At 66.3% G+C, this 57,226-nt stretch carries 53 protein-coding genes and 2 pseudogenes (1 of these 55 cut by a window edge); 26 read left to right on the top strand and 29 right to left on the bottom strand.

Annotation, left to right across the window (positions count from 1 at the left end; genetic code table 11):
* Positions 1–782 carry the 5' portion of a DNA polymerase IV gene (dinB, locus tag ON22_RS13155; RefSeq protein WP_081595548.1) on the bottom strand. The gene continues 490 nt to the left of window position 1, outside the view, so the window shows 782 of its 1,272 coding nt (coding positions 1–782); it begins with the start codon at positions 780–782; the stop codon falls past the left edge of the window.
* Between the two features lie 241 nt (positions 783–1,023).
* Between dinB and ON22_RS13150 the strand changes: the two genes are divergently transcribed.
* The 5 genes from ON22_RS13150 (at position 1,024) to ON22_RS13130 (ending at position 4,669) form a co-directional block, all read left to right on the top strand.
* Positions 1,024–1,797: an SDR family NAD(P)-dependent oxidoreductase gene (locus ON22_RS13150; RefSeq protein WP_174375581.1), complete on the top strand. Its 774-nt coding sequence runs from the start codon at positions 1,024–1,026 to the stop codon at positions 1,795–1,797.
* A gap of 164 nt (positions 1,798–1,961) precedes the next feature.
* Positions 1,962–2,570, top strand: coding sequence for a CDP-alcohol phosphatidyltransferase family protein (locus ON22_RS13145; RefSeq protein WP_033241880.1), 609 nt, complete (start codon positions 1,962–1,964; stop codon positions 2,568–2,570).
* Complete coding sequence (locus ON22_RS13140; protein ID WP_033241881.1) at positions 2,567–3,490, top strand: phosphatidate cytidylyltransferase; 924 nt, start codon at positions 2,567–2,569, stop codon at positions 3,488–3,490. Before ON22_RS13145 ends, ON22_RS13140 begins: the two co-directional genes overlap by 4 nt.
* 13 nt (positions 3,491–3,503) lie before the next feature.
* Entirely contained in the window at positions 3,504–4,139 is a 636-nt protein-coding gene (locus tag ON22_RS13135) for a lysophospholipid acyltransferase family protein (RefSeq protein ID WP_033241882.1), read from the top strand.
* Positions 4,130–4,669 carry a hypothetical protein gene (locus ON22_RS13130; protein WP_033241883.1) on the top strand — a complete coding sequence of 180 codons (540 nt, stop codon included), beginning with the start codon at positions 4,130–4,132 and terminating at the stop codon, positions 4,667–4,669. Before ON22_RS13135 ends, ON22_RS13130 begins: the two co-directional genes overlap by 10 nt.
* Positions 4,670–4,680: 11 nt before the next feature.
* Here the strand turns inward: ON22_RS13130 and ON22_RS13125 are convergent, their stop codons facing one another.
* From ON22_RS13125 to ON22_RS13110, 4 genes are all read right to left on the bottom strand, one after another.
* The gene (locus tag ON22_RS13125) at positions 4,681–5,073 is read right to left on the bottom strand and encodes a VOC family protein (protein WP_086007730.1); all 393 of its coding nucleotides are present in this window, start codon (positions 5,071–5,073) and stop codon (positions 4,681–4,683) included.
* 2 nt (positions 5,074–5,075) lie between these two features.
* Entirely contained in the window at positions 5,076–5,357 is a 282-nt protein-coding gene (locus ON22_RS13120; RefSeq protein WP_033241885.1) for an ArsR/SmtB family transcription factor, read from the bottom strand.
* A gap of 156 nt (positions 5,358–5,513) precedes the next feature.
* Complete coding sequence (locus tag ON22_RS13115; RefSeq protein ID WP_033241886.1) at positions 5,514–7,133, bottom strand: alkaline phosphatase D family protein; 1,620 nt, start codon at positions 7,131–7,133, stop codon at positions 5,514–5,516.
* Between the two features lie 561 nt (positions 7,134–7,694).
* Positions 7,695–8,516: a helix-turn-helix domain-containing protein gene (locus tag ON22_RS13110; RefSeq protein ID WP_051157578.1), complete on the bottom strand. Its 822-nt coding sequence runs from the start codon at positions 8,514–8,516 to the stop codon at positions 7,695–7,697.
* A gap of 86 nt (positions 8,517–8,602) precedes the next feature.
* Here ON22_RS13110 and ON22_RS13105 point away from each other — a divergent pair, with 86 nt between their 5' ends.
* Positions 8,603–9,445 carry an SDR family oxidoreductase gene (locus ON22_RS13105; RefSeq protein WP_081595572.1) on the top strand — a complete coding sequence of 281 codons (843 nt, stop codon included), beginning with the start codon at positions 8,603–8,605 and terminating at the stop codon, positions 9,443–9,445.
* A 158-nt stretch (positions 9,446–9,603) separates the two neighbouring features.
* Here ON22_RS13105 and hydA read toward each other — a convergent pair whose 3' ends face one another.
* Genes hydA through ON22_RS13085 form a run of 4 tightly spaced genes read right to left on the bottom strand, consistent with a single transcriptional unit; the run spans position 9,604 to position 13,498 of the window.
* The gene (hydA, locus tag ON22_RS13100) at positions 9,604–11,004 is read right to left on the bottom strand and encodes a dihydropyrimidinase (protein WP_033242428.1); all 1,401 of its coding nucleotides are present in this window, start codon (positions 11,002–11,004) and stop codon (positions 9,604–9,606) included.
* Entirely contained in the window at positions 11,001–11,387 is a 387-nt protein-coding gene (locus ON22_RS13095) for an allophanate hydrolase-related protein (protein ID WP_033241887.1), read from the bottom strand. Before ON22_RS13095 ends, hydA begins: the two co-directional genes overlap by 4 nt.
* A 13-nt stretch (positions 11,388–11,400) precedes the next feature.
* The gene (locus ON22_RS13090; RefSeq protein WP_174375580.1) at positions 11,401–12,546 is read right to left on the bottom strand and encodes an NAD(P)/FAD-dependent oxidoreductase; all 1,146 of its coding nucleotides are present in this window, start codon (positions 12,544–12,546) and stop codon (positions 11,401–11,403) included.
* Positions 12,539–13,498 (bottom strand): dihydrodipicolinate synthase family protein, encoded by a 960-nt coding sequence (locus ON22_RS13085; RefSeq protein WP_033241888.1) that lies wholly within the window; start codon positions 13,496–13,498, stop codon positions 12,539–12,541. The genes ON22_RS13090 and ON22_RS13085 overlap by 8 nt, the downstream gene beginning before the upstream one ends.
* A gap of 173 nt (positions 13,499–13,671) precedes the next feature.
* Here ON22_RS13085 and ON22_RS13080 point away from each other — a divergent pair, with 173 nt between their 5' ends.
* The 4 genes from ON22_RS13080 (at position 13,672) to ON22_RS13065 (ending at position 17,290) form a co-directional block, all read left to right on the top strand.
* Positions 13,672–14,688, top strand: coding sequence for a LacI family DNA-binding transcriptional regulator (locus ON22_RS13080; protein WP_033241889.1), 1,017 nt, complete (start codon positions 13,672–13,674; stop codon positions 14,686–14,688).
* A gap of 196 nt (positions 14,689–14,884) precedes the next feature.
* On the top strand, positions 14,885–15,745 hold the full coding sequence (locus ON22_RS13075) for an ABC transporter substrate-binding protein (RefSeq protein ID WP_033241890.1): 861 nt from the start codon (positions 14,885–14,887) through the stop codon (positions 15,743–15,745).
* A 28-nt stretch (positions 15,746–15,773) separates the two neighbouring features.
* Entirely contained in the window at positions 15,774–16,514 is a 741-nt protein-coding gene (locus ON22_RS13070; RefSeq protein WP_033241891.1) for an amino acid ABC transporter permease, read from the top strand.
* Positions 16,511–17,290 carry an amino acid ABC transporter ATP-binding protein gene (locus ON22_RS13065; protein ID WP_033241892.1) on the top strand — a complete coding sequence of 260 codons (780 nt, stop codon included), beginning with the start codon at positions 16,511–16,513 and terminating at the stop codon, positions 17,288–17,290. Before ON22_RS13070 ends, ON22_RS13065 begins: the two co-directional genes overlap by 4 nt.
* A gap of 25 nt (positions 17,291–17,315) precedes the next feature.
* On the opposite strand, the gene ON22_RS13060 is transcribed toward ON22_RS13065, so the two are convergent.
* From ON22_RS13060 to ON22_RS13050, 3 genes are all read right to left on the bottom strand, one after another.
* Positions 17,316–20,639, bottom strand: a complete 3,324-nt coding sequence (locus tag ON22_RS13060; protein WP_425339824.1) for a protein kinase domain-containing protein — start codon at positions 20,637–20,639, stop codon at positions 17,316–17,318.
* 141 nt (positions 20,640–20,780) lie between these two features.
* Positions 20,781–20,993 (bottom strand): hypothetical protein, encoded by a 213-nt coding sequence (locus tag ON22_RS36685; RefSeq protein ID WP_156052200.1) that lies wholly within the window; start codon positions 20,991–20,993, stop codon positions 20,781–20,783.
* A 394-nt stretch (positions 20,994–21,387) separates the two neighbouring features.
* The gene (locus tag ON22_RS13050; protein ID WP_156052201.1) at positions 21,388–21,816 is read right to left on the bottom strand and encodes a hypothetical protein; all 429 of its coding nucleotides are present in this window, start codon (positions 21,814–21,816) and stop codon (positions 21,388–21,390) included.
* A gap of 163 nt (positions 21,817–21,979) precedes the next feature.
* Here ON22_RS13050 and ON22_RS13045 point away from each other — a divergent pair, with 163 nt between their 5' ends.
* Positions 21,980–23,035, top strand: coding sequence for an FAD-dependent oxidoreductase (locus ON22_RS13045; protein ID WP_033241894.1), 1,056 nt, complete (start codon positions 21,980–21,982; stop codon positions 23,033–23,035).
* Positions 23,036–23,111: 76 nt separating this feature from the next.
* On the opposite strand, the pseudogene ON22_RS13040 reads toward ON22_RS13045, so the two are convergent.
* The 3 genes and pseudogenes from ON22_RS13040 to ON22_RS13030 form a co-directional block, all read right to left on the bottom strand.
* A pseudogene (locus tag ON22_RS13040) lies at positions 23,112–23,467 on the bottom strand (SRPBCC family protein).
* A gap of 114 nt (positions 23,468–23,581) precedes the next feature.
* Entirely contained in the window at positions 23,582–24,124 is a 543-nt protein-coding gene (locus ON22_RS13035) for a copper chaperone PCu(A)C domain-containing protein (RefSeq protein ID WP_033241895.1), read from the bottom strand.
* A gap of 161 nt (positions 24,125–24,285) precedes the next feature.
* Positions 24,286–26,541 carry an MMPL family transporter gene (locus ON22_RS13030; protein WP_033241896.1) on the bottom strand — a complete coding sequence of 752 codons (2,256 nt, stop codon included), beginning with the start codon at positions 26,539–26,541 and terminating at the stop codon, positions 24,286–24,288.
* A gap of 176 nt (positions 26,542–26,717) precedes the next feature.
* On the opposite strand from ON22_RS13030, the gene ON22_RS13025 reads away from it, so the two are divergent.
* On the top strand, positions 26,718–27,344 hold the full coding sequence (locus tag ON22_RS13025; protein ID WP_081595547.1) for a TetR/AcrR family transcriptional regulator: 627 nt from the start codon (positions 26,718–26,720) through the stop codon (positions 27,342–27,344).
* Between the two features lie 236 nt (positions 27,345–27,580).
* On the opposite strand, the gene ON22_RS36680 is transcribed toward ON22_RS13025, so the two are convergent.
* The 9 genes from ON22_RS36680 to ON22_RS12985 all read right to left on the bottom strand — a co-directional run bounded on the left by ON22_RS36680 (position 27,581) and on the right by ON22_RS12985 (position 36,468).
* Positions 27,581–27,748, bottom strand: a complete 168-nt coding sequence (locus ON22_RS36680; RefSeq protein WP_156052202.1) for a hypothetical protein — start codon at positions 27,746–27,748, stop codon at positions 27,581–27,583.
* Positions 27,749–27,930: 182 nt separating this feature from the next.
* Positions 27,931–28,257 carry an amphi-Trp domain-containing protein gene (locus ON22_RS13020; RefSeq protein ID WP_033241897.1) on the bottom strand — a complete coding sequence of 109 codons (327 nt, stop codon included), beginning with the start codon at positions 28,255–28,257 and terminating at the stop codon, positions 27,931–27,933.
* Between the two features lie 250 nt (positions 28,258–28,507).
* Complete coding sequence (locus tag ON22_RS13015; RefSeq protein ID WP_033241898.1) at positions 28,508–29,743, bottom strand: globin domain-containing protein; 1,236 nt, start codon at positions 29,741–29,743, stop codon at positions 28,508–28,510.
* Between the two features lie 313 nt (positions 29,744–30,056).
* Entirely contained in the window at positions 30,057–30,500 is a 444-nt protein-coding gene (locus ON22_RS13010; RefSeq protein ID WP_033241899.1) for an RrF2 family transcriptional regulator, read from the bottom strand.
* Between the two features lie 123 nt (positions 30,501–30,623).
* Positions 30,624–32,141 carry a UDP-N-acetylmuramoyl-L-alanyl-D-glutamate--2,6-diaminopimelate ligase gene (locus ON22_RS13005; RefSeq protein ID WP_033241900.1) on the bottom strand — a complete coding sequence of 506 codons (1,518 nt, stop codon included), beginning with the start codon at positions 32,139–32,141 and terminating at the stop codon, positions 30,624–30,626.
* A 106-nt stretch (positions 32,142–32,247) separates the two neighbouring features.
* On the bottom strand, positions 32,248–33,465 hold the full coding sequence (locus ON22_RS13000; RefSeq protein ID WP_033241901.1) for an amidohydrolase family protein: 1,218 nt from the start codon (positions 33,463–33,465) through the stop codon (positions 32,248–32,250).
* Positions 33,466–33,477: 12 nt separating this feature from the next.
* Positions 33,478–34,779 carry an amidohydrolase family protein gene (locus ON22_RS12995; RefSeq protein WP_081595546.1) on the bottom strand — a complete coding sequence of 434 codons (1,302 nt, stop codon included), beginning with the start codon at positions 34,777–34,779 and terminating at the stop codon, positions 33,478–33,480.
* 37 nt (positions 34,780–34,816) lie between these two features.
* A complete protein-coding gene (locus ON22_RS12990) occupies positions 34,817–36,055 on the bottom strand; it encodes an amidohydrolase family protein (RefSeq protein ID WP_033241902.1) in 1,239 nt (412 codons plus the stop codon).
* Positions 36,056–36,075: 20 nt separating this feature from the next.
* Positions 36,076–36,468: a pyridoxamine 5'-phosphate oxidase family protein gene (locus ON22_RS12985; protein WP_033241903.1), complete on the bottom strand. Its 393-nt coding sequence runs from the start codon at positions 36,466–36,468 to the stop codon at positions 36,076–36,078.
* Between the two features lie 139 nt (positions 36,469–36,607).
* Between ON22_RS12985 and ON22_RS12980 the strand changes: the two genes are divergently transcribed.
* On the top strand, positions 36,608–37,024 hold the full coding sequence (locus tag ON22_RS12980) for a Zn-ribbon domain-containing OB-fold protein (protein WP_033241904.1): 417 nt from the start codon (positions 36,608–36,610) through the stop codon (positions 37,022–37,024).
* Positions 37,025–37,041: 17 nt separating this feature from the next.
* Positions 37,042–38,190, top strand: coding sequence for a thiolase family protein (locus ON22_RS12975; RefSeq protein ID WP_033241905.1), 1,149 nt, complete (start codon positions 37,042–37,044; stop codon positions 38,188–38,190).
* 255 nt (positions 38,191–38,445) lie between these two features.
* On the opposite strand, the gene ON22_RS12970 is transcribed toward ON22_RS12975, so the two are convergent.
* Complete coding sequence (locus ON22_RS12970) at positions 38,446–39,243, bottom strand: SDR family NAD(P)-dependent oxidoreductase (protein ID WP_033241906.1); 798 nt, start codon at positions 39,241–39,243, stop codon at positions 38,446–38,448.
* Positions 39,244–39,690: 447 nt separating this feature from the next.
* On the opposite strand from ON22_RS12970, the gene ON22_RS12965 reads away from it, so the two are divergent.
* Both ON22_RS12965 and ON22_RS12960 read left to right on the top strand, forming a co-directional pair.
* Complete coding sequence (locus ON22_RS12965) at positions 39,691–41,187, top strand: acyl-CoA carboxylase subunit beta (RefSeq protein ID WP_033241907.1); 1,497 nt, start codon at positions 39,691–39,693, stop codon at positions 41,185–41,187.
* Between the two features lie 188 nt (positions 41,188–41,375).
* Complete coding sequence (locus tag ON22_RS12960; protein WP_081595545.1) at positions 41,376–42,137, top strand: enoyl-CoA hydratase-related protein; 762 nt, start codon at positions 41,376–41,378, stop codon at positions 42,135–42,137.
* A 20-nt stretch (positions 42,138–42,157) separates the two neighbouring features.
* Here ON22_RS12960 and ON22_RS12955 read toward each other — a convergent pair whose 3' ends face one another.
* Both ON22_RS12955 and ON22_RS12950 read right to left on the bottom strand, forming a co-directional pair.
* The gene (locus ON22_RS12955; protein ID WP_081595571.1) at positions 42,158–43,621 is read right to left on the bottom strand and encodes an aldehyde dehydrogenase family protein; all 1,464 of its coding nucleotides are present in this window, start codon (positions 43,619–43,621) and stop codon (positions 42,158–42,160) included.
* Positions 43,622–43,792: 171 nt separating this feature from the next.
* On the bottom strand, positions 43,793–44,695 hold the full coding sequence (locus ON22_RS12950; RefSeq protein WP_051157573.1) for a DUF5995 family protein: 903 nt from the start codon (positions 44,693–44,695) through the stop codon (positions 43,793–43,795).
* Between the two features lie 226 nt (positions 44,696–44,921).
* Between ON22_RS12950 and ON22_RS12945 the strand changes: the two genes are divergently transcribed.
* From ON22_RS12945 to mig, 3 genes are all read left to right on the top strand, one after another.
* Positions 44,922–45,731 carry an NAD(P)-dependent oxidoreductase gene (locus tag ON22_RS12945; RefSeq protein WP_033241909.1) on the top strand — a complete coding sequence of 270 codons (810 nt, stop codon included), beginning with the start codon at positions 44,922–44,924 and terminating at the stop codon, positions 45,729–45,731.
* A 48-nt stretch (positions 45,732–45,779) separates the two neighbouring features.
* Positions 45,780–47,396: a coniferyl aldehyde dehydrogenase gene (locus ON22_RS12940; protein WP_081595543.1), complete on the top strand. Its 1,617-nt coding sequence runs from the start codon at positions 45,780–45,782 to the stop codon at positions 47,394–47,396.
* A 74-nt stretch (positions 47,397–47,470) separates the two neighbouring features.
* Positions 47,471–49,108, top strand: a complete 1,638-nt coding sequence (mig, locus tag ON22_RS12935; RefSeq protein ID WP_033242437.1) for an acyl-CoA synthetase — start codon at positions 47,471–47,473, stop codon at positions 49,106–49,108.
* On the opposite strand, the gene ON22_RS12930 is transcribed toward mig, so the two are convergent.
* Positions 49,069–50,031, bottom strand: a complete 963-nt coding sequence (locus ON22_RS12930; RefSeq protein ID WP_051157572.1) for an alpha/beta hydrolase — start codon at positions 50,029–50,031, stop codon at positions 49,069–49,071. The genes mig and ON22_RS12930 overlap by 40 nt on opposite strands.
* A 166-nt stretch (positions 50,032–50,197) precedes the next feature.
* On the opposite strand from ON22_RS12930, the gene ON22_RS12925 reads away from it, so the two are divergent.
* The 3 genes from ON22_RS12925 to ON22_RS12915 all read left to right on the top strand — a co-directional run bounded on the left by ON22_RS12925 (position 50,198) and on the right by ON22_RS12915 (position 52,865).
* Entirely contained in the window at positions 50,198–50,401 is a 204-nt protein-coding gene (locus ON22_RS12925) for a hypothetical protein (RefSeq protein WP_033241910.1), read from the top strand.
* A 392-nt stretch (positions 50,402–50,793) separates the two neighbouring features.
* Positions 50,794–51,468, top strand: coding sequence for a DUF6461 domain-containing protein (locus ON22_RS12920; protein WP_033242439.1), 675 nt, complete (start codon positions 50,794–50,796; stop codon positions 51,466–51,468).
* 386 nt (positions 51,469–51,854) lie between these two features.
* A complete protein-coding gene (locus ON22_RS12915) occupies positions 51,855–52,865 on the top strand; it encodes a hypothetical protein (RefSeq protein ID WP_033241911.1) in 1,011 nt (336 codons plus the stop codon).
* An 86-nt stretch (positions 52,866–52,951) separates the two neighbouring features.
* Here the strand turns inward: ON22_RS12915 and ON22_RS38420 are convergent, their stop codons facing one another.
* Positions 52,952–53,212 (bottom strand): hypothetical protein, encoded by a 261-nt coding sequence (locus ON22_RS38420; protein WP_306306593.1) that lies wholly within the window; start codon positions 53,210–53,212, stop codon positions 52,952–52,954.
* Positions 53,213–53,509: 297 nt separating this feature from the next.
* Between ON22_RS38420 and ON22_RS37955 the strand changes: the two genes are divergently transcribed.
* From ON22_RS37955 to ON22_RS12895, 4 genes and pseudogenes are all read left to right on the top strand, one after another.
* Entirely contained in the window at positions 53,510–53,644 is a 135-nt protein-coding gene (locus tag ON22_RS37955; RefSeq protein WP_255218532.1) for a hypothetical protein, read from the top strand.
* Between the two features lie 109 nt (positions 53,645–53,753).
* The gene (locus tag ON22_RS12905) at positions 53,754–54,116 is read left to right on the top strand and encodes a hypothetical protein (RefSeq protein ID WP_156052203.1); all 363 of its coding nucleotides are present in this window, start codon (positions 53,754–53,756) and stop codon (positions 54,114–54,116) included.
* Between the two features lie 151 nt (positions 54,117–54,267).
* Positions 54,268–54,661: pseudogene (locus ON22_RS37950) on the top strand (integrase core domain-containing protein); the annotation flags it as partial.
* Between the two features lie 230 nt (positions 54,662–54,891).
* Positions 54,892–57,195, top strand: a complete 2,304-nt coding sequence (locus tag ON22_RS12895) for an NACHT and WD repeat domain-containing protein (protein ID WP_043740118.1) — start codon at positions 54,892–54,894, stop codon at positions 57,193–57,195.
* Positions 57,196–57,226 lie beyond the last annotated feature (31 nt).

Here is a 57,226-nt window from a genome sequence, read left to right as displayed (position 1 = left end):
TCCACCCGGCGCGGGTCGCGCGCCCAGGCCAGTGCGTGCAGATGCCGGGCCGCCGCCCGGCCGACGATCGGCCGCAGCCCTTGCTCGCCGAGTTCTGCCAGCTGCCCGATCCGTTCGATACCGTGCCCGCGCAGCGCCTCCGCTGTCACCGGCCCCACGCCCCAGAGCCGTTGCACCGGAAGTGGATGCAGAAACTTTAGTTCACCGCCGTGCTCGACCAGCAGTAATCCATCCGGTTTCGATACCGCACTGGCGACCTTGGCCAGGAATTTGGTGCCCGCGATACCCACCGAAATCGGTAGGCCGACCTCGCGCCGCACCCGTGCACGCAACTCCTCCGCGATGGCAGGCGGCTCCCCGGCGACCCGGCGCAACCCCGCGACATCGAGGAAGGCCTCGTCGATGGAGATCCCCTCCACGACGGGAGTGGTATCGAAGAAGATCGCGAACACCTCCTTGCTGGCCTGCGCGTATTCGGACATCCGCGGCGGAACCACGATCGCCTCCGGGCACAACTGCAGCGCCCGCCCGATATTCATCGGTGTCCGCACACCCCGCGCCTTGGCCTCGTAACTGGCGGCCAGCACCACCCCGCCGCCCACCAGTACCGGTTTGCCGCGCAGATGCGGCTGATCCCGCTGTTCGACCGAGGCGTAGAACGAATCCAGATCGGCGTGCAGGATCGACGCCTGCGGCCGCGCGGCGATACGAGGCCGCGCGCCGGGCCCGGGAGAGTGTCGTATACGTCCACGTCCCGGGGGGCGGTCATCGGATTCGAACATATGTTCACATTAACACCCGGTTGGCCGGAAAACGGCAGGCCATAGCGGTCGGGCGCGCAAGTCGGCGCGTTCCTGTGGCATCAACACGAATCTGTTGTTACGGGACTTTGGGGTGAGCGGCCGGCACGGGGCCTGTGTTGTCGGGGTTCGGGAAGGGCTCGAACCGGCGGCAGTGATCATTGATCGGCCGGTGTACTGCTAGGCTCGAAACAAGCAATTGCTTGGTTGGTCGGGAGGCCTGATGGTGGACGAGTTTTCCGGGCGCCCCGGGGCTGCGCTGGTGGCCGGGGGGACCGGTGGAATCGGCGCCGCGGTGGTGCGGCTACTGGCCCGGCGCGGCAGCGATATCGGGTTCACCTACCGGGTGAACCGGGCGAAGGCCGACGCGCTCACCGAAGAAGTTGCGGGACTCGGGCGCTCGGGCCGGGCATGGCCGCTGGATCTGGCGGATCCGGACGCGGTAACCGAGATCGTCGCACAGTTCCGCGAACATTTCGGCGGCCTGCACACGGTGGTATACGCCGCCGGCCCCCATGTCCCGATGGTCCACCTGAGCAGGGTCTCGCCGCAGCAATACCGCGACCAGCTGCTCGGCGATTCCGCGGCATTCTTCAATCTGATGCACGCGACGCTGCCACTACTACGGGAATCTCGTGGTGCCGTGGTGGCCGTGACGACGGCCGCCACCCGGCGGTACCCGGTCCGTGACGGGCTCTCGGCCGGGACGAAGGGCGCGGTCGAGGCGGTGGCCCGGGGATTGGCCGTGGAGGAGGGGCGCTACGGCGTCCGGGTCAATTGTGTGGGCCCCGGCATGCTCACCGATGGAATGGCCGAACGTTTGATCGGCTCCGGCGATCTCGAGGATTCGGCCCTCGAGATCGCCCGGGGCAATATTCCACTGCGCCGCTTCGGCAATGCGGAAGATATCGCCGAAGCGGTCGCCTTCCTCGTCTCGGACCGGGCGGACTTCATCTCCGGTCAGACGTTGGACGTCGACGGGGGATACACGGCCTGACCGGCCGTCCGCTCTAGCGGGCGGCGCGCCGGGCCGGCGGCAGATCGTCGGAGACGCCGAGCCCACCGCAGAGCAGGAGAGAGAGGAACAACGAGTACATTCCGGGGCGTCCGCCCGTAGAAATACTCATGAGGTGGCGGTCGTCCGCGCGAATCATCGTAGAGGTGAACTCCGTATACCAGCTCAAGCCGCGTTTCCAGGCGGCGCTGCGGCCCATCGCGGCCCGGTTGGCCCACGCAGGCGTTTCTGCCGACGCCATCACGACGACCGCAGCGGCGGCATCGATCGCGCTGGGCGTATCGGTCGCCGCATCGCAATGGCGCTGGTTGCTGCTGCTCTACCCCGTGTTCCTGTTGGTTCGGATGGCGTTGAACGCGATCGACGGCATGGTCGCGCGCGAATTCTCCGGTCCGACTCCGCGCGGTGCGTTGCTGAACGAACTCGGTGATATGGCTTCCGATGCGGCGCTGTACCTGCCGCTGGCGCTCATACTTCCCGCGCAGCCGTGGCTGGTGGTGGCCGTGGTGACGGTCTCGCTGATCGGCGAGGCCGCCGGTATCGCGGCGCAGACCATCGGGGCGACGCGGCGTTACGACGGGCCGCTCGGCAAATCCGATCGCGCGGTGCTGTTTTCGTTGCTGGCCGTGCTCGCGGCGCTGGACGTCCCGGCGTTCGGTGGATGGCTGCCGTACGTCCTCGGCATCGCGCTGGCGCTGGCGGTGTGGACGGTGGTCAACCGCGTGCGCACCGGTCTCGTGGAGGCGGCGCGATGAGTATCGACCCCACCGTCGGGTTCACGGTCGCGGCCATGGTCGGCATTCTGGTGGTCGCCGAGATCGTCGTGCTCGGATTGCGGCGCTTAGCACCCGGCGTCGATCGAACCGAGCTCACGCAACGGATCCGGTCGTGGTGGGTGATCGTGCTCGCCGGAGGAATCGCGCTGGTACTCGACACCACCGTCGTTCTGATCCTGCTGGCGCTGGTGTCCTATCTTGCGCTGAAGGAATACCTTTCGATGATCCCGACCCGCCGCGCGGATCGAATAGTGTTACTGGTCGCCTACCTCGCCATTCCGACCCAGTGGGTGTGGATCGCGGTGCGGGACTACGGAATCTTCATCGTGTGGGTGCCGGTCTACCTGTTCATCGCCATCCCGTCGGTCATGGTGCTGCGTGGCGAAACAGCCGGTTTTCTTCGCGCCCTGGGCACGATGTTCTGGGGTTCGATGCTGTCGGTCTTCGCGATCGGACACGTCGCATATCTCTATGTACTTCCCGGTGACGAGTCATCCGGCGCAGGGTTGCTGCTCATGCTGCTGTTGCTGACCCAAGGAAACGATGTGGCGCAGTACATCTGGGGGCGTGTACTCGGCAGGCGACGGGTCGCACCGACGGTGAGCCCGAACAAGACGGTCGAGGGATTCCTCGGCGGCCTGGTGACGACCACTGTGGTCGCGACCGTTATCGGACCGCTGCTCACCCCGCTGTCCTGGCCGATGTCGATGGCCGCAGGCGCGATTCTCGCGGTGACCGGATTCCTCGGCGATCTCACCGTCTCCGCAGTCAAACGTGATCTGGGGGTCAAGGACACCGGAAGTCTCATACCCGGGCACGGCGGGGTCCTCGACCGTGTCGACAGCCTCATCTTCGCGGCGCCCTTGTTCTTCCATTTCGTTCACTACTTCTACTACTGAGAGCCGAGAGACTATGTGGCGCCTGGTCTTCCACTGGTTGTTCGTCAAACCCGTGATGCTGTTGATCGTGGGGCTCAACGTCCGTAATCCACAGCGTATTCCGACGCAAGGGCCGGCGATCGTCGTGGCCAACCACAACAGTCACGCGGACACGGTAGCGCTCACCTCACTCTTCCCGAGCCGGGTGCTTCGTAAGGTACGGCCGGTTGCCGCCGCAGATTACTTCCTGAGGACGCCTGCGTTGTCCTGGGTATCGCGTAATTGCATGGGGATCCTGCCGCTCGATCGGGACGGGATCCGTTGTGGCGCCGACCCCCTGCGGGACTGCGTCGCAGCCCTCGATCGCGGGGAGATCCTGATCCTGTTCCCGGAGGGATCTCGGGGCGAGGCCGAGCAGAGGCAGCGGTTCAAGAAGGGGATTTTTCATCTGGCCCGGCGCCGGCCGGAGGTCCCGATTGTTCCGATCTATCTGCACGGCCTCGGCAAGGTGCTGCCCAAAGGCGCATTCGTGCCGGTGCCGCTCTTCTGCGATGCGTTTGTCGGTGAGGCGATCACCGAGCGGCCCGACGATGCCGGGGAATTCGTGGAGTCCCTGGAGGCCGCGATGACGGCACTGGTCGAGGGAACGCGGTTTCCGGAATGGGCGTGACACTCCTGGCTTTCGGCTGGGGTTTCGCCGAGGCAACGCTGTTCTTCGTGGTTGCCGACGTAGTGATTTCGATCGTCGGTGTACGACGAGGCCGGCGAGCGGCACTGTGGGCGGCCCTCGCAGCCGCCGCAGGTGCAACGGTCGGTGGTATCTGTATTGCGCTGTGGGCTCGATACTGTCCCGACGCGGCCCTCGATGTAATACAGAGTGTCCCGGCGATCTCGGAGACCATGGTCGGCGATCTGCGAAATGATCTCGACGGCGGTGTTGCCGTGGCGCTGCTCGTCGCGAGCGTCACCGGTGTGCCCTACAAGATCGGCGCGGTCCTCGCGCCGGCGGCGGGCATTCCGATCTGGCAACTCGCGCTTCTGACACCGATGGTCAGGTTGCCACGTTTTACAGCGGCCGCCGTGGGCGGTGCATTACTGCGACGGTGGACGCCGCGGATGTCCGATCGGGGCCGAATCGCCCTGCTCGGTACCGGTTGGTCGATCTTCTACGCGGTGTACTGGACGATCACGCCGAACTAGAGCTCCACGGTCTAGGCTGCGATTTCCTGGGCGATCTGGATGAGATTGCCGCAGGTATCGTCGAATACCGCGGTTTTCACTGTGCCGTAGTCGACCGGTTCCTGGGTGAACCGCACACCCAGCCCGCTCAGCCGCTCGTATTCCGCCGCGAGATCTTCGACCGCGAACGAGGTGAACGGGATCCCGTCCTCGACCAGGGCCTCCTTGTAGACCTTTGCCGCGGGATGGCCGGTCGGTTCGAGGAGTAGTTCGACGCCGTCGGGTTCGGCCGGGGAGACGACCGTCAGCCAGGAGGCGTCGCCCACCGGCACATCGGTTTTCTTCCGGAAACCGAGGATTTCGGTGTAGAAACGCAGGGCTTTTGCCTGATCATCGACGTAGACACTGGTGACATTGATCCGCAACACTATTCCTCCAGCCAGCGGTCGGTGAGACCACGCAGGGGTGCGCGGTCCAGATAATGAAATTTGTGCCGCCCGTCGCGCTGCGTGCGAACCAGGCCCGCGGCGGCCAGCTGGTCCAGATGCTGGGAGATCGCCTGCCGGGTGGACGACAGGCCGTGCCTCATGGTGAGTCGCCCGCACAGTTCGAACAACGTCTGCCCGTCGCGGCCGGCCAGTTCGTCGAGAATTGCGCGGCGGGTCGGATCGGCGAGTGCTTTGAAGATCGGTTGCTGGTCGGCATGCACAGGTCGACTATAGGCAAGTGGTAACTTGCATATCAAGCCCGGGTGGCCACGCGGCGGGTTTCGCCGGATCGAGAAACAACGCGACGGTGCCGGTGGCAGGGGGTGCCGCGTACACCGCGCGCGGTGCCGGCCTCGGTGGGCTGCGGGGGTGTGGCTTCAGATGCCGGGCTGAAGCCGGCCACCATGTGGTAGGAGCCAGGAGGCGCCGAGAGTGATCCCAGCGGCCGGGTCGGTGACATCCGCCGTATAGAACCACTCCATACGCACCTGTTCGGCGGCGATGTCGACCACGCCGTAACCGTGCGAATCGAGCTCGGTATAGCGGATATGCCGGTTGAGCGCCCGGATCGAGTTCTCCAGCGCCACCGTCCCCGTGCGCGGCGGGCCGGGCAGCAGATCACCGATCCCGAGAGAGGTCACCGACGGGACCACGAACTCCGCCCCCGCGGTGGGACCGTTCGGATAGGCCGCCGCGTCGAGCGGCACGTCCGAAGCCCACGAGCTGTGGATATCACCGGTGAGATAGACGATATTCGTCGCATTGTGGTCGGTGAGGGCCGTCAGCAGGCGCCGCCGGTCGGCCGTGTACCCGTCCCACTGATCGGTGTTGGGTGCCAGACCCTCCCGTGGGATCCCGAGGACCTCGGCCACCGCGGCCGTCGTCGCCGGATCCATGGGCGGGAACACCAGCGGCGAAATCATCACCGAGTTGCCCACCAGCTGCCAGCGCGCCGAACCCGATACCAGCCCGGCCGTGAGCCAATCCATTTGCGCCGTCCCTGTGATAGAGCGGGCCGGGTCGTCGCTGTCCGGGGAGCCGAGATGCGGCGCGATATCGCGGTAGCTGCGCAAATCCAGCATGGACAGCTCGGCGAGAGTGCCGAACCGCAACCGCCGGTAGATCCGGGGCGCCGCCGCCGTACCCTCGGCCCGTACCGGCATCCATTCCAGGTAGGCGCGCACAGAGGCGGCCCGGCGCGCGGGCCAGTCGCCCTCGGTGGCGGGGTCGTGATTCCCGGCGCCACCGGACCAGGAATTATCGGCCGACTCGTGGTCGTCCCACGTACAGATGAACGGTAGCCGGGCGTGCAGCGCCATGAGATCGGGATCGGTTTTGTACTGACCGTGCCGAACCCGGTAGTCGGCGAGCGAGACGATCTCGTGCACCGGATCGTGCCGCCGGATGGACCCGGAACGGCCACCGTACGCCCCCGCCGCGTATTCGTAGAGGTAATCGCCGAGATGGACCACGGCATCCAGATCGTCGCGACCGGCCAGATGCCGGTAGGCGGCGAAATATCCGGCTTCCCAGTTCGAGCACGACACCACGCCGAAGCGCAGTCGCGCGGGAGTGGCCTCGGCGGCGGGTGCCGTGCGGGTGCGACCCACGGCCGATACTTCGCCGAGGGCCGCGAACCGGTACCAGTAGTCCTGTGCGGGCGCGAGACCTCGTACATCGACCTTCACCGTGTGGTCGCCCGCTACGGTGGCGTTCGCCGTTCCGGACGCCACGATCGTCGTGAATCCCGGGTCCTGGGCCACCTCCCAGCGCACGGCGGCCGGGGCGCCGATTCCGGAGCCCGGCACCGCGTCCGCGCCGACGGTCACCCGCGTCCACAGAATCACCCCATCGGGTAAAGGATCCCCGGAAGCGACACCATGGCCGAATGCCGGCACGGCTGCGCGGGCGGCCGGCGCGGTCAGAGCACCCGCCGCGGCGAGGGCCCCGCCCTGCAACAACGTCCGGCGACCCAGCGCGCCCATGTGGGTGGCCATCGAAACGATCCTGTTTCCGCTCACGTGCACCGATCACAGCGGACGGCGAGCGAATCGGCAAATCGAATCGTGCCGGGCGGTCCGGTCCGGGGCCGTGCAGATTTCCCGGCACCCGCCAGTACGGAACACAGGACAACGATCGCGTCAGCCAATAGCGGCCCACGGCGAGAACACGCGTCGCCACCTTCCCCTCGATGACGAGATCGTAGGCGTAAAGGCAGGTCGGAAGGGGTGAACTGGCGGTGACGACCTGGCGAATCCTCGGTGGAACGCGAATTCAGCGGTGCGCGTCGCGGATTCCCCGATCCCGCGCATGTTTGGGCTTGCGCCGGTAGCTCTTTCCCGAGGGGATGGGTTGCGCGGCACTGGATCGGCGGAGTTGCTGGCGTCGGCGCCAGCCGGTGAGGTCTGGGCGTTCGGGGTTGTCAGGGGCAGGCATGGTCGCTCCGGTCGGAAGGAAAGCGCGGTCGGTTTTCGGTCTCGTACTCGTTCACGGCATGAATGATCGCGCGCGTGGAGCTTTTCCGCCCGCGAATATTTTCTCCGCGCGGGTCCGCGTGGTCAGCCCCGTGGCAGTGGCCGGCAGGGATCCCCGAGTGGGCGGCCACCGTCGATAAAAGAACTGGGGGTGACGCCCATCAGGGCCCGGAACTCGGCGGTCATATGCGAATGGTCGTAGTAGCCGGTGCGCACGGCGAGCTGTGACCAGGGCGAGCTGCCGGCGCGGGTCAGCACCCGGCGGACGCGTTCTATCCGCGCATAGTGTTTGGGAGAGACTCGTATTCCGGCGATGAACAGGTTGCGGAGCTGGCGTTCGCTGACGGCGAGCGAATTCGCGAGCACGGGAACTCTTCGCTCAGCGGGCTGCGTCGATACAGTGTCGACTGCCCGGTGGAGTAGTCCCCGGTGTGACCGTTGAGTCGGGCTCTCCCGGACGCGCTGCGGCAATCGCTGTTCCAGATAGGGGAACAGCTCGTCGGGGCGCAGTTCGGTCAGTTCGGCGGCAAGCGATGCGGCCGGTCCGGGAAGGTCGGCGAGCCGGACCACCCGGTCGGTGAGATCGACGGCCCGCACGCCGAGCAACGCGGAAGTGACCCCGGCCGCGAGCTGCAGCCGCAGGCAGCCCAGAGGTTTGGCCGCTTCGGCATATGAGGCTTTGGTTCTGGCACCCAGTACCAGGGCGTCGGGTGGACCGTTGTCTTCGGTCCGCAGCACGATCATGGTCGTGGCCTGGGGGAGATGGGCGAACGGTTCGGACCGCTCGCGCACTGCCGGAATACGCCCGAGCTCGGTGAGCCATGGCTGCAGCGATTCCGGCGCGGGGATCACCGTTGCGGCCAGGTCGGTGTTCTCGGACGGCCAGGCCGTCTCCGGGGTGTTCACCTGTTCGACTGTAGGCAGTTCCCGGCTGCTCGGGTGTGCCGGAATTTCCTATCGCCCGGGCCTTTCCGGCGGCACTGTGTGTACTCATGATTCTGATCACCGGTGCCACGGGCACCATCGGCAGTGAAATCGTCCGATTGCTGGCTGCACTCGGCGAGGGTGTTCGGGCTGTCACCCGGAACCCGGAAACGGCGGATCTTCCCGGCGGAGTGGAAGTCGTCCGCGGTGACTACTCCGATGTCCCGGCCATTGCAGGCGCCATGGACGGCGCGGACGCCGTTTTCGTTCTGAGTGTGCTCGGCCCGGAGGGGATCGACGCCGATACCGCCCTCGTGCGGGCTGCCTCGGACGCCGGCGTCCGTCGAATCGTGAAACTCTCGGCGATCGGCACCGGCGATCCGGGACTCGGCCGAGTCGGCACCTGGCATCTACCGGGTGAGCAGGCGGTTCGCGACAGCGGCACCGACTGGACCATCCTGCGTCCCAGCTCGTTCGCCTCGAACACCCTGAGCTGGGCCCCGGCTCTCCACTCGGGTCAACCCGTCTCCAACCTCACGGGAGCCGGCGCGCAGGGAGTGGTCGATCCGCGTGACGTCTCGGCGGTCGCGGTCGAGGCACTTCTGTTCCCGGCACACGCCGGGCGCGTGTACACCCTCACCGGCCCCGAACTGCTCACCACCCATGACCAGGCCGCCGTCGTGGCCGCCGCGTACCTATGCCGAGTGGGTCGCCGACCATGTCTCGGCGTTCGCAGCGGCAGCGACTGTGGCCGGTTGGCGGTCGTACTGATGCCGGATCACCTAGTGGTGGCGGCGGCCCACCCGGGCGATCGCCCCGGGCCGGGGCCGCCGAAGGCCTGTGCGTCGCGCAGTCGTGTCACCGCCGCGTGGAATTCGCCGTGCGGTGCGGCGAGTTTGCCGGTGGCGTAGAGCGCCGCGATACGTACCGGTACCGACGAACGCGACGGACAGAGACCCCCCATCACCAGGAGATCCGACGGCAAGCCGCTGATGGCGAGGTCGGGGCTCGAAGAGTGTCGATGACGTGTCCGATACGGTCCATCCGGTTGTCGGCGCCGGCGTCGCGCCTACAGCATCGGGCTGCTGTTCGGAGCAGCGTCGAAGTCGAGTGGCGCTGCCTCGAGATGCCGTCCCCGGGGTGTGGGGTCGGCGAGCTCGCCGTCGTGCACGACCACCGTGCCCCGGACGAGTACGGTGGTCGGTTTACCTCGTAAACGGCAGCCTTCGTACGGGGTGTAGTCCGTCGCCATGTGCAGGGCGTCGACCGTCACCGTCCACTCCAGATCCGGGTCCCAGATCGCGATATCGGCGTCGGCGCCCGGCATCAGTGAACCCTTCCGCGGATACAAACCGTTGGTGCGGGCGGGGTTGGCCGAGGTGAGTTCCACGAAACGGCTCGGGGACAGGCCCAGCCGATCGACATAGTGGGAATAGATCACCGGGAGACGTGTTTCGACGCCGGGCAGACCGTTCGGCATATGGCGGACATCATGCCTGTGCACGTTTTTCTGTGCCGTGTCGTAGCAGCAGTGGTCGGAGCCGATGGTGGTGATGTGGCCGGTGAACAGATGCCGGCCGAGCCCTTCGACGATATCGGCCGAGCGTAGCGGCGGACAGCAGACGAAGCGCTCCGGATGTTCGCCGCGGTACCGGGAATCGTCGAGAACGAGATGGTGGGCCACGGATTCGGTGAAGGCGACCAAACCACGTTGCCGTGCCTCCGCGACCAGCTCGACGGCTGCCGGGGTCGATTGGTGGACGAAGTACACGGGTGCCTGTTGTGATTCCGCGATCGCCAGGATCGCCGCGACCGAAGCGGTTTCGGCCAGCTCTGGCCGGGTGAGCGACATCCGCGACGCGTCGATAGCCGCACTCGCCGCCGCGAGATTCTGTGCTTCCGTGACGATGGCGTCCGATTCGCAGTGGATCACGACCATCCCGCCGAGATCACGGGTGGTCTGCATGGTCTTCAGGATGGTGTGCTCGTTCGCCATCGTCTCACCCGCGTAGGTGGTGAACATCTTCACCGTGCGGATACCGGCGCCGGCCATGGTGGCGAGCTGACCGGCGGTGGTGTCGTTCCATTCGACGACGCAGGCGTGCAAAGCCGAATCACACAGCCCCTCGGATGCCTTCGCGCGCTGCTTCTCGGCGGCGTCGAGTGGTTCCTGACCCGGCCGCGGGATGGCGAAATCGATGATCGTGGTAGTACCGCCGAACACCGCGGCCGTGGTGCATTCGCGGTAGGAGTCCAGCGAGGTGAACTCACCGGAGGTGAACCCGACATGGCAGTGCGGGTCGACCCCGCCGGGCATGACGAGTTTCCCGGTCGCGTCGATGATCTCGGCCGCGGGATCGATATCGGTGCCAGGGGCGAGGACAGCTGCGATCGTGCCGTCCTCGATCAGCAGATCCGCCGGTGCCGACCAGTGGGATTCGACGACAGTGCCACCACGGACGACCTTCATCGCGTCGCCTTCCGGTAGGCGACCCATCCACCGCGGTCGCTGATATCGGTCACGCCCGGTACATCCAGGGCATTGCTGCGCATCCGCATCGACAGCGATCCGCTGCCGTCCGCCAGCTCGATCACGCCCAGTTCGAGCTCCTCGGGCTCCCGCGGGAGCAGTTCTTCGCGGAGGACGTCGTACTCGACTTCGTAGAGTTCACCCGGCACGGAGACGCCCCCGCTGGTGACCGGGTGCAGGCCGGGGAATTCGTCGCGAACCGAGTAGAACCGGTACCGCGGAGCGGTATCGACCCGGCCGAGGAATCGGGCCCGGTGCAGCGCATCGTGCAGGGTGCCGCCGGACATCGCCTGCCCATTGACGAACATCGTGACAATTGCCATGGGAACGGTCCTTTCAGTGTGTCGGTTGCCGGACGAGGCGGGCGGGGGAGAAGGCGGAAATATCGAGATCGGGTGTGTTCCCGTGCACTATCGCGGTGATCACTTGCGCCCACAGCGGAGCGAACGTGAACGAGTAGGTGCCCCCCGCGAAGAAGAGGCCGGGTACGTCGTCGATTCCGCCGATGACCGGCATCTCATCGGGTGTCGTGACGACCGGCCCGGTCCAGGCGTCGAGTAGTGGAGTCCGGTAGAGGGCGGGTAGCAGCCGCTCCACCTGGGCGAGATTTCCCGCTGTGCTGTCGTCGCGCAGCGGCGCGGCGTCGCGGTCGTGGAACGGACCGGCGGGCCAGCCCCCGCCGAGGACGAGCCGATGACGCCGATCCTGTTTGATCGACATACCCTCGCCGACATGCTGGACCAGCACCCGGAGTGCATCCGGCTCGGCGGCCAGCGCGTGCATCTGCAGCGAGGTGGGTGTCAGGTCCAGGGGCACGCCGGCCAACGCGGCGATTGTGGCCATCCACGGGCCGGCCGCATCGATCACCACGGGGGCCCGCCAGGATTCCCCGGGCGTGCTCACACACCATTGCTCACCCGCACGCCCCAGGCCGGTAACCGGTGTGCCGGGGTACAGGTGTGCGCCTTCGGCGACTGCCTGCTGCAGCAGCGCGGGCCCGGCCATATCGGGTTCGGCGAATCCGTCCCACGCGCACCAGGTCGCGGCTTCCACGGTCGGTCCGAGCAGCGGCAGTGCACGCCGTGCTGCGTCACCGGTGAGCACTTCGGTGGGTATGCCCGCCGACTGTTCCCACCGGTGTTTGGTGTGCAGGGCGTGAACTTGTTCCTCGGTCTCGGCGACCATGAATCCACCGCAGCGATTGAGGCCGAGGCCGGGTACGGTGTCGCCGAGCACATCCCACAATTCGCTCGTCGACTTCTGCAGAGGCAGCAGTTTTTCGACGTCGACGGCGGTGCCCTGCCCGGGACGCCGGGTGTGGATGGTCTGGATGTGCAGGTTCCCGGCGGTGGTGCCGGACCCCGCGGTGTTGGGGGCCGTGCGGTCGAGAACGGCGACGCGCAGCCCCGAGCGAGTCAAAGCCAATGTTGTTGCCGCGCCCACGATCCCCGCGCCGATGATCACAGCGTCGAGATCAGCCACGGCCGGCTCCCGCAGGGGCGGACGCGTCGGCGATCCCGGAATCGGCGATAACGGCACGCAGTGCGTCGAGTGTTACCGGGTCCGTGACCGGCAGCAGCGGTTCACGGACCTCGCCGCCCGGCTGTTCCAGCAGGTTCATCACTGCTTTCAGCTGGGGGATGGGCGAGGCGTATACACCGCTGTAGTCGGCGTTGATCAGGCGGCCGGAGAGAGCTCGGTACCTGTCCACCCATTCCCGGGCCGTCGCGCCGTCGCGGGCCGCGACCGCGCGATAGTAGGGCACCGCGAAGGGGGCGCCCACGCCACCACCGTCGATGTTCCCGTCGCCGCCGAGTTCGAGCAGGGCCGCGAGACCCCGTCGGTGCAGGAAACTCCCGAACACCCGTACCCGATCCGATACCGCCTCGACCGTATCCAGCATCGACAGCCAGTCGCCGGTGCTGTCCTTGATCGCCACGACATTGTCCAGGTCGGCCAGCCGGGAGAACAGCCCCGGAATCGTCCCCATATCCAGCGCGACTCCGCGGGGCCAGTTGTACACCATGAACGGCAGGGTCGTTGCTGTGGAGACGGCGTGGTAGTACTGCACGGTTTCGTCGCCCGAGGTGTGCACGTAGGGCGGGGGTGTCGCCAGCACCCCGTCCGCGCCGGCCGATGCGGCGTGGACTGCCAGTTCGGCGGATTGCCGGGCCGTATAGGCACTTACCCCGATCACCACGGGGAATCGGCCCGCCACCGCGTCGATGGCCACTTCGGCGACGGTCCGGCGTTCGTCGGCGGACTGGCTGAACCACTCACCCGTACTTCCGTTGACGAGTACCCCGTGCACCGCCATCTCCGCGTAGAGGTTGATCAGTGCCGTGAGGGCATCGGTATCGACGGCGCCCGACCGGGTGAACGGGGTCGGGGCGGCGGGCCAGTATCCGGACCACGCGACATCATCGCGATTCATAGAGAGCCTTCCGAAAGAAATGAATTCGAGAATCGGTCGATCTACGACATTAGTGGGATCGATTGCATAGACTGCCGTTCAACGGGTGGTCAGTCAAGCCCGGAAACGTAGCCGTAACGCGGGCGCTGTCGAATGTGGGTGTCCGAAGGATGGATCGAGAGGATGGAGGACCGGTGGCGGTCACATTGGTCGACGTGGCGATTGCCGCGGGCGTATCGCGCAGTACGGCATCGCGTGCGTTGAGCGGGTCGTCGTTGATCTCACCGCAGACTCGGCTGGCCGTCGAGGAGGCCGCGCGCTCGCTCGGTTATCGCCCCAACCGCGCTGCGAGTGCCCTGCGGTCGAACCGTTCCCATCTGCTCGGTCTGGTGATGAACAACCTGATCAACGCGTCCTTCCACACCATCGCGGAGGTGGTGCACAAACGGGCTTCGGACGCCGGGTACCAAGTCCTGCTGTGCATTACCGATGCCGATCCGAATCGCGAGAACGATGTGCTCGCCATGCTCGGTGAGCACGGTGTGGACGGGACCATCGTCATCGGCAGCGGCCGCAGTGCGCCGGCCTCCAACGCCCTGCTCACGCAGGGGCGGGCGGTGGTGAACCTCATCCGTTCCGTCCGGGGAAGCAAGGCCTCGACCGTGCTCGCCGACGATATCGACGGCGCGCGGGATGCGACCGCGCATCTGCTCTCCCTCGGCCACCGGCGGATCGGTTATATCGGTGGGACGGCGGAGGCGACCTCCGGCCGGGAGCGATACGAGGGCTACTGCTCTGCGTTGGCGGATGCCGGGATCGAGGTGGACGAGGCGATCGTGCGTAAAGGTCCGTTCACCACCGAGTTCGGTGCCGAAGCGGTGAATTCGCTGCTCGACGGCTCCGAATCGATGACGGCCTTGTACGCGGCGAACCATGAAGCCGTATTCGGGATCCTGCCCACGCTGGTGGGCAGGGGTATCTCCGTACCCGGGGAGTTGTCGCTGGTCTGCCACGAGGACATGCCGTGGCTGGCGATGTGGCAACCCCCGATCACCGTGGTCGACAACGGTGCGGCTCAGTTGGCCAATCTCGCCATGGACCTGCTGTTCCAGCAGATCAACGACGCAGCGCCAACGGACGGGAGAACGTATCGGATCGGGGCTCGGCTGGTGGAACGCGCCTCGTGTGCGGCCGTGGCGGGGGGCGCATGACCACCCCGGCGCGGGTGGCCGTCACGCCCGGATCGTTAACAGTGGGCGTATCTCGTATCGGGCTTGTTAACGGTATTGACCGGCCCCGGTCATTCTGCAACTCTTTATGCAATCGATCCCATAGATGGTCGATCGAAATCATTTGGGCATATTCACGATCACTGCCGCTACGCGGTGGATATCGAAAGGTTCGTCAATGCGCAAAATCATCCGAATCGCTGCTGCCACGGTAGTGGCCGCCGGGCTCGGCGGCTGTAGTTCGGCCGCGGACGAGAACGCGGCCCCAGCGAACTGCACCCCGGTATTGGGTGCTGCCGATCTCGCCGAGGAGGGCGCGCTGACCATCGCGACCAACGCCACCTTGCCGCCCATGCAATACGTCGACGCCGACGGCGAAGTGACCGGCATGCGGGTCGACCTCGGCAAGGAAATCGCCGAACGGCTGTGCCTGCGGGCCAACTTCGTCAATATCGAATTCGAGGCGCAGATCCCCGGTGTGCAGAGCGGCCGCTGGGACATGATCGACACAGGGATGTTCTATACCCCGGAGCGCGCCGAAACCATCGACCTGGTGCCCTACGAGGTGCAGGCGGTTTCCATCTCGGTGCCGGCGGGCAACCCCGAAGCCATCACGTCCGTCGACGATCTCGCGGGTAAAACGATCGGTGTCGAGGCGCCCGGTTACGAATTCGACACCCTCACAGCCCTCGCCGAGCGATTCGCCGCCGAGGGCAAGTCGGCGCTCACCGTCCAGACGTTCAAAACCAATGCCGACGCCTACCAGGCGCTATCGGCCGGACAGGTCGACGGCACGTCGATCGTCGAATCGGTGACGTCCTTCTACCAGCAGGACGGACGCTTCGAAACCGCAGTGGGCGGAATCAACGAGGCACCGCTGGCCATGGGATTCGCCAAGGGCAGCAAATCCGCGGTCGAGGTGGCCCGTGTGCTGACGGATATGCGCGGCGACGGCTATCTGCCCGATCTGTTCGAAGAGTATGGTGTCACCGCCTACGAGGGTGATATCGCCGTGAGCACCGGACCGCTCGACAGCTGATCGCGCGAATCATTCGAAAGGCTTCCCCATGTGGTCTTGGAACGCATTCTTTTCCATTCTCACCAGTGACCAACTGCTGGAGGGCGCATGGGTCACGATCTGGCTCACCGTCGTCAGTATGGTCCTCGGACTCCTGCTCGCGATCGTGGTCGCCGCTGCACGATCGTCCCGGCTGGTGCCGGTGCGCGCGGTGGCCGGTTTCTACGTCTGGTTGATGCGCGGAACCCCGTTGCTGGTCCAACTGGTGATCATCTACACCGGATTGCCGCAGGTCGGCATCAAACTGGGCGTGATCCAGGCGGCGCTGCTCGGATTGGTGCTGAACGAAGCGGCGTATCTGTCGGAGATCGTGCGGTCGGGGTTGCTGTCGGTTCCCGCGGGGCAGACCGAAGCCGCACGGGCACTGGGAATGTCACCGGCGAAGGTGTTCCGTGTGGTGGTTCTTCCGCAGGCCTTGCGAGTGATGATCCCGCCACTCGGGAACAGCTTCAACGGCCTGCTCAAAACGACGACACTCGTTTCGGTCATCTCGGTCCAGGAATTGCTGCGCCGGACCCAGTTCCTGGTGCAGGTCAACTTCCGGGTACTCGAAGGCTTGTGCGCGGCCGCACTGTACTTCCTGGTGCTGACCACCCTGTGGGGTCTGATCCAGCGAATGATCGAAGCGCGGATGGGCCGGGGTTACGACCGGAACTATCGCCGCAAAGGCGGGCCGGCAACGAAGACTCTGACGGACAGCGCCATGGAAGCCGAGGCAGTGAACCGATGACCAGTACGACGGAAACGGCCCCGAAGATCATCGAGGTCCGGAATATGACCAAGGCATTCAACGATCTCGTCGTTCTCGACGATATCGACTTCGCGGTGGAGAAAGGCGAGGTCGTACTGCTTCTGGGCCCCTCGGGCAGTGGTAAGAGTACCTTGTTGCGCACCTTGAACTGTCTCGAGACGATCGAATCGGGAACGGTGCGAGTATGTGGCGAGATGATGGGGTTCTCCGACGACGGTAAGCGCACGCCGCTCTCGGAGGCACAGATCGCGAAACAGCGCCACCACACCGGCATGGTGTTCCAGAACTTCAATCTGTTCCCGATGATGACCGCCCTCGAGAACATCGCGTCCGGTCCACGGCATGTGTTGGGCACCGCGGCCGATACGGCACGCACCAGAGCGCAGGAGTTACTCGATATGGTAGGTCTCGCGGACAAGGGGGAGAACTACCCGTCGCAGCTGTCCGGTGGCCAGCAGCAGCGGGTCGCCATCGCCCGCGCGCTGGCCATGAAACCGGAGGTCATGCTCTTCGACGAACCCACCTCCGCGCTCGACCCCGAGATGGTCAACGAAGTCCTCGATGTCATGCTGCGCCTGCGCGACGAGGGTATGACCATGGTCGTGGTGAGCCACGAAATGGGATTCGCGAAGGCAGCCGCCGACCGGGTGGTATTCATGAGTGACGGCAAAATCGTCGAGGACGCACCACCGCAGCGGTTCTTCGACAACCCGGAACACCCGCGCACCCGGCAATTCCTGAGCCGGATCCTCTGACACCTCTGCCGCATCGGTCGGTGGATCACCGACAGGCATTATTTCTCCGCGCAAGTCCGCGTGGTCGGCCGCGTCTCAGTCGCGCGGGGTTGTCCGCGATCCAAGCGGCGATCTGGGCGCGGGAGGTGAAACCGAGTTTGGTCAGGATATGTTCCACATGGCTCTGAGCGGTGCGCTGGGAGATCACCAGTTTCGCCGCGATCTGCTTGTTGCTGAGCCCCTGGGCAACAAGGTCGGCGACCTGCCGCTCACGTTTGGTCAGCGTGCCCGAGGCTCCGGTCTTTTCGGTCGCCGGTGCTCCGAGCGCGTAGGCGACGGCGGCGTCCATGTTCATGCCCAGACCGCGGCGGCGGGCGGCGTCGTATCGGCGATCGCCCAGGGCCCGGCGGGTTTCTTGTGTGCACTCCTCGTGGAAGCGGGCCATATTGCCGAAAACTGTCGTCACCTGACTTCCTGTCGGTGCCAGTCCGTGCGCGGCGCCGAGCAGTACGGCGGCCCGTTCGGCGTCGCGTCCGGGGTCGAGGGTCCAGGCCAGTGCGTCGAGACAGAACACGGCGTTCACCGTGCTGTTCAATCCGCTGTTCACTCGTAGCGCTTCGGTGAGCAACTGCTGGGCGCGATCGCGGGCGCCGCGTCGCCACTCGGTGACGCCGAGCCCGCGCAGTGCCGCCGCGCGATGGAGCACCTCGCCGCGCGGTTCGGTGACCGCGAGTACGTCCCGGTAGAAATCGCCCGCGCGGAGGGTATTACCGGCCTGCTCGTACGCCCAGCCGAGCAGAGTGAGCGCACTCATCCTGAGCTGACCGTACGGGTCGGATTCGGTGAAATCGACGGTCTGTTCGAAATATTCTCGGGCACTGTCGGACTCACCGCGCGTCAGGGCCAGTAGGCCTTCTGCATAGGCGATCTGGGCCCCGGCCGGCGGCCGGAGTTCGGTGCCGGCCAGTGCCCGCGCCTCCTGCAACCGGGCCGCCGCAGCCGGGAACTCGCCCTGCATCGCCTCCAGTTTTCCGGCAGCGCAGAGCGCCTCGATCCGCACCGGCACCGACTGTGCTTCGTGACGGGCAAGGAGACGATTCAGCCAGGTCCGGCCCTCCCCGTACAAGCCGCGGAAATTCCAGAACTCGTAGAGACCCGCGGCCGTGCACAGCCCGGCGTCGATCGCTGCCGCGGTGTTCTCGGTCAGGCAGTATTCGAGTGCGTCGCGCAGATTGCCCTGTTCCCGTTCCAGCCGCGCGATCCACCGCGGCTGTTCGGCGCTGATCCAGCCGGCCGCGGCGTCGGATATCACCTGCTGGTACCAGTCGTGGTGCCGGTGGCGCATTTCCTCGAGCCGGCCGGTTTCCCGCAGTTTCCGGCGGCCGTAGTCACGCAGCATTTCCAGCATCCGGAAACGCGGGACGGTACCGGATTCCTCCCGGACCAGGATGGATTTGTCCACCAGCGACGACAGCACGTCGAGCAGGCTCAGCGGCGCCGTATCGGCATCGCAGACCCCTTCGACCGCATCCAGTTCACAACTGCCCGCGAACACCGAGAGCTGCGACCACAGTTGCTGCTCGGCCGGGGTGCACAGATCGAAGCTCCAGTCGACACACAACCGAAGGGTCTGCTGGCGGGACGGGGCGGTGCGCGCGGACTGGGTGAGTAGCGCGTACCGGTCGTTGAGCCGCTGCAGGATCTGCTGTGGCGACAGCGTCCGCATCCGGGCGGCCGCCAGTTCGATCGCCAGCGGTAGTCCGTCCAGCCTGGCGCAGATACCGGCGACGGCGCCCTTGTTGTCCTCGTCGAGTTCGAACCCCGGCACCACCGCGGCCGCCCGTTCGGTGAACAAGGTGACCGAATCGAACCGCGGCATACTCTTCAGGCTCGGCGCCCGGCCCGGCTCCGGAACCGTCAGCGGTGAAATCCGCAGTACCGTCTCCCCGGCGATATTCAACGGCTCCCGGCCGGTCACCAGAATGCGCAGATCAGGGCATGCCCGCAGAATCACCTCGGTGAATTCGGCGACAGCCTGAACGAGCTGTTCGCAGTTGTCCAGTACCAGCAGGACATCGCGTGGGCAGAGGAAATCCACCAGGACATCGATCAACGGGGCGGCCGGTTCGTCGCGGACCCCCACCGCGGCGGCGACGACCTCCACGAGTAACTCGGCCTCCGAGATATCGGCCAGATCGACCAGCCGGACACCGTCGTCGAAATCGCGTAACGCCTGCGCGGCCGCACGCAACGCCAGCCTCGTTTTCCCGACACCGCCGATCCCGGTCAATGTCACCAACCGCTGGGTGGCCAGCAGATTCTTCACTTCCGCCAGCTCGGACCGCCTGTTCACGAGACTGGTCAATTCGAGGGGGAGATCGCCGGTGCGATCCTGGACGGGCGATTCGCGCGAACTCGGCGCCGGCTGCTCGTCGCGTCGCGCCTCGAGCGGGACGTCGCGCAGCGCCATGGCACCCACCGGGTACCCGCGGCGCCGCTGGACGCGCCGTGCGTCCTCCCCGAACGCGGCCGCGGAGGGGCGCGCCCGGGGATCCCGGCTCATCGCCGCTTCCACGAGGTCGGTGATATCGCCGGGTATCCCGTTTTCCCGCAGATCGGGCAGCGCTTGGCTGGTGATGCGCAGGAACTGGGTCACGATCTTCTCGCCGGTCCCGCGTTCGAAGGCCGCATGGCCGGTGAGCGCGCTGAATAACGTCGCACCCAGGCCGTACACGTCGGCGGCCGGTGTCGGGGTATCACCCTCCAGGACTTCCGGTGCGGTGTAGGCCGGGGACCCGGTCACGGTGCCTTCGGCGGTCCGGAACCCGCCGGAGATATGGGCGATGCCGAAATCGGTGAGCGCCGGCTCCCCGTAGTCGGTGAGCAGAATGTTCCCGGGTTTCACGTCCCGGTGCACGACGCCCAGCCGGTGCGCGCTCTCCAGTGCGCCCGCGATCTTCACACCGAGTTGTAGTGTGTCGGCCGCCGGTAACGGCCCGTACCGGCGGATTCGGTGCTCGAGCGAACCCGACGCGTAATAGGGCGTCACGAGATACAGGCGGCCGCCGTCGGTGACCCCGGCCTCCAGCACGGGGACGATATTGGGGTGCCCGGTGAGGCGGCCCATAGCGCGCTGTTCGCGTACGAACCGCGCCCGGTTGTCCTCGTCGGTTCGGCCGGTGAGGAGTTTGACCGCCACCGTGCGATCCAGCGCCTGCTGGGTACAGCGATACACGACCCCGAATCCGCCGCGCCCGATTTCGGTGGCTGCCGTGAAACCGGCCGCATCCAGTTCCGCGGCGACCGATGTCGTCGACTCGCGACGCGTTCGCAGCGGATCCTCGGCGGTCATGGCCGGAAAACGACCCATCGAATATGTGTGTGGGCACCGGTCGGCATGCACTCACCTCTCGCCACTGTCAACTGTATCCCCGAGTGGTCTCGGCGGCGAGATGCGGAAACCGGCAGTGGCCGGTGTGTATACGACTTCGTTATGGACCGCCCGGGCCGGTTACGCCGTACAGGCGGACCGGTCCGGTAGTACTGCGAATATCGGGAACCTGTCGCCGCACGGCGGTGCCCGGAAACGCACCCGTATCGGCCGGCGCCCGGTCTGCGGAATCTCGCCCTCGATCGTGGTGTACACCCATGGACCCTCGTCCAGCTCGACGATGGCGATTACCGCCGTTACGGGATCGACCAGCGCGTTTGCGGCGCATTCCACAACACGCCAGCATACGACGGACCCGGTGCCGGCCGCCGCCACTCGTTGGACATCCTCGGACGAGCACGACGGACAGCGCACCACCGACGGCGCGAACAGCCTGCGGCACGTGACGCACCGGCGGATCATCAGGGCGTCCGGATTGCATTCCGCATAGTTTTCGCTGTTGTCTCGAATCTGGTCCGAATGGCGATATCGCATCTACGAGCCTCGGTGTTCGGATACTGGTGGGCAGCTTCCAGCATCTGCCGGTCCCGCCCGGAACGCGTCGGTCGAACAGCCCGGTACATACCTAATTTCCGGAATCCTGCCGGTCAGCGGTACACCGGAACGCCCCGGCCGCGTGACGGGCGCCACCCGGTTCCGTGGTGCCGGCCGCACGGGACGACGACAGTCAACTCGAGCCGACATGCCCGGCTGGGGTCTTCCGAGCCTGGCGGACGGTGGCGGTCGCCGCCGCGACACAGATACCGCCGATACCGGCCCACCACTGGACGGACAAGGTTTCCTCGAGGACGACCAGCCCCGCACAGGCGGCGACGAGACCGCAGGACAACCCGGAATGACCGAGTGCCGGTGCCGGCGCGCGCGAGATCAGCAGATAAGCGGCCATCGCAACCGCCGACAGTCCGGCGAGTGCGAGCCCCTGCCAGGCCAATGCACCGGCACCCGGGTCGCGCATCGCTGTCGCTTTCGGATTCGGTGTCTGCCAGGTCCCGATACCGGCCGAGCATCCGGTGGTGCGGGTGCCGCTGCACGGCAGTGTCCGGCCGGTGCCCACCATAATCGCCGGAATCCGGGGCAGTGCGGAACACCCGCTCATCGCCACCGGTGTACGTGCTGTCGAAGCCGTGGCGGCGGAGCTCGCCTCGGCCGTGTGATGTCCGGAACACACGCGGGCTGCGGCTGGGCAGCGGCGTGTCGAGCTGCGTCGGTTAAGGTGCGGCCCGGCGGCAGGCCGCGCACCACAACGGAAGGATTCTCCGATGGTCACTGTTCTCGGCGGGGGAATCGCCGGAACCGTATTGGCCGGTGCGCTGGCCGGATCCGGCCGCTCGGTCACCATCTACGAACAGCGCCGCGGCGAAGGCGGCGGCGCTTTCCTGATCCTCGATGGCCGCGGCCATCGAGGCCTGATCGAACTCGGCGTGCCGGAGCAGGATCTCCATGCCGCGTCGTACCCGCTCGACGAACTGCGGTACACCCCGGACGACGGGGTCACCCGGCGCCGCCCCAGCGAGGGGCACCGGTTCTGGCTACGCCGGGAGCTGATGGCGGTGCTGAATCGGTTCGCGCTCGAGGCGGGCGCCGAGATCCGCTACGGCGACCCGGTCACCGAGGTGCGGGTCGATCCTGCCGACGGCACGGTGCTCCGGCTCGGTGGCAGCACGGTGGCGACCCGGGACCTGGTGATCGGCGCCGACGGTATCGATTCGGTGGCGCGTGCCGGTATCGAACCGCACCGCTCCACGGAGTATTCGGGGGATGTGGTCGTCTACGGGATGACAGAACACGCGGTGCACTGCCCGACCGCCCCCTTCGTGCTGCACTTCGACGCCGCGGCCGGTTCCGGCTCCCGCCCGGCAGCCACCGTCGGGCATATCTGGCGGCCCGAAGCCGGCGAGGCTTTGTGGTTTCTGCGGATCACCCGGGCGCCGCTACCGGATGCGGAAACCGGAGTGCGTCCCGTCGGAGAGTGGGCCGAAGCCGTGGTCACGGCAGCTCCCGGACCGGTTCGCGAGTTGACCGCGGAACTGGTGGCCGCGACCGACCAGGTGCATGTTTCCAACGCCCGCAATGTCCCGCTCGGTCCGGCGCTGCCGCCCGCGCCACCGGTGGTGCTCGTCGGCGACGCCGACCACGCGATCACTCCCGCGGCAGGCGTCGGCGCCCGGGAGGGAATCGAGGATGTGGTGGCCGTGTACCGGGCGATCGCCGCAGGGGAGTCGCCCGCCGAAGCCATGTCGGAACGCCGCCGCGTGATAACGGAGGAGCGGGACCGGGTGGCCCGCCGGATGCGTAGCACAGCAGCTGCGGGGTGATATCGAAACCCTGACCGGGGATGTACGGCCCCTCCGCGGCGGCGCGCGGTGCCGCCGGCAGGATTCCCGGTCCGCTTCAGCGATTCTCGGCGAGCCGGGCGAGGTTGCCGAGGGAGGCCAGCAGCTTGTCGGCCGTGGTGGCGCGAGCTCGTTCGAGGCGTTTCGGATCGCTCAATTGCGACCAGTCGTAGGTATGGGTCACCCGGCTGCTCGTCTCATTCACGGGCTCGACTTCCCAGCGCCACAGGTGTCCCGGGGGTTGCCGGTCCGGTTCCGCGGGCAGCCAGGCGATACGGCGGCCCTCCTCGAATTCGACCACCCGATTGTGGCGTACCGCGCCGGGTCGGCGATCAATTCGAAGATCTCGTGTGCCGGTGCCGCGATCTCGCGACTCGCCGAAACGACGCGCGATTCCGCACTGCTGTCTGTCATAAGCCGATCGAATCACACCCTGCCTGGACGGGCGCGCGGAGACTCCGTGGTTGTATGCGGTTCGGCCTGTCGCCGGGGCAATGTGCTGCGGTTCCGGACCGGGCGGCACACCCGTCAAGGAGTTACCGAGGGCGGTAGGGGCCGTTCGGTGGGTTGTGATTCGCTCGGCGTCCAGACGTCGAATGGAACCTGCAGCTGAACGGTGCCGGCTTTTTCGAAGGTGAAATCGAACGGAAAGGTCAGGCCGGGGGAAGCGCCGGGGTCCTTCATGGTCACGGTGACGGTTCTCGGCTGGTCGGGAGCGGCGCTCGGATCCAGATTCTGGATGGGTTCGCCGGCGGCGAGGCTGGTCTGCGGGCGCAGTTCCAGTGCCGGCTCCGGCCCCTCGATCTGCACCGATTCGGCAGCCGGTGAGGCGATTCCGGTCAGCCGGTCGGATCCGGTCTGGCTCGTATTCACGGCGGTGAAGGCCAGGCGGATATCGGTGTAGAACGGTGTGGGCTGATCGGCGACCTCGGCGTGGAGGTAGACGTTCTCCAGGTCGATGGCGCCGATACTGCCGTCCGTACCGTTGATCGCCGCTTCCATTTCGGCGGTCTGGGTTTGCTGTCCAGAGCTGCAACCGGCGACCAGGGCAACGGTCGGCAAGACCGCCATCCACCAGGCGGACCTACGTCCCGGGCGACGAACCTTCCGGGTGGCTGTGCTGCCCGGTCTCGTATTCGCAGTACCCACGCCGATCCGCGTACCCGGGGCCGCGGCCCCTACACCACGAGGAGGTTGCGGTTCGGATACGGCGGGTCGGCGTGGCTCTCTGCTCAGCTTCCGGCGAGTACTCGCTCCTCGCGGGGCTCCGCATGCTCGCTGTCGAGCCGCCGGGCGAGTCCTTCGCCTTCGATATCGAAGGCGGGTACCAGCGGGGACAGCCATTTCGGCATCCACCAGATCCGCTCGCCCACGATCAGCATGACCGCGGGAACGATGAGCATGCGGACCAGGAACGCATCGGCCAGGACGCCCACCGCGAGGGCGAACCCGATGGATTTCAGGATGACATCGTCGACGAGCGCGAATCCGGCGAAGACTCCGATCATGATGATCGCGGCGGCGACCACTACGCGGGCACTGTGGGCGAACCCGTCGATCACGGCCTGTCGCGCGGGGGTCCCGTGGACGTAGGCCTCCCGCATCCGGGTGACGAGGAAGACCTCGTAGTCCATCGCGAGCCCGAACAGGATTCCGGTCAGCAGGATGGGCAGGATGAACAGCACCGGGCTGGTGGTGTCCAGGCCGACGAGTTCGTTCAGCCAGCCCCATTGGAAGACCGCGACCGTGGCACCGAGCGAGACACCGACCGACAGCAGGAAGCCCAGTGCGGCCTTGACCGGCACCCAGACCGAGCGGAACACCGCGATCAGCAGGAAGATCGCCAGACCCACCACCACGGCGAGGTAGATCGGGAACACCTCGGTGAGTTTGTCGGCGATATCGACCCCGACCGCGGTCTGGCCGGTGACCAGGGCACGGGCGCCGGTGTCGGCCGGTAGATCGGCGACAGTGGTGCGGATATCGGCGACGAGGTCCTTGGTGGTCTGATCCGATGGGCCGGCGGCGGGGATAACGGTGATGGTGGCGAACCGGACCGTTTCGAGCTGCTGGGCGAACATCTGCCGGGCCTGCGGAGTATCGCTGGTGACCGCCGGGACGACGGCGGCGATATCGGAGTCCGCACCGGCGGCCATGTTCTGCAGATCCTCGGTGACCGTTTGCACGGCCGCCGCGGGATCGGCCGCATTCGCGGTGTCGACGACCACGACGAGCGGGCCGTTGGCGCCGGCGCCGAAGTTCTCCGAGATCAGGTCGTAGGCGATGCGGGCATCGCTGTCGGCGGGTTTGCTGGAATCGTCCGGCAGCGCGAGCTGCATGGAGGTCATCGGGAGCGCGGCCACCGCGGCGATGGCGATGCCGCCGGCGAGGGCGAGCCACTTGTGCCGGGCGATACCTTCCACCCAGCGGCGGCCGTGCGTGCGGTATTCCGTTTCGCCGGTCTGCTGCTTCAGGTAGCGCGGCTTGCCCTGCATGACCTTATCGCCGGCGAAGCCGAGGATGGCCGGGAGCAGAGTGAGCGAGATCAGTACGGCGATCGCGACCGTGAACGCGCCGGCCAGGCCCATCTGCGTGAGGAACCCGATATTGCACACCGCCAGGCCCACCAGGGCGATGATGACCGTCGCACCCGCGAAGACCACCGCCGATCCGGCGGTGCCGACCGACCGGCCGGCTGCTTCTTCGAGCGACCGACCGGCGCGGACCTCGCTCTGGTAGCGGGACATGATGAACAGGGCGTAATCGATCCCGACCGCGAGGCCGAGCATGGTGCCCAGGGCAGGAGTCGTGGAACCGAGTTCGACGAATCCGGTGAGGGTGGTGATGGCGAGCATCCCGATACCGACGCCGACGAGCGCGGTCAGCATCGGCATCCCCGCGGCCACCAGCGATCCGAAGGTGACCGCGAGTACCACCAGCGCCACGGCGATACCGACCACTTCGGCCAGCGGCATCTCGAATTCGGTCAGCGCGTCACCACCGATGGCGACGTCCAGGCCCGCGTCTTCCGCGTTGTGGGCGGCGGTTTCCAGCGCCGATCGGTCGGCGTCGGCGAGTTCGTTGGCGGTTTTGCTGTAGGTCACCGCGGCGTAGCCGACCCGGCCGTCGGGGGAGAGGGTGCCGCCGGTGAAGGGGTCGGCCACCGATTGCACGTTCTCGGTCGACAGTTCGCGCAGCGCCGTGGCGACCGCCGAGTTGTAGGCCGGTTCGGTGAGGGACCCGCCCGCGGGGGCCTCGAACACCACGCGTGCGGTCGCACCGTCCGGGGAAGCCTGCGGGCTACGTTGTTCGATGAGCTCGAAGGCCTGGGTGGATTCGATACCGGGCAGTTCGAATTTATCGCTGGTCTTCCCGGATAATGTCGCCGCTCCGACCGCCAGAACGGCCAGCAGCACCACCCAGATCGCCGCCACTGCCTTGCGGTGCACGAACGACCAGCGGCCGAGCCGGAACAACTGCCACGCCATGCGCTTTCCTCCGAGCGATTATGTGGACCTTGTGGTCCGGTTATGCTCAGAGTAGAAGCGAGTGGACCCGAGGGTCCACTTCGGTGAGGAAGTTGTGGAGCAACTCACCCTGCGGCCGGTATGAGACCTGCGTCTCGATCCGGCAGGATGGAAGCGGATTTCGTGGAGGCGACACCATGACCGGTAGGACGGCAGCGCAGCCGGACGCCACGCACGACAACGTGCAGGACGACGCGCAGAACTGGGCGGGTCGCCGGGCGGATGCCCGGCAGAACCACGAGCGGGTACTGGCCGCGGCACGGGAAGTATTCACCGAACACGGTATCGGCGCCACCATCCCACAGGTCGCGGCCCGGGCCGGAGTCGGCAAGGCCACGGTCTACCGCAGCTACCCGGCCAAGGCCGACCTGGTGCGCGCGCTGGCGCAGCAGCATATCGAGTGGTTCCACGAACTCGCCGCCGTCGCGGTCGAGGCGGGGCGGGAGGACGCCTACCGTGCGCTCGAGGATCTGCTGGAGCAGGTGACCACCCGGTTGGCCCAGGACCGGTTGATGATCGAGGTGCTCAGCGGCCTCGAAGGGCTCGACCAGCGCCTGGGGGACCGGCTGGAGGAACTGCTGACGCTGGGACGCGGGCAGGGCAGCCTGCGCGCAGACGCCACCGGGATGGACGTGCAGATCCTGGTGTCCGGTGCCGCCCGCGCGCTCATCGATCTCGGTATCCGCGACCCCGAGGTATGGCGCCGCTACGCCCGTCTCGCCCTGGGCGCGTTACGACCCGATCCCGCATCGGTGACATCTTGACGAGAGCGGACCTACGGTCGCGGTAACAGGCCACCGCGCGCTATCCGGCGCTCCCGCTCTGCAGCAGCAAGTCGTCGGGATCGAGTCCGAAAGGACTGAAACCGTGCTGGTCACGGTGTAGTGGGGTGGTCGGACAAGACCGATCATTTCCCGTCGTTCCCACGGTTACCGACCTGCCGGTTCCGCTGGATCGCGGTCGCGGCGCCCTCGGTAGTCCGTACTTCGTGATGGACCGTTCAGTGGGTGAGAGCGATTTTGACGACGACCACAATCGCGGCCACGAGGGCCAGTAGCACGGCGGTGACCGCTGAGGTGCGGGTGAGGCGCTCGCCCCGGAGGCGGTCCAGTGGGGCCCGCCGGGAGGACAGCGGGCCGTGCAACCTCATGGAGGGGGCGTGTTCCATTGCTCTCCTCACCCGCCGCGGGTGACCCCCGCGGGTGCGTAAGAGACAAGAAGTCGGCGACGATGACCAGTGCGGCGATACCGAGGGCGGCGTAGCGGCCCCAGGCGGTCCCGAACATCAGGCGGCTGGCGCAGACCTCTCCGACCGCAGACAGTGACTGTGGCCGTGGTACGGCAACCCGGTCATTTCGCGCTGCTCTTACGCCCGCGTGCACCTCGCGGTGTCTTGGCCCGGACATCGTCGTCCGGTTGGGCGGGAGTTTCGGCTTTCGATTCGCCGGACGGATCATCGCGCCAGCTGATCTCAATTTCCACTTCGATCTGATCACCGTCTACCTCGATCTCGAGCTCCCACCGAACCCGGTCGGCGACCGTGATCGAGAGCGAATCGCCATCCGAGCCGAGTTCGGTCTCCGACCCGCCCGCGAGGGCCTGGCCGAGGGCGATGAGCCGCTCCGATACTTCCTGTCGGGAGAGTTCGGATCTTCTTGTCATCTCCAATTTGGGCACGATGGCTCCTTAGCTCGGAGGGCAATTGAGGCAGCAGCCGAGAACTTACGATTCGTCGCTGATCAGCCCTGCGACCAGAGTCTAGGATTTCCGCGTCGGGGTGGTCTCATCCGTAGCGGGTGAGACCACATCGATGCTTCCTACCTCGACCGCACCGAGCCGGTGGGCCTGCACTGCAACAGCGGTGTTCCGAGTGCCTCCAGCCTTTTGATCGCGCGACCGGCCGTGCTCGTTCGAACGGAGCGGAATGTCACTGTAGTAACCAGTCGTCGGGGCTGAAGAGTTCGAAATGCACACGCGCCGGCTGAACCCCCGCGGCGGTCAACTGGGCGCGCACCGATCGGAGGAACCCTGCACCGCCGCACAGGTAATAGTCGGCATCCTCGGGCAGCTCGAGGTCGGCGACGGTGAGCGTGCCGGACCGGCCGTCGCCGTCGGGCTGTTCGTACCAGAGCTCGAGGTCGGCGTTCGGAAGTGCCGCTACGAGGTCGCGCTGGACCGCCCGCAACGGGTGAGTGCCGGGGTCGCGATCGGCGTGCGCAACGAGCACCTGCCGCGGGGAGGTGGCGGTGGCGAGGTGCTCGAGGATGCCGATCATCGGCGTGATACCGATTCCGGCCGAGATCAGCACCAGCGGTGTGACCGCCGCGGGATCGATGGTGAGGTCGCCGAACGGCAGGGTGATCGCCAGCTCGTCGCCCACCGCGATATGGGTCGTCAGGTGGGTCGAAACTTCTCCTGCAGGCCGGTCCGCGGTGGCGGCCACCGGGCGTACGGCGAAGGCGATCCGTCCGTCGCGTGGGGCGCCGACCAGGCTGTACTGCCGCAGCTGCCGTGCCCCGTCGGGCAGCGTCGCGCGGACGGAAACATACTGCCCGGGAAGGGAATCCGGTAGCGGCCGAGCGGGGTCCGTGGATTCCACGACGAAGGTCACCACCCCCGACGGGTCGTCGGTACGCTCGGTGACCACCGTTTCGCGGAAAACATCGCCGGGCACCACTCCGGCACCGGTATAGAGTCCCCGCTCGAATTCGATCAGAGTGTCGGCCATCAGCCAATAGACACGATCCCAGGCGGCGGCGATCTCCGCGGTGACCGTTTCGGCGCCGAGTACATCGACGATCGCGGCGAACAGGTGTTCGTGCACTACCGGGTACTGCTCGGCGACGATGCCCAAGGAGGCGTGCTTGTGGCCGATCCGTGCAAGCATCTCCCGCGGATGCGGCAGTGCCGGATCCACCAGATGGGTGGCGAAGGTGGCTATCGATGCGGCCAGTGCCCGCTGTTGCGCGCCCTGTGCCTGGTTGCCGCGGTTGAACAGACCGGTGAGCAGTTCGGGGTGGGCGGCGAACAACTTCTCGTAGAACAAGGCGGTGATGTCGTCGATATGCGCAGCGATCACCGGGAGGGTCGCGCGGACCAGCTCTGCGTGGTGCTCCTCCAATTCCGCGGGAAGGTCCGGGGCCGATATCGCGACGGTTGTCATGCTGTTCTCCTCGTCGAGCTGAATCGCGGCTCGAATGCCACGACAACACCGTATCCAATTCCGGGCCGGGAAATAGATATCGGCGGCGTGAAGTAAATTACCCACGGTTGTGCGGATTATGTAGCCGGTGCCACAGCGGTCGGCGAAGTGGATGAAACAGGTGGTACTGCAAGGTAAGTGCGCCAACCGTCAGGTGCGCTGCTCGGCGCGGGAACGTGTCGGAAATGGAATGAATTGATTTCCTGTGCAATTGATCCGTGAGCAGAAGCGTTGTGCTTGTATTGCGGCTGATATATCTCGCAGGTGGATTATCTCAACGTTCCGGAATTTCCGGCATATGCAGTAATTGCACGGTTCGGCTGTCGACCAGATCGCCGAGAGTGTAATTGTCCAGATTCCGGTAGAAACTTTCCTGTGCGTCGGCCAGCATATGCCGCAATCGGCAGGCCGCGGCCAGCGGGCAAGGGTTGGCGCCCAGGCACTCCACCACCTCGCCGCGTCCCTCCAGGCCGCGCACGATCTGACCGACGGTCGCCGTGCGCCCGCGGTCGGTGAGAAATATGCCCCCGGTGCGGCCGCGGTGGGAATCCACCAGGCCCAGCTCGGCGAGTTCGGTCACCGCTTTCGCGATGTAGTGTTCCGACGCGTTCATCTGGCGGGCAACGAGTTTGACGGTGACCCTTTCGGCTGCGGCCCCGCTGACGGCCAGGCGCATCATCACCCGCAGGCCGAGATCGCTGAAGCGGGACAGTCGCACAGGAACAGCCTATTAATTCGGTGTTTCAAAAGCGAATTATCCGGTGTGTTACTGAACACGCTGATGGCGGGCTGTTTCCCGGGTGTATCGCCGGATCGCCTGCCCGCGGTGATCGGGGGTGCCTTATCGCAGGCGTTGGAGGGCCGGGTGCTGCTGTATGGCGTGGCGTAATTCGTCGCGGTCGTCGAAGACGTGGGTCGTGGTGCCGAAGGTTTGTACGGGGTCGTGTCCTCGACCGGCGACCACGACGACATCACCGGGCCGGGCGAGCGTGGTGGCCAGGCCGATCGCATCGGCGCGGCCGGGTTGGACGATGACTTCGGCGTGGCGGGCGGTGCGGGCGCCGGTGGCGATATCGCGGCGGAGTGCGGCGGCGCTCTCGGAGAAGGGGCTCTCGTCGGTGACGATGACGGTATCGGCGAACAAGCCCGCCGTCATTCCCAGCGGCGCGCGTTTGCCCGGGTCGCGGTCGCCGGTGGCACCGATGACGGCGATGACCTTGCCCGTGGTCAAGGACCGGAGGTACGGGAATTGCCGTTTCTGGCCCGCCGTGTTGTGCATGTAGTCGACGAATGCGAGGAAGGGCTGCCCGGCGTCGATCCGCTGCATACGGCCTGGAACGCAGTCCAGGCTTTCCATGCCCGCAATGGCCGCGTCGAGATCTGTTCCCAGCCGTGCCAGCGCGGCGATCGCGCCGAGCGCGTTATCGGCCTGGTGTGCGCCGAGCAGTTTCAGCTCTACCGTGGCGCTACGACCGGCGCCGTGTACTACGAACGAGGTGCCGTGCTCGTCGGCGCGGATATGGTCGGCGTAGAAGTCGGCGGCCGGGTTCTGGGTCGAGAAGGTGGAGTAGGGGATGTCCAGTGTGGCCGTGAGGCGTTTACCGTAGTCGTCGTCGACAGCGACGACGGCGGCCTCGCTGCGCTCGGGCGAGAACAGTTCGGCTTTCGTCGAGAAGTAGTCGTCGAGGTCGCGGTGGAAATCCAGGTGGTCCGCGCTCAGGTTGGTGAAGATACCGACACGGAAGCGGGTCCCCTCGACCCGATGCAAGGCCAGGGCATGGCTGGACACTTCCATCGCGACGGCGCGGGCGCCGTGGGTACGCAACGCTGCCAGTGTGCGCTGCAGTTCGCCGGCTTCCGGTGTGGTCCGTACTGCCGGATGCGCGCCCTGTGGTCCGCGGACCGTGATGCCGGTGATCAGCCCATTCTCGATATTCGCTCCGCTCAGACCGGCGCTGAGAAGGTAGCTTGTGCTGGTCTTACCGTTGGTTCCGGTAACGCCGAAGATATCGAGGTGCCGGGACGGTTCGCCGTAGATCCAGGACGCGAGCGGGCCGAGTATGCGCCGCGGGTCGGCGACCACGAAAGTCGGCAGTTCAGCGCAGGGCCGGTCGCTGATCGCCGCGATCGCGCCGCGTGCGGCCGCCTCGCCGGCGAAATCGGCGCCGTGATGGTTCGCGCCGGGCAGCGCCGCGTACACCTCACCGGCGGAGACCAGCCGCGAATCCTGGCCGATGCCGGTAATCGTCGCGTCGCCATCGGTACAGGTCCACGGCAGGCCCAGATACGCGGCCAGATCGGGCAGTGTCCGCTCCACCGGCGGGTGTGGGCTATCGACACTCCTGAACTGCGAGGTCATGGGCCCAGTGAACCACCTCGCGGCCGGATGCCCGGGCAACCGTGCCGATTCCCCGGCAAACGTCGCCGAAACGCCCGGAGGGCCGGGCCACCGCCGGTAGCGGAGATCAGTCGGACGCGCCGAGCTGGACCTTCGAACCGAGTAGGTCGAGAGCGTTGTCGCGCATCACCTTCCGGGTGTCGGAGTACGAGAATTCGGGGAACTGCGGGATATCGGCGGTGAAGGTGGTGGGGTCGGCGAGCCCCTCGCCGTGCGGCCAATCGGAACCGAACAGGATCTTTTCCACGCCGATGGTCTCGGCGAGGAGTTTGACATCGTCCTCGTAGTAGGGCGCGATCCAGACATTGTTCTTCAGTTGCTCGACCGGGTCTTCCTTGAAGTGGTAGGGCGCTGTATTCGCTGCTTTCTTCAGCCGCTTGATCAACCGGTGGACGAAATACGAGCCGTTCTCGATGCTCACCGCCTTGAGTGCCGGGTGACGGGTGAATACCTGGTGCACGATCATCGAGGCCATCGTGTCGTGGATCGCGCGGTCGTCGAGCAGGACGTTGTCGAGCGGATCCTTCTTGCCGAACCCCTCGAACGTTGCCTTGCCGCCCCAGAGCGCGGCGATGGCGAGATAGCCGCTGTCGGAGAGGTGGAATCCCACCGGTACACCGGCTTCGGCGAGGCGGGCCCATACCGGGTCGTGCAGCGGATCGCCGAGCGAACGTGGTTTGACAATCCCGGGGACGGGGGCGGGACGAACCAGCACCATCTTCGCGCCGCGTGCCAGCACGAATTCGACCTCGGCGACGGCGGCTTCCGGGTCGGCGAGCGATATGATCGGTGCCGCGATCATCCGCCCGTCGGGACGGTCGAACCCCCAGTCCTCGTCCAGCCACAGGTTGAACGCGTGCAGGGAGGCCATCGTGGCCGGGATATCGTGCTTGAGCGCCTCCTCGACACCGCAGGCGAAAGTCGGCAGCATGAATACTGTTTCCAGTTTCTGCCGGTCCAGAACCTGCACCCGGGCCTCGCGGTTCTGGTATTCGGGATGATCCGGCAGCCGGTCCAGTTTCATCAGCGAACCCGGATCCACCCCTTCGGGGATCTCGCCGCGGAACAGGAGATCGAGGCAGCCCGGTTCGACGATCGGGTCGAATGTTGGGTTCGGGACGAAGTGGTTGACCTTCTCGCCCATCACTGCCAGCGTGCGTCTACCACTGGTGACCATCTGGACGCCGCGCGACCTGAACTCTTTCGGCAGATGGCGGGTGAACGCATCCAGCGGTTCGTAGTAGTGGTTGTCGACATCGATGGCGAGATAGTCCAGTTCGGTCATTGTCGTGTCCTTCTATTCGGCGGCGGTATGCGCAGTGGCCGCCTCGATCTGGGAACGGAAGGCCGCAAGTTTCTCCGTGGCAGTGCTCTGATGGCGACTGCGTGCCTTGATGCTGACGTCATGACCGGCCGAGGCAGCGCGCAGTGCGCCGACGGTGGCCTTCTCTCGCGGTACGTGCGCGAAGGGGTCGAACGAGTACCACCTCATGGCATTGAGATGAGTCATCTTCCGGATTTCGTCGTCGGTGACGTTCTCCGCGCCGAACACCGAATCGAGTTCCTCCGGCGCACCCGGCCACATCGAATCGCTGTGGGGGTAGTCCATTTCCCAGGCGATATTGTCGATACCGATCTCGTGGCGCAGCCGGACCCCGATCGGGTCGCTGATGAAGCAGGTCAGGAAATGGTCGCGGAACACTTCGCTGGGCAGCTTGCCGCCGAAGTTCTGCATCGTCCAGGTGGAGTGCATATCGAAGGTGCGGTCGATACGCTCCAGGAAATAGGGGATCCAGCCGGTGCCGCCCTCGGAGAGGCCGATTTTGAGATCGGGGTACTCCTTGACCGGGCGTGACCAGAGCAGGTCGGCCGCCGCGGAGACGATATTCATCGGTTGCAGCGTGATCATCACGTCCGGTGGGGAGTCCGCGGCCGGGATGGAGAGCTTGCCGGACGAGCCGATATGGACGTTGAGCACGGTGTCGGTATCCACCAGTGCCTTCCACAGCGGGTTCCAGTGCTCGTGGTGGAAGCTCGGGTAACCCAGCGCGGCCGGGTTCTCGGTGAAGGTGAGCGAATGCACGCCCTTCTTCGACACCCGGCGCACTTCCTCGGCGCACAGTTCGGCATCCCAGATCACCGGCAGTGCCATGGGGATGAAACGGCCGGGATAGGCGCCGCACCATTCGTCGATATGCCAGTCGTTGTACGCCTGCACCAGGGCCAATGAGAAGTCCGAGTCCTCGGTGGCGAACAGGCGGGCGGCGAAGCCGGGGAAGGACGGGAAGTTCATCTGCGCCAGCACACCGCCGGCGTTCATATCCTTGACCCGTTCGTCCACGTTGTAGCAGCCGGGGCGGATCTCGTCGAGGGCCTCCGGTTCCAGGCCGTATTCTTCTTTCGGGCGGCCCGCGACGGCGTTGAGTGCCACATTCGGGATCACCCGGTCCCGGAATTTCCACATATCCGCACCGTTCGGCATCCGTACCAGGCGCGGCGCATCGTCGGCGTATTTCGCGGGCAGGTGGTTGGCGAACATATCGGGCGGTTCGATGATGTGGTCGTCGACGCTGATGAGAATCATATCGTTCTTGTCCACGGAGGTACTCCCTTCGAGCCCTTTACTGTAAGTAGAACTATAACGCTGCCGAAGTGGCCGTGACCGGTGGTTCGGCCGCTGTCGGGTCCGGGTTCTCGATCGGCAGGCCCATGAACCGGCGGGCATTGTCGCCCAGGAAGTCCCAGGTGCGCCGGTTGTCCATACCCTCCGCGTACTTCCAGTACGCCCTCGGCTCGGGCAGCCCCTCCGGATGCGGGTAATCCGAGCCGAACATCACCTTGTCCCAGCCCACGGTTTCGGCCACATCGCTGACCGACCCCTCCCAGAACGGGCTCACCCAGATATTGCGGCGGAACACGTCCAGCGGGTCTTCGGGGAAGTTCTGCGGCATCTTCTTGGTCAGATCCCGCAGATCGTGGAACAGCGGGTGGATCCACGAACTGCCGTTCTCCACGCTGGCGATCCGCAGCCGGGGAAACCGGGTGAGGGTGCCGTGGCAGATGAGGCTGCCGATCATGTCCGAGATCTCCCGATGTCCGAGTGCCAGCCAGCGGAACGAACTCATGGCCATGAAGTTCGCGGTGGCGGGCGGCTCCCATTTGTTCACGTACTCGTCCAGCGGCGGCTGGCTCGCGTGCAGCACGATCGGCAGACCCGCATCCTGGACATCGCGCCAGAACGGATCGAACTCGGGCAGTGCGGGTGACCGCCAGCCGTTGACGCCCTTCACCGGGGCGGGTTTGATCAGTGCCACTTTCGCACCGTTGTCCAGGATGTACCGGAGTTCCCGGCGGGCACCGTCGACCTCGGCGCAGTTGATGATCGGGGTGCTGAAGATCCGGTCCTGGTAGGCGAAGCTCCAGTGCTCCAGCATCCACCGGTTCAGCGCGTGGATGACGGCCATGGTCAGCTCGGGGTCGTCGGCCGCGGAATGCTCGACCAGGCTGGCCAGTGTGGGGTAGTTGAGCGTCTCGCGCACCCCCTGGTGATCGAGTTCGGTGATCCGGTCCGCGGGATTGCGGGTGGCGGCCGGTGCCTCTATTGCGCTGCCCTGCATTTCGCGCAGGGTCAGGCCCTCGGTGTTCTCGCCGGCGAAGAATTTCTCGTGTGCGCCGGGCGCGGCGACCCGGTCGAAGGTCGGGTTGGGGATGAAATCGGTGATCCGGCCGTTGATGGCGAGCCGGGTGTGCCGCCCGATCCGGACGTACTGCACCGCCCGGCGGTACTTGTCGGGCAGGTACCTGATCAGTGCGTCGGCCGTCTCGTACATATGCGAATCGGCGTCGAAGATCGGGATATCCGGTGCTCGGGTCATATCGAGGTTCTCCTGAACGGCTATTTGGCGACGAACCTGGTCGCGTCGAGAATCAGGACGACCCGGTCCTCCGTGTCCGCGGGTGGAGCGCTTTCGGTGTCTCCGTAGAGGTGGTCCAGTTCCGCGTAGAACTTCCCGTCCTCGTCGCCCTGGACGGTCACCAGCCAGCCGCGGATCTCGAGGCGGCGTGCCGGTGCGTCCGGGTCGGTGAGGAGGAACGAGTAGTTCGGGTTGGCCTGCAGGCTGGTGAATTTCCGTCTCGGGATCGTATGGCTCATCCGCAGGTGTGCGCCGTCCCAGGTGAAGCGCATCGGGGTCTGATCCGGTGATCCGTCGGGGGTTACGGTCGCGAGGATGCCCACGAGGGGTCGATGCAGCAGATCCTCGAGGCCGCCGGGAATTTTCGAGCTCATCACTCCACCTCGCAACTCGCGGGTCGAAACGATTACCGTTGATATTACCGTAAGCTACCATTTCCTTGCCGGATGCGGCACGGTCCGTGGCTCCGCAATCTATACGGTAAGCCTATCTGTAAAAGCGAGGACAACGACGATGCAGCGAATGATCGCACCGGAGATATCGACCTGGCCGGACAGCGACTTCCGGCTCGTGGGCGGGTCCTGCGGTGACTGCGGGGCGACGGTCTTCCCGGTGCAGGAACTGTGCCCGCGGTGCAGTCGGCCGGCGTTCGGGGCCGTGAACCTGCCGGCCGAGGGCGTTCTGGTGTCCTGGACCACTCAGGGATTCCTCCCCGGAGCGCCCTACCTCGGCAACGAGACCGCGAAGACGTTCGTCCCGTTCGGCGTAGGGCTGGTGCAGCTCGGCGACGTCATCCGGGTGGAGGGCAGGCTCACCGAGAATGAGCCGCAGAAACTGCAATTCGGCATGCGGGTCGGCCTGACCACTGTTCCGCTCGGCACGGACGCCGACGGTAACGACGTACTCACCTTCGCCTTCCGGCCGCTGTAGACGACCAGGAGTTTCCCATGACCAATGATATCGCGATCATCGGTGTCGGCCTGCATCCCTTCGGCCGCTTCGAGGGCAAGACGGCGATGCAGATGGGCGCGGACGCGATCCGCGCCGCACTGGGCGATGCCGGACTGGAGTGGAAGGATATCCAGTTCGCCGTGGGCGGCAGCTGGGAAGTGGCCAACCCGGACGCGATCGTAAGCCTGATGGGGCTCACCGGTCTGCCCTTCACCAATGTGTTCAACGCCTGCGCCACCTCTGCCAGTGCCACTGAGGCCTGCGCCGACGCGATTCGGCTCGGCAAGTACGATATCGGGATCGCGATCGGCCTGGACAAACATCCGCGCGGTGCGTTCACCGTCGACCCCACCCTGGTCGGGATGCCGAAATGGTACGGCGAGAACGGTCAGTACCTGACCACCCAGTTCTTCGGTATGAAAGCCAACCGGTACCTGCACGATCACGGAATCTCCCAGCGCACGCTGGCCAAGGTGGCGGCGAAGAACTATCGAAACGGTGTGCTGAACCCGAACGCCCTCCGCCGCAAGCCGATCGCGGAGGACGATATCCTGGCAGCGCCGATGCTCAACTACCCGCTGACGCAGTACATGTTCTGTGCGCCGGACGAGGGCGCCGCCGCGGTGATCATGTGCCGGGCCGGCCTGGCGCACCGCTTCACCGCCAAGCCGGTGTATGTGCGCGCGGTCGAGATCCGGACCCGCACATACGGTGCGTACGAGGTGAACACGACGTACGCGCCGGTGCAGGAGGATGTCGCGCCGTCGGTCTACGCCGCGCGCGCCGCGTTCGAGGCGGCCGGGATCGCGCCGTCCGATATCGATGTCGCCCAGTTACAGGACACCGACGCCGGCGCCGAAGTGATCCATATGGCGGAGACCGGTTTGTGCGCGCACGGCGACCAGGAGAAGCTCATCGCCGAGGGGGCCACCGAAATCACCGGCGCGATACCGGTGAACACCGACGGCGGTCTCATCGCCAACGGCGAACCGATCGGCGCCTCGGGGCTGCGGCAGTTGCACGAGCTGGTGCTGCAACTACGCGGCACCGCGGGGGAGCGGCAGGTGCCGGGCGATCCGAAGGCGGGCTTCGCACTGCTCTACGGTGCACCCGGTACCGCCGGGGCAACGATCGTCACCACCTGAAGTGTGCCGGTGAGAGCGCCCCCCAGCTCGCGGATCGCACGCTGATCATGTCGGCGGGAGCGGGGGTAACGGGCGCATCGTCGCGGTACGCGCTGTGGCAGTGGGCGCTAATAACCCTGCTCGCCTCGCTATCCCGGCGCTGCGGGAGTCGGCGCGGGCGGGTCGGTTGCTACCGGTGCGAATGGCTGTTGTGCACCGAGGAACTTCCCGAAAGATGGCGGCGGGCCCGAGGTGTGGCTGCGGCGCCGGTGCTCATCAGGTGAAATCCGAACCGCCGTCGACATTGATATCGGCGCCGGTCATATACGAATTGCGCCGGGAGGCGAGGAAGGCGACGACCGGACCCATCTCCTCGGGCAGCCCGGCGCGCGGCAGTTGGGCAGGGTGCCCGAAGTGCTCGCCGATCGCCGCCATGAGGTGGTAGGGGTTGTCGCTGTCGACGCCGGCCGACCGGGCCCAGCCTTGTAGCGCGGGCGTCACGAAGGTGCCCGGCGAGACCACGTTGACCAGGATTTCCTCCGGGGCAAGCAACAGGGACAGATTCTTGGAAATGCTGGTGACCATCGCTTTGGCGGCGGTGTAGGCCACCAGGCCGGTGCTCTGCCGCCGGGTGGACTGTGCGGAGAAGTTCACGATGCGCGCCCATTCGGCGCGGCGCAACAGTGGCAGCGCGGCCTGGACGCAGTGCACCATTGTCATCGCGCCGTGGTCGATCGCCTCGCGCCATTGTTCGGGGGAGAGGGTGTCGAACGTGCCCTGGACATTCGGCCCGACCGCGTTGACCAGCACGTTCAGCCGGCCGTCCCAGCGGTCGCCGAGTTCGTCGAAGAGTGCACTGACAGCGGCGGTATCGCGTACGTCCGCGGCCAGGCCGAGCGAATCCGGGCTGCCGCGCTCGGTGAGATCGCGGGCGGCGTCCGCGACACCGGTCGCCGAGCGACCGATCACCGCGACGCGGGCGCCCTCCTCGGCGAGGCAGCGCGCGGTGGCGAGCCCCATTCCGCTGCTGCCGCCCACCACGACCGCGGTTGCGTCAGCGAACCCCAGATCCATCGTCGGTCGCTCCCATCCGTACTGCTGTACGTCCAGAGACTCAGCATGTGAACAGTCGGCTGCCCGAATGACGGCACCGCCGCGCGGCGATCCAGACGGTCTGGCCGAGTTGGTCTCGGTAGTTGAACTGTAAGTGCAACGGTATAAGTTACCGTATAGTGGTGTACGGCGTTGCGGTACGCGTGGTGAATCGATGATCGCGGCCGGTTGTGCCCGATAGGCGGTGAGTTCGATGCACAGGTACGAGCCCGGCGCGACACTCGGTTCCGCGGGGTGGGACATTGCTACCGATTCATACCTCCGGACGGGCGCTGGGTGATCTACTGGCTACCGGTGCGGGCTACCCGGTACAGCTGCTCCGGCAGCCGGGGCTACACGGACGGAATTCCTATCGATCGACTCGCCACCTGATGCGATGGGCCGACCATTGCGCTGAGAGGGACAAGAATGACGAATGCGCGAGGCTGGAAGGAAACGCTCGAGGATCTCGACGGCCGCCGGGAACGGTCGGCGGCCATGGGCGGTCCCGAGCGGGTGGCCAAACATCGGGCGAAGGGCAAGCTGACGGCGCGGGAGCGGATCACGCATCTGCTCGATCCCGGGACGTTCCAGGAGTTCGGCTCGCTGGTCGGCGGTGAAATCGCCGCCGACGCCGTCGTCACCGGTGCGGGCCTGATCGATGGGGCACCGGTTATGGTCGGCGCCGAGGATTTCACCACCGTGGCGGGAACCATCGCACCGGGTAGCAACGCCAAACGCTATCGCCTTGCCGAGCTTGCGGTACGAAACAAGGTCCCGCTGGTGATGCTGCTGGAGGGCGCGGGGTTCCGGCCCACCGGCGCACACTACGGGCGGACACCCACCGATCTACTCGCCCAGGCCCGGTGTTCGGGCCGGGTGCCGATGGTCACCGGGGTGCTCGGAGCGTCGGCCGGCCACGGCGCGCTCATCGCCCCGGTATCCGATTTCGCGATCATGAGCCGGCAAGGTGCCATCTTCACCGCGGGACCGCCGGTGGTGCGGGAGTCGACGGGTGAGGACATCAGCAAGGAGGATCTCGGCGGCCCCGGTGTAGCCGTGCCGAGCGGCCTCATCCACAACCTGGCCGACGACGACGAAGACGTGCTCGACGATATCCGGCGGTATCTGTCCTATTTCCCGTCCAGCGCGTGGTCGTATCCGCCCGCGCTGCTCTCCGACGATTCCACCGAGCCGCGGCCGACCCCGGAACTGCTGGACATCATCTCGCGGGACAACCGCAACACCTACGACATCCGGGCTGTCCTCGACGCTGTCTTCGACACCCCCGACTGGTTCGAGGTCCAGCCCGGCTACGGCACCGCGATCGTCTGCGCCCTGGCCCATCTCGGAGGGCATCCGGTGGCGGTGGTCGCCAACCAGCCGCAGGTACTCGCCGGTTCGATAGATACCGCCGCCGCCGACAAGGCCGCGCATTTCATTTCGGTGGCGGATTCCTTCCATCTGCCGCTGGTGTTCCTCGCCGACAATCCCGGCATGCTGCCCGGTAGTGAATCCGAACGCGAGGGTGTGCTGCGCGCGGGCGCCCGGATGTTCGTCGCTCAGACCACGGCGACCACGATCAAACTGCACGTCACGCTCCGTAAGGCCTACGGATTCGGTTCGATGGTCATGTCGCTCATCAGTTTCGACGATCAGACAGCGACCTTCGCCTACCCCGGCGCGACCATGGGGGCGATGAGCGCGGCGGCCCTCGGGCTGGCCTCGGGCGCGGACGAGGATATCGCGGCGCAATTGCGGGAAATGGAATTACTGGCGTCCTACCACTCGGCCGAACATATGGGTTTCGACGAACTCATCCGCCCGGACGAGACGCGCGATGCCTTGCTGACCGCCCTGCGGCGCGGGATCTTCGCGCGACAGGAAGCACCGCAACCGGTGACGCGCTCCGCAATCGTTCCGTGAACCGGGTGCGCCTCGGGTGGACAGGGCGCCGGGATACGGCGCCGGAGAACTCGATGAGCCGTCGCAGTATTTCGCAGCGTTGTGGTTGTGGCACAGTTTCCGGCAGCGACAAGCTCCTACCGCGAAGGACGAACGATGCCCGACCGCCGCCCTCGGATGACCGATCTCGCTGACCCGAAGGTCGTATCGTGACCGGCCTGGACGCTGTCGTTGTCGAACGGCGCGACCGCGTGCAGATCATCACGATGACGCGGGCGGCGAAACGTAATGCCATCGACGCGTCCATCACCGCCGGTCTGGACGCCGCGTTCAACGAATTCGAGGACGATCCCGATCTGTGGTGCGCGGTGCTCACGGGCGGTGCGGAGTTCTTCTGCGCCGGCGCCGACTTGGCCACCGGCCCCGGCGAGCCCACGCCCCGGGGCGGAATCGGCGGACTCATCCAGCGCCGGCGCACCAAGCCACTCATCGCGGCGGTCGAAGGTTTCGCGCTCGGTGGCGGCTTCGAACTCGTGCTGAGCTGCGACCTCGTCGTAGCCTCGCGGACCGCGCGATTCGGTTTGCCCGAGCCGAAACGCGGTCTCGTGCCGGATTTCGGCGGAGCATTCCGGGCCGCCCGGGTTCTGCCTGCGAATATTGCCCGGGAAATGCTGCTGACCGGACGGGACCTGTCGGCCCAGCGCGCCGAGAATCTGGGTTTGGTGAACGAGCTGACCGAGCCGGGCGGCGCCCTCGACGCCGCCGTAGCCCTCGCGGACGAGATCTGCGGCAATGCACCGCTGGCCGTTCGTGAGGCGCTCGCCCTCGTCAACCACGAGATCCACGGAGACGAAACCGCGGCATGGGCACGGTCGAATGCCGCGCATCAGCGACTGTTGACCTCGCGCGATGTCAGCGAGGGGGTCGGCGCGTTCTTCGAGAAACGACCGCCACGGTGGACCGGCGAGTGAAGCGAGCGCCCCGGCCGTGTTCAGCGGCGGGCCGGTGTTCGGTAGCCGATGGTTTTCGTCTCGAGGTACTGCTGGAAGCCCTCCAGGCCGCACTGGCGACCGACGCCGCTGTTCTTGTAGCCGCCGAACGGGGCGTCGGCGCCGTAGAACATGCCGCCGTTGACCCCGATGGCGCCGGCCCGTACCCGGCGCGCGATCGCCATCCCGCGCTCGGCCGAGGCGGACAGCACCGCGCCGGCGAGGCCGTAGGGGCTGTCGTTGGCGAGGCGTACCGCCTCGTCGTCGTCGGCGAAGGGGGTCATCACCAGGACGGGGCCGAAGATTTCGTCCCGCGCGATGGACAGGCTCGGATCCTCGCAGACGAATACGGTCGGTTCGACGTAGTGACCGCCGGTCAGATGTGCAGGCAGGTCTTTCGGTTCGCCGCCGCCGGTGATCAGGCGGGCGCCGTCGCGTACCGCCCGCTCGTAGGCGTCGAGCACCTTGGTGCGCTGCGCCGCGCTGATCAACGGCCCCACGATGGTTTCCGGTAGTGCCGGGTCGCCCACCGCGACCCCGTCGAACGCGGCAGCGACACCGGCGACCATCTCGTCGAAAATGGACCTGTGCACGAGCATCCGGCTCGTTGCGGCACAGGCCTGCCCGGCGTGCACGCACACACCGGCCGCGCTGCGCAGGGCGGCCCGGGGGTCGGCGTCCTCGAGCACAACGAGCGCGGATTTGCCGCCCAGTTCGAGAAAGGTCCGTTTCATGGTGTCCGCGCCCCGCCGCATGAGCATGCGGCCGACCGCGGTCGAACCCGTGAACGAGATCAGATCGACCCGCGGATCGGTGGCCAGCAATTCGGCGACCTCGTTGGACGGGGTCGGCACGATATTCACCACCCCGGCAGGGATATCGGTGCGCTCGGCGACGAGCCGCCCGAGCCGGGTCGCGTTCCACGGCGTGTTCGGGTCCGGTTTCAGTACCACTGTGTTGCCTGCGGCGAGCGCCGGTCCCAGCTTGTTGAGTACGACCTCGATCGGGAAGTTCGACGGGCAGATCGCGCCGACCACGCCCACCGGCTCCTGGACGACCGTGCGTACGTTGCGGTGGCCGAACAGGCCACCGCCCTCCAGTTCACGCTCCCAGGGGAATTCGTCGATCAGGTGGGCCGGATAACGCAGTGCTTCGGCCAGTGGCCAGTCCAGCTGGGCGATCCGTGTGGTGGCGATCGGGCAGCCGGCCTCGGCGACGAGTTCCTCGCGCAGGGCTTCGCTCTCGGATTCGAGGGCCTGCTGGAGTTGTTCCAGGCACCGCTGCCGCAGGGCGCGGTTCGTGGACCAGTCGGTCGCGTCGAAGCCGCGCCGGGCCGCGGCGATCGCGCGCAGCATATCCTCGGCACCTGCCGCGGCCGTACTGCCGAGTACCTGCCCGGTGGCCGGGCTGACATTGTCGAACGTTTCGCCCGAGGCGGCCGGTACCAGTTCCGCATCGATGAGCATCCGGGTTTCACAGCGTTCTCCGGCCCGGCGACCCAGTTCCAGGCTGGGGGCATCGTTCTGTTCGTCGATCTCGCCCACATCTGCCTCCCGTCCGGCGGCGTTCTTCCACCGATGAAGAGATCGTACGGTAGGAGTAACCGTAGGCGTTACTGTAGCGGGAGTTAGTGCGGTTCAGAGGACTTTCACGGCAGCATCGATGGCTCGCCACGCCAGGTTTATCTCGGCTTCGGTCGCGCCGCGCAGGATCGCGCTCTGTAATGCCATGCCGGTGGCGAAGTTGATCGCATTGAAGCCGTTGAAGCCGATTCTGGCGATTCTGTCGCCTGCCAGTAAGTCGAGTGCAGGCCGCACGGCGGCGCCGAAGACTGCCTCGGTCGGGGCGACGATAACGTCTCTGCCGGCCGAGATCGTATCGAGGACGGTGAAATAGTCGCGTGCGTTCGCCGGCCGGGAACCGATCGCGGCGACCACGTGCGGCATGTCCACGGTGAAGTGAGCGTTGTATCCGGCCATCGTCACGTGTCCGAGCGAAAGGTCGCAATTGTGGGCCAGTTCGAAGTGGCGCGCCCAATGCGGCTCGACGTCACCGCCGGTGAACTCCCCGTGCAGGTTCCGCAGGAACCGGCTCATCACCTCGATACTGAGCCGGTGGGCGTAGTCGGGGTCGTCGAACTCCGATTCGTTTCGCTGCAGTGGCAGTATGGCGACCTGTTCGAGGGCGTCCAGGCCGAGCGCGAATGTCGCGCGGCGGTCCTTGTGCCGGGCAAGGATTTCGGTGATCTTGTTCAGGCGGTCGGCGGTGACCTCCAGTCGTGGCAGCGATGGGCCACCCGGCAGGGTCTCGAGGTCGGCGAGGGTGACGATTTCGGACACCTCGGTGGCGTCGAGTTGTTCGCCGCAGGCGGCGGCCGCCGAGGCCGAGGGGGCGCCGGACGCGGGTTGCACCTGCGCGAGTAGGGCGACGACAGTCATGCAAGAGGTCACGATGCCCCGAACAAGTGTGCTGCGCATGAACCGGAGCCTAGGTAGAGATCGCGACCGGTGTGGTGCCGGAGCGGAATGCTGGGCTGACATCCAGCCGAACCTGCCGATCCGCTGTGCCTCTCGACACCACGGTCGGACAACAGTCGAAGCCGTGTGGGTCATCGGACGTATGCGCCCCCAATGGAATTCGTGAACCCCCATTCCGGTGTCGTTTCCGAATGTTACTGTTGCCATTACTGGATGTGTATCTGTTCGCAGGTTGCCCCGCCGGGCCGCCAGGCGGCGAGCTCGCGCCGACCGCGGGTGAGGAGTGCCGATGTCGCAGGTCGTCGGGTTTGTCGGAGCGGGCCGGATGGGGGAGCCGATGGTGTACCGGATGGTCGCCGCGGGCTATCGGGTGCAGGTGTACGCCAGGCGGGAACCGGTACGGGAGCGACTACGCGCCGGCGGGGCCACGGTGGTGGATTCGATCGCCGAGGCCGCCGCATCCGCTGATGTCGTGATCCTGTGCCTGTTCTCCGACACCCAGCTCGTCGAAGTCCTCGGCGGTCCGGACGGAGTGTTCGCCGCGGCCCGGCCGGACGCCGTCGTCGTATCGCACACAACCGGCACCGTCACCACCGTGACCGGCCTGGCCGCGCGGAACCTCGGCGGACCGACGCTGCTGGACGGGCCGGTGAGCGGTTCCGCCGACGATATCTCCGCCGGAAAACTGACCGTTCTGCTCGGCGGTGCCGGGGCGGCGGTCGCGCGGGCCCGGCCGGTGCTCGAAACCTATGCGAGCACCATCATCGCCACCGGCGCGCTGGGCACGGCGTTGAGCGTGAAGCTGGTGAACAACGCCCTGTTCGCGGCGAACGCCCAGATGGTCGCGGCCGCCCTGGAACTGGGCACACACCTCGGCATCGGGGAGAAACAGCTGCTGGACGCGCTGGCCGTCTCGAGCGGCCGTAGCTTCGCCGCGAATTCGATCGGACTGACCGGGGGCCTGGCCGAGTTCGAACAGGTGGCGGCCCCGTTCCTGCGCAAGGATATGGCGGCCTGCCGGGCGGCGGCGGCCGACCTCGGCATCGATATCGGCCGGCTCGGCGCCGTTATCGACGGTGGTCCCTTCGACCTCGGTTAGCCCCAACGGAAAGTACGCACTATGAACAGCAGGACCCCTGATACGTTCATGGACAAGCACGCGACAGGCGTATCGGCGGCCGAGTGTCGTGATCCGGCCGCGATCCTGGCGAACCAGCGGCAGGCGTTTCTGCGCGAGGGTCCGCCGAGCGCCGCGGTCCGCCGGGACCGTATCGACCGGTTGATCGCGATGATCCTGGACAACACCGATGCCTACGTCGGCGCTCTCGTCGCAGATTTCGGTACGCGGTCCCGCACCGGCATCCTGTTCGCGGAAATCATGGGCATGCTCACCGCGATCGAATATGTGCGTTCCCACCTGGCCCGCTGGATGCGACCGCGCCGGCCCGGCCGGACGGCCCGCCTGTACGGAATCCGCGCGGAGGTCCGGCCGTGCCCGCTCGGCGTGGTCGGCATAGTCGGCCCGTGGAACTTCCCCCTCAACCTGGTGATTCTGCCCGCCGCGACCGCGTTCGCCGCCGGAAACCGTGTCATGATCAAGATGTCGGAGGTCACCGGGCACACCGCAGAACTCACGCGGCGGCTGGCGGCGCAGTATTTCGACGAATCCGAGCTCGCTGTCGTCACCGGCGGCCCGGAGGTGGGTGCGGCCTTCACCGAACTCCCGTTCGACCACTTGTTTTTCACCGGCTCCACCCGGGTCGGCCGGCTGGTGCAGCGGGCCGCGGCACGGAATCTGGTACCGGTCACGCTGGAACTCGGGGGAAAGAACCCGGTGGTCGTGGCCGCCGACGCCGATCTCGACCGGGCCGCGGACCGGATCGCCCGGGCCCGGATGGTCAACGGTGGTCAGGTCTGCGTCTGCCCGGATTATGTGCTGGTGCCGCAGGACCGGATGGATCCCTTCGCCGACGCCCTGGCCGGTGCCTGGCGGCGGATGTTTCCCGAGATACTCGGTAACGCTGACTACACCGCCGTGGTGAACACAGCGAACTACGAGCGTGTCGTGCGTCTGATCGACGACGCCCGCGAGCGCGGCGCCCGCGTCGAACCGATCGCGCCGGCCGGCGAAACTCTGCCCGACCCGAACCTGCGGAAGATCGCGCCGACGATCATCCGCGAGGTGACCGACGAGATGGCCATCGCCTCGGAAGAAGTATTCGGACCGGTCGTGACCGTGCTGGCGTACCGGGAGCTGAGTGAGGTCGTCGACTACATCAACCGGCGACCCGCGCCCCTGGTGGCCTACTGGTTCGGGCCGGACGGGGCCGATTTCCGCACCTTCGTCGCGAATACGCGCAGCGGCGGTGTGGCGCGCAACGAATTCGCCATCCATATGTTCCCCGACGACGCACCGTTCGGTGGCGTCGGCGACAGCGGCATGGGGGCCTACCACGGTAAGGCCGGATTCGACACCTTCAGCCACTACCGCACGGTGGTGGGCACCGATCTGCCGATACCGATCACCAGCTTGGCCGCGCCGCCGTTCGGCCGGTGGACCGGGCGCCTCGTCGGTCTCGCATTGCGTAACGCGCGCCGGCGCACCCACCGGCGGCTTCGCTCAGCCCCGGTATCGCCGACGCCGGACAACCCCACCGCGTCGGCCGCCCGCCACTTCGCCGCCGGCGACCGTGCCGCGCCGCGCGGCGTATCTCCGGTGGCCGAGCCTGCTGCAGGCAGCCCGGCCAGAGCCCGCCGGATGTGAACCGGCCTACGCCACCGCATCAGACGAACGAGGAGCCACCGTTGTCCCCTTCTTCCGCAACAGGGTCCGAACAGCTGTTCAGCCTCGTATCCGTCACCGATACCGCCGCCGGCGTGGTCCCGGACCGGGAACTGATCGTGCAGGGCGACCGCCGCCATACCTATGCGCAGGTCGCCGACCGCTCCCGGCGACTGGCGGCCTACCTGCACACCCAGGGCCTGGGCTGTCATACCGAACGGCACGATCTCGCCGGCCACGAGGTCGGACAGGACCTGCTGGGCCTCTACGCCTACAACGGCCCGGAGTTCGTCGAGAGCATGATCGGTGCCTTCCGGGCGCGGGTGGCGCCGTTCAATGTCAACTACCGCTATGTCGAGAACGAACTGCAATATCTGCTGGCCGATTCGGGCGCCACCGCGCTGGTCTACCATGCCGCGTTCGCGCCGACACTCGCCGAAGTACTGCCGGAGCTGCCCGGGCTGCGGGTACTGATCCAGATCGCCGACGCGTCCGGTAACGAGCTGCTCGACGGCGCCGTCGACTACGAAACAGTGCTCGCCACCACCGAACCGGAACCGCTCCCGGTCGAACCCGCACCGGACGATCTCTACGTTCTCTACACCGGCGGCACCACCGGGATGCCGAAAGGTGTGCTCTGGCGCCAGCACGATATCTATATGGGAGCCTGCGGTGGCCGGGATGCCAACAGTGGCGCCACCGTCGGGTCCTACGAGGAAATCGCGGAACGAACGCGGGCCAATCCCGGGATGAAACTGCTGCTGATCCCGCCGCTGATCCACGGCGCCGCGCAGTGGGCCGTGCTCACGGCAATGACCAGCGGACAGACGATCGTCATGTCCCCGGTCACCGACCGGATCGACGCCGCGGAGATCGTGCGCACCATCGACCGGGAGAAGGTCTCGGTCGCCATCGTGGTCGGCGATGCGATGGCGCGCCCGGTCCTGGCCGCAGTGGAGGCCGGAACTGCGGATATGTCCTCGCTGGTGGCGCTCGCCAACGGCGGCGCGGTGCTCACCCCGGCCGTCAAAGAACGCTGGATCGCCGCGGTGCCGGGACTGGCCGTGCTCGACGGTGTCGGCTCCTCGGAGACCGGGGCGCAGATGCATCACGTATCCGCGGCGGGTTTCGTCTCGACCGGGAAGTTCTCGGCGGGCGCCGATACCCGCGTGGTCGCCGAGGATTTCGGCACCGCGCTCGAACCGGGCCACGACGGAATCGGCTGGCTCGCGCAACGCCGGTTCACCCCGCTCGGCTACAAGGGAGACCCGAAGAAGACCGCGGCGACCTTCCCAGTGATCGACGGCGTGCGCTACGTCTTGCCCGGCGACCGCGCCCGCCTGCTCACCGATGGTTCCATCGAATTACTGGGCCGCGACTCCGCCACCATCAACTCCGGCGGTGAGAAGATCTTCGCCGAGGAGGTGGAGGTCGCGATCTCCTCGCATCCGGCCGTCGCCGATGTGCTCGTGGTCGGCCGCCCCAGCGAGCACTGGGGCCAGGAGGTGGTGGCTGTGGTCGAGCTCGTCGAGGGCGCCACGGCCGTTTTCGACGAGTTGGTCGCCCATGCCGCGCATTCCCTCGCGCGCTACAAACTTCCGAAAGCAGTGGTGTTCCGGCCCGAGATCATGCGCAGTCCCGCGGGTAAGGCGGACTACCGCTGGGCCCGCGAACAGGTTGCCGCCGAGTCCTGACCACCGCCGCGACTCGGGTTCAGGTGACCGCCGAGCCAGGTGCGGATATCGTCGAAGGCGGCCTGCGCCATCGGGGTCGGGTGTCCGGTGAACCCGTGGGGCGAGTCGGGATAGATGCGGAGATCGATATCTGCGCCGGAGGCCGATAGTCGAGCGGCCATGGCCAGGTTGTCCTGAAGCAGGATATCGGCGTCGCCGACGACCATGAGGATCGGCGGCAGGCCGGTCAGGTCGGCGTAGATCGGAGAGAGGTCGGGGTCCGTGCGGTCCGGTGCGGTGCCGGCGTATGCCTCGAGGAAGTACTCGTCGGCGATCAGGCGTCCGGCCGGTGTCTGTGCGCTCAGATCGTAGGTCCCGAATTGCAGCACAGCACAGCCGAATGCCGTGGCGCCCTGATCACGCAGGCGCAGCAGTGTCGTCATCGCCAGTGTCGCGCCGGCCGAAAAGCCGCCGATAGCGAGCTTCGCTGTACCGAAACGGCGCTCGGCGTGCTCGGCGAGCCAGAGCGCAGCGGTTTCGCAATCGTCCGGCGCGGCCGGCCACGGATATTCGGGCGCGAGCCGATAGTCCACGCTCGCGACAGCGATGCCGAGTGCGTAGGCGAGCCGGCGATTGCGGAGGTCGCTTGCGGCCGCTGACCCCATGTAGAAACCGCCTCCGTGGATTTCCAGAAAGACGCCTTTCGCCGCGGTGTCCCTGGGAGTGTGGAACCGCAGTGGGACACTGCGTCCATCGGCGGCGACGAGTTCTTCGACTGCCGGGGGACTCACCGGGGCAGGCTCGGGCATGTCGGCTCGGACAGCGCGGAGCTCCTCCGGACTGCTCGGACCTCGTCCGGCTGCACGGCCTGCATAGAAAGCGCGTGACTCGTCGGCGAGCGGCCGGAGGCGAGGATCGATCAGATCGGTCAGCCCGAAGTGCATGGACACCTACAATAGCGCAAGAGCGACGACCTACCGACAATGTCATTGCCGGGGAGACACCATGTTTCGCCGATTACCATCGGCGAGATGCTGGACAAAGCCCGTGGTTCCCTCGCCCTTCCCTTCACCATCGTCCGCAAGGGCTACGCCCCGGAAGAAGTCCGGAATGTATCTCGATCGATTCGATGCCGAACTCCGCCGAGTCGCCGAGGAACGCGACGCCGCCCGCGCCGCCCGCGCCGAGCTCGCCGCGGCTCGCGGGTCATCGAGCCCGAGCGATCCCTCGAACACCGAAGGGTTCAACCTGATCCAAGAACTCCGCCGCGAGGTCGACCGACTTTCCGCCCCGCTGAATCCGGAGAGTGCATAGCCTCCCCTGCGGGGATCGAGGCCGCCGGGTCTCCCGGTTCGGAGGATAATGGATACACCTTTCCCGATGATCCGGGACCGATAGAACGGGTCGGCGTGCCGGTCCACCGGCCCGGTCCGGACGGGCAAATGACCTTTCTGTAGCGTCTCAAAATTCGCGGCATGTGCCGGTTAGCTGACCTCGGTGTTTCCAGTTTGTGTCGGGCGTCGCGGCGAGGGTTTGTCTCGGTTCGATGCCATTTCTTCGGGATGGTGTTGGTTGCAACAGAACGGGAACAGGCAGTCAACCACTACGCCGAGGCCAAGCCGGAATGAGCGCGGGCTCGAATTGCCCTCTGGCGAAGGAAGAAACGAGGCCGCCGACTGTCGGTAGCACCTGCCATCATGCACGCTATGACGAATTCCGACCCGTTGGCCCCATTCCAGTGGTTCCACGGCGGTGACTGCCTGCTGGGCGAGATCTTCACCGTGGCCTTCTTCCGCGGGCTCGACCCGTCGGAGGTCGTGCGCCGCTTCAGCCGCGGCGAGGACCACGGCCAGGAATCGGACTTCGACGGGCTCATGGAGCAGGCCACCGAGTTCTCCATCAAAACCGGCGGAGGATCCGGGGGAGGCACCGTGGGTGTCTTGCGGGTCGGTGAGTGGAGCGTGGCCATCGAGCCGATCGGGTGGATGGCCACGCTCCCCGATGTCCTGGCCGAATTGTCGCGTGATTGTGAGGTACTGGCCATCACTCGGCACGACTACGCCGACCGAAGCCTCGCATACGCGATCGACGGCACGATTGTCACGGGCTACAACTTGGAGTGCCCCCACCTTCGGCACGGTTCCGAGCCCGACCGGCTCAACGGGTTCATGCGGGAACTCGGCATAACGCTGGAGGTGCGGGACGACGAGAACGATTGCGACGACGAGTACGACTGGGACGAGAGTGATCGGGAGGCGGACATCGACTACTCTGCTGCCCTGCCGAGAGCTTTCGCCTTGGCCGCCAAGCTCACCCACGTGCGGTTCATCCCGGAAATCCTCGATCGTGCGATGCTCGTCGGACCCGTCGCGTACAGGTGATCGTCCAGTAGCCGCAGCGACGAGTACGGAATCTCCAAACCATGGCGGATCCGCCACATCACCGCCACTCATTCTGAGAGTCCGTCACGAGTTCTTTTGGTAGTTCGCGATTGTCTCAGGGCGAACGTGTCCTGTGACAGTCAATCTCTCTCTGTGCCAATGACTCTTACTCGTGCGGCCGTTCTGCCACTACAGTTTGCCGTTGTGTTGATCGTATCGGGCGGGACGCGGTGCTGTTCGCCGCTGCGAACTCGCCCGGTGTCACCAGTTGCGAATATCCTCCGCGGAAAGTTCCCCCAACGCCCACATCCCCAACACCCAGGCGAACACTGAGCTGCTCGACCTCGGAAACCGATCTCTACCAGTTCGTACTATCAGGAGCCAGAATGAGTCGTACCACCCCGCCGCGGCCGCTCGACGTCACCGTGCTCTTCCCTCAACTGGCCCCGCTGGCACGCACGGCGACCCGGCTGCATCCTCGCCCCGGGTCCCCGTCACCGCACGACAGCTCCGTCGGTGGGCCCCTGCTGTGGCCTACCGGCGAGCCGTGGCCGCACTGCGAAGGACCGCACGTGTGGGACCGAGTGAACGACATCCTCTCACCGGAGGACGTACGGCTGCGGCGGCGCATCCGGGCAGCAGCGGCGAGCCGACCGCAGGGCGATCCCCGGATGTCCCGGTACACGCCTGAGGAGCTGGCGATCGATGAGCGGATCAATGCCGGCCGCCCGTGGCCCGAGGGTCCGATCGCCATGCTGCCCGTGGCCCAATTGTACTTACATGACGTCCCGCTTCTGCGCCCGCCCGGCCAGACCGACGCCGATCTGCTCCAGGTGCTGTGGTGCCCCTTCGACCACCCGGCCCACCCCAGAACCGCACTGTTCTGGCGGTCCGCCGCGACCGTAACCGAAGTCCTCGACGCACCGCCCGAGCCGCCCGCGATCCAGTTCCCCGACTATCTGCCGGAGCCGTGTCTGCTCGAACCGGAGCAGGTGACTGAGTATCCCAACGCCATGGAGTTGAGCGAGGAGCTGCAGCAGCAACTGAGGGACTGGAGCAGGTGGCAGAGGGGCGGAGACGTGGTGGACAGCTCCTACGAGATCGCCCCGGAGGAGTTCTACGGGAACAAGCTGTCCCTCGCCCCCGGCTGGAAGGCCGGTGGCTGGACCAGGTGGGGCCTCACCGATCCCGTGTCCCGCAACTGCCCCGAATGCGGCACCGAGGCAGACCCGCTGCTGACCATCGCCACGACCGAATGGGACTCCGGCAGCGATAGCTGGGCCCCCGAAGAAGGCCAGGCCCACCCCACCATGCTCGATATCGCCCGGGGCTACGATCTGCAACTCCATATCTGCCCGGCATCCTCAGACCATTCGCACATTGAACTGATCCAGTAACGTCCAGCACCGTTGACCACCACCCGGATCGCCATTCGAATTTCCTCGTGACCACCAGGTAACCGATCCATGCCAGGTTTCCGAGGTCAGTACTGCAGGTCGGTCCAAGGGATGTCGACCGGAAAAGGGAAGCCGAACCGAACTCCGCTCTCATCGTCGTGGGTCCACTCGCCCGCCAGGAGGTAGCTCTCCGGGCGGAGAGGGTGTACGCCGTCCGGAAGCTCGCCGTGTTTGCTCTCCAGTGCATAGGCGCGGATCGTGGCGATTGCACTGTCCCGGCGGGACAGTGTCACCTCCCAATACCAGGGGATACCGGCACTCGCATACCGCCCCTTCTTCGCCTCCATGTCGGATTGCGTATTCGATGGAGACAGGGCGTGGGCCGTTCTTGCATGGCTTTGCGAGTGCAGCGTTCGAATGCCGCGGTCATCCGGTAGGTGAATGTCTGGTGCTCAGCAGGCCCGCGCCGAACCCATACCACCCGGTCATCCCACAGTTCGATCTGCTGGGCGATCTCTTCGGGCAGCTGTTCCAGCTCATCCCAGGTCATGTACTCCGGAAGATCCGGCTCTTCGGCCCACGGCAGAGATATAAAGCCATTGTAGGTCGCAAACCCTGGCTTCCCAGCGGGGCGGCCCCAAGTCGTGGCCGAGTTTTCTGAGATTCCGGTGAACGTCTACGCCGCCGAGGTCGGTCTCGGATGGCGCAGCGCCGATCCCGGGGCGTGGTTGAAGTCCTCGACCGACTGGCTTTACCGCACCCGTCGTTTCACCCGCTGATCGCGTGCTCAGCACGGTCGGCGCAAACTCCTCGCGATACCACTCGTCAGCCCGCCAGGTTGTGTAGTGTTGCCGCACAACGTATCCGGAGGGGCGTGAGATGGAACCATTGACAGAAATCGTCACCGCTTTGATTGCTGGTGCCGCCGCGGGCGGCCAGGAAGCAGCATCTGCAGCGGTGCGTGACGCCTATCTGGCCATCCGCAATCGCATCAGCCGCAGTGGTGATGCGGAATCTGCGGTGGCGATCGAGGCCAACGAGGCCGAGCCGGGCGGCGATATCCCGGCGATCGAAGCCGCCGTGGTGCGGGCAGATGTCGTTGATGACGCCGACCTGCGGGCCGCCGTGGTGCGGTTGTTGGCGGCGGTGCCGTCCACGCATGCCGACCTGGCGAGGACTCATATCGATGCCACACACGCCAAAGGTGTGCAGTTCGGCAACGGCAACATCCAGAACAACACATTTCATTGAACCAGCCTGATATGCGACCTGCGCCTTCGCGGAATACTGCTACCCAGGGAAGTGGCGATGGAGCCCGCCGCGGCATCCGATCCTGATCGGACGGGCCTGGTCGGCGCCGAACCGGCCGGATCAATAGTGGGTCGCCGAAGACGACATCGTGGTGAACGCGGTGCTCGAACAAGCGTTGTTCACCCGCGGCAGAACCGATTTCCGTTTCACGGCAACAGGATCTATACAACAGCCCGATGGGCGGATCTCAATATATTTCACTGGTTTCTATCGAGGCATTGAGGGATTCAAGAATCGCCGGATCCATCGGTAGCGTCGGCGATGCCCTCGATAACGCGCTTATGGAATCGGCGATCGACCTCTGTCTAACCGAGCTGATCGACCGACAGAGCGCCTTCTCGGGGCGGGTAGAGCCCGAGCAGGAAACCGCCTCCTGGGCGCACTGTTACAACACCGCGCGCCTGCACTCAGCGATCGGATACCGGCCACCGGTTGAGTACGAACACCTCTACCATCGACAGACCACCACAGCCGAGGTGGCCTGAACCGAGTCGCCACCGGATCCAGGACGGTTCATTCTGCATCCATGCAGAAACCAGCGCCCCCACCCGGTAGATCGAGATACAACCCGACGATAGTCAGGCACTCGATTCGGCGAGTTTCAGCGACGTGTATTGACCGCCCGTATCCGACAGGAGTACTTTCACCGTTAATTGTGGTGGGAGGGGCGCGAATTGGCGACTGGCCGGTCGCATCGGAGAACGGATCGGTGGGGATGGGAACTGACCAGAACGACGCTGCGGGCGCCGATAGCGGCACCGGCTGGGTGTTGGATGCCCGTGGCGGGCAGGGGATGCAGTTCGGTCACTACAACACCCAGGTCAACATCGACGCACGTACCTGGATCACCGATGCGGTGCGAGCACCGTTGCGGGACAAGATCTCCGGTGCGATCGAGTCCCCGTATCGGGGGCTGAAGTGTTACACCGAGCATGACGCTGCCTTGTTCTTCGGGCGAGAGTCCGCAATCGATGCGGTGCTGGAGGTTCTTTCGCAGCGGGTGCGGGAGCCGGCGATATTGCTGGTGTCCGGGGTATCGGGTGCGGGGAAGTCCTCGCTGTTACGGGCGGGGGTCGTACCTCGGTTACGGGCGACCGGCCTGAAGGGCACCGCAGGCGCCCACGAATGGCCGTGTCTGCTGTTCACCCCCGGTAAGGACCCCCTGGACGCGTTGGCGGGATCGATCGCGCAGGCGGCACAGGTGAGCGCTTCAGCGGTACGCCGCGACCTGGACATCGATCCAGCGGGGTTTGCGCTGACCGCGGCCCAGGCCGCAGGCCCGCCGGAGGCCGCAGGCGGGGCACCTGGCCGGCGGGCGCTGCTGGTGATCGACCAGTTCGAGCAACTGTTCACCCAATGCGGTGACAACACGCAGCGAGCCGGGTTCGTCACCGCGCTACAGGCTGCCGTGGTGGCGAAGGCAGCATTGGTGGTACTGGTGGTTCGCGCAGATTTCGAATCCCGGTGTGAGGATTACCCGCAGCTGATCGACGCGGTCCAGAACCGGTACCGGGTGACCGCGATGACAGACGAGCAACTGGCCATGGCGATCACCGAACCGGCCAAACAGGCCGGCTACCGTGTCGATGACGACCTCCGTGACCGGCTACTGCGGGAAATCCGCTCCCGCACAATCGGTACCACCGAAACTGGCGGTCAGATCCCGTCGGTCGCCGGGGTACTGCCGCTGCTGTCCCACGCACTGGACACCGCGTGGCGCGCCCGAGCCGGGAACACCCTCACGGTGGCCGATTACGAGCGATCCGGCAGGATCGGCGGCGCGGTCGCTCGCAGCGCGAGTCGGACGTTCAACGCACTGCCGGATCACCGCAGGGTGGTGGCCCGGCAGGTCTTCACCCGCCTCGCGGTCGCCGCCGGTGACGGCACCGACACCGCCGACTGTGTCCCCCGAACCGATCTGGCCCGTATCCCCGGGTCCCGTGCCGATGTCGACGCGGTCCTCGAAGCCTTTGCCGCCGAACGACTGCTGACCCTCGGGTCCGGAACTGTGGAGGTCAGTCACGAGATCGTGCTGCGGGAGTGGCCGTTGCTGCGGGATGTGTGGTTGGCCGAAACTCACAATACCCGCGCAGTCTGCACCCGGCTGCGGACCGCGGCCGCCGAATGGAATAGCCGCGGCCACGATGCCGCCTACCTCTACAGCGGCAGCGTCCTGGACACCGCGGTCGCCGCCGCCGACAGGGTCGCCGCCGCTCCTGGTCGGTACCCCGAGCTCGGCGACACCGAGCACGAGTTCCTTGCCGCCGCTACCCGGGCCGGGAAACGGCGAACACGGCAAAACCGCACCGCCGCCGGCGCAGTGCTGTTGCTGATCGTTGTGCTGACCGCCACCATGATCACTGCGTTCGACCTGCGTGAACGGGAGGCCGTACAGCGTGAACTAGCCGTGGTGCGGGACCTGATCAGCCAGAGCGAGCTCCTTGCTACCGGAGATCCGTTCGGGTCGAAGCTCAGTGCGGTCGCCGCATGGCGTCTCAGCGAGAGTCGTGAAGCCGAGGCAGCGATGCTCAAAGCCGCAGCGAACCCCCACCTCGCGGTGCTGGCTAGTCAGAATGGCCCCGTGAACGGAGTGGCGTTTAGCCCGAAGGACGGTACCCTGGCCACGACCGCCGGCGATTCTGCCAACGAGGACGAACGGCTGCGGCTGTGGGGCGTGGCCGGCCACAAGAAGATCGACGAACCACTGACCGGCCATACCAGGTTCGCTTGGGCGGTCGCGTTCAGCCCCGACGGCAGCAAGCTCGCCACCAGTAGCGACGACGGTGTGGTGCTGCTGTGGGACGTAGCCGGCCGCAAGCAGATCGGCGGTCCGCTCACAGGCCACCGCGGTGGCGTATATGCGGTCGCGTTCAGTCCCGACGGCAGCACGCTCGCCACCGGAGGCTGGGACAACACGGTCCGGCTGTGGGACACAGCCGCACACAAGCAGATCGGTGACGCACTCACCGGCCACGACGAGCGCGGCGCTCGTGAGCGGCGTGGTCGCGGTGGCGTTTAGTTTCGACGGCAGCAAGCTCGCTACCGGTGGC

This window comes from Nocardia carnea NBRC 14403 (assembly GCF_000308515.1).
In the GTDB taxonomy this organism is placed as follows: domain Bacteria; phylum Actinomycetota; class Actinomycetes; order Mycobacteriales; family Mycobacteriaceae; genus Nocardia; species Nocardia carnea.
This window is presented reverse-complemented; position numbering and strand designations above follow the sequence as displayed.

Coding starts and splice junctions, on each gene's coding strand:
- ON22_RS13150 (WP_174375581.1), top strand. CDS start 1,024: ATGGTGGACGAGTTTTCCGGGCGCCCCGGGGCTGCGCTGGTGGCCGGG.
- ON22_RS13140 (WP_033241881.1), top strand. CDS start 2,567: ATGAGTATCGACCCCACCGTCGGGTTCACGGTCGCGGCCATGGTCGGC.
- ON22_RS13135 (WP_033241882.1), top strand. CDS start 3,504: ATGTGGCGCCTGGTCTTCCACTGGTTGTTCGTCAAACCCGTGATGCTG.
- ON22_RS13130 (WP_033241883.1), top strand. CDS start 4,130: ATGGGCGTGACACTCCTGGCTTTCGGCTGGGGTTTCGCCGAGGCAACG.
- ON22_RS13115 (WP_033241886.1), bottom strand. CDS start 7,133: ATGGCCACCCACATGGGCGCGCTGGGTCGCCGGACGTTGTTGCAGGGC.
- ON22_RS13105 (WP_081595572.1), top strand. CDS start 8,603: ATGATTCTGATCACCGGTGCCACGGGCACCATCGGCAGTGAAATCGTC.
- hydA (WP_033242428.1), bottom strand. CDS start 11,004: ATGAAGGTCGTCCGTGGTGGCACTGTCGTCGAATCCCACTGGTCGGCA.
- ON22_RS13095 (WP_033241887.1), bottom strand. CDS start 11,387: ATGGCAATTGTCACGATGTTCGTCAATGGGCAGGCGATGTCCGGCGGC.
- ON22_RS13085 (WP_033241888.1), bottom strand. CDS start 13,498: ATGAATCGCGATGATGTCGCGTGGTCCGGATACTGGCCCGCCGCCCCG.
- ON22_RS13075 (WP_033241890.1), top strand. CDS start 14,885: ATGCGCAAAATCATCCGAATCGCTGCTGCCACGGTAGTGGCCGCCGGG.
- ON22_RS13070 (WP_033241891.1), top strand. CDS start 15,774: ATGTGGTCTTGGAACGCATTCTTTTCCATTCTCACCAGTGACCAACTG.
- ON22_RS13065 (WP_033241892.1), top strand. CDS start 16,511: ATGACCAGTACGACGGAAACGGCCCCGAAGATCATCGAGGTCCGGAAT.
- ON22_RS13060 (WP_425339824.1), bottom strand. CDS start 20,639: ATGGGTCGTTTTCCGGCCATGACCGCCGAGGATCCGCTGCGAACGCGT.
- ON22_RS13050 (WP_156052201.1), bottom strand. CDS start 21,816: ATGAGCGGGTGTTCCGCACTGCCCCGGATTCCGGCGATTATGGTGGGC.
- ON22_RS13045 (WP_033241894.1), top strand. CDS start 21,980: ATGGTCACTGTTCTCGGCGGGGGAATCGCCGGAACCGTATTGGCCGGT.
- ON22_RS13035 (WP_033241895.1), bottom strand. CDS start 24,124: ATGGCGGTCTTGCCGACCGTTGCCCTGGTCGCCGGTTGCAGCTCTGGA.
- ON22_RS13030 (WP_033241896.1), bottom strand. CDS start 26,541: ATGGCGTGGCAGTTGTTCCGGCTCGGCCGCTGGTCGTTCGTGCACCGC.
- ON22_RS13025 (WP_081595547.1), top strand. CDS start 26,718: ATGACCGGTAGGACGGCAGCGCAGCCGGACGCCACGCACGACAACGTG.
- ON22_RS36680 (WP_156052202.1), bottom strand. CDS start 27,748: ATGGAACACGCCCCCTCCATGAGGTTGCACGGCCCGCTGTCCTCCCGG.
- ON22_RS13015 (WP_033241898.1), bottom strand. CDS start 29,743: ATGACAACCGTCGCGATATCGGCCCCGGACCTTCCCGCGGAATTGGAG.
- ON22_RS13005 (WP_033241900.1), bottom strand. CDS start 32,141: ATGACCTCGCAGTTCAGGAGTGTCGATAGCCCACACCCGCCGGTGGAG.
- ON22_RS13000 (WP_033241901.1), bottom strand. CDS start 33,465: ATGACCGAACTGGACTATCTCGCCATCGATGTCGACAACCACTACTAC.
- ON22_RS12990 (WP_033241902.1), bottom strand. CDS start 36,055: ATGACCCGAGCACCGGATATCCCGATCTTCGACGCCGATTCGCATATG.
- ON22_RS12985 (WP_033241903.1), bottom strand. CDS start 36,468: ATGAGCTCGAAAATTCCCGGCGGCCTCGAGGATCTGCTGCATCGACCC.
- ON22_RS12980 (WP_033241904.1), top strand. CDS start 36,608: ATGCAGCGAATGATCGCACCGGAGATATCGACCTGGCCGGACAGCGAC.
- ON22_RS12975 (WP_033241905.1), top strand. CDS start 37,042: ATGACCAATGATATCGCGATCATCGGTGTCGGCCTGCATCCCTTCGGC.
- ON22_RS12970 (WP_033241906.1), bottom strand. CDS start 39,243: ATGGATCTGGGGTTCGCTGACGCAACCGCGGTCGTGGTGGGCGGCAGC.
- ON22_RS12965 (WP_033241907.1), top strand. CDS start 39,691: ATGACGAATGCGCGAGGCTGGAAGGAAACGCTCGAGGATCTCGACGGC.
- ON22_RS12955 (WP_081595571.1), bottom strand. CDS start 43,621: ATGCTCATCGATGCGGAACTGGTACCGGCCGCCTCGGGCGAAACGTTC.
- ON22_RS12950 (WP_051157573.1), bottom strand. CDS start 44,695: ATGTCAGCCCAGCATTCCGCTCCGGCACCACACCGGTCGCGATCTCTA.
- ON22_RS12945 (WP_033241909.1), top strand. CDS start 44,922: ATGTCGCAGGTCGTCGGGTTTGTCGGAGCGGGCCGGATGGGGGAGCCG.
- ON22_RS12940 (WP_081595543.1), top strand. CDS start 45,780: ATGGACAAGCACGCGACAGGCGTATCGGCGGCCGAGTGTCGTGATCCG.
- ON22_RS12930 (WP_051157572.1), bottom strand. CDS start 50,031: ATGCACTTCGGGCTGACCGATCTGATCGATCCTCGCCTCCGGCCGCTC.
- ON22_RS12925 (WP_033241910.1), top strand. CDS start 50,198: ATGTATCTCGATCGATTCGATGCCGAACTCCGCCGAGTCGCCGAGGAA.
- ON22_RS12920 (WP_033242439.1), top strand. CDS start 50,794: ATGACGAATTCCGACCCGTTGGCCCCATTCCAGTGGTTCCACGGCGGT.
- ON22_RS12915 (WP_033241911.1), top strand. CDS start 51,855: ATGAGTCGTACCACCCCGCCGCGGCCGCTCGACGTCACCGTGCTCTTC.
- ON22_RS38420 (WP_306306593.1), bottom strand. CDS start 53,212: ATGGAGGCGAAGAAGGGGCGGTATGCGAGTGCCGGTATCCCCTGGTAT.
- ON22_RS12895 (WP_043740118.1), top strand. CDS start 54,892: ATGGGAACTGACCAGAACGACGCTGCGGGCGCCGATAGCGGCACCGGC.